Origin of the sequence: Enterobacter cloacae complex sp. P2B, assembly GCF_014895985.1 — a bacterium.
GTDB lineage: Bacteria > Pseudomonadota > Gammaproteobacteria > Enterobacterales > Enterobacteriaceae > Enterobacter > Enterobacter bugandensis.
Genome location: NZ_JADBQQ010000011.1, coordinates 391,370 through 435,043 on the forward strand (window position 1 = coordinate 391,370; position 43,674 = coordinate 435,043).

Here is a 43,674-nt window from a genome sequence, read left to right on the forward strand (position 1 = left end):
ATCCTTCCCCCACCACCATCACTTTCAAATGACACTTAACATTCTGCTCGCACCGTGCATTATGTATTTCCGCAAGGGGAAGGATGAGAAGCTTCGACTAAGGTTCGATTCGAGCGCAGCGAGAAAGCGTTGCCGCAGGCAACGACCCGAAGGGCGAGGCGCAACGCGCCGAGTAATCCTTCCCCCACCACCATCACTTCAAAAAACCCGAACAAAATCGAACCGAGTCCGCCTTCGTAGGCCTGGTAAGGCGCAGCCGCCACCCGGCGACAGACGACTACATTGGCGGCAAACGACGCTTCACCGGCGAACTTTTCACAATCGACGTATTACATTGGGCATGTTCCGCCAGCCCGTCCAGCAGCGCATCCAGTTGTTCTATCGATCGCACCACCAGCCTAATCACAAAGCAGTCTTCCCCGGTCACCTTGTCGCTCTCAATACACTCCGGCATCGCCTGTATGTATTTATCCACCTTATGCAACAGCCCCGGCAAAGGCCGCACCCGTACCAGCGCCTGCAGCGTATACCCCAGCGCCGCGAGATTCACCCGTGCGCCATAGCCCTGAATCACACCGCGCTCTTCCAGCCGCTTCAGACGCTCTGCCGTGCTGGGTGAGGTCAGGCCGATACGGCCGCTGAGCACCTTCAACGACATGCGCGCATCCTCAACCAGGCAGGCTAAAATTTGCCGATCGATATCATCAATAAGGTATTCCACTCGTTTCACCTAATTTAAAAAAGCAGTTAACACCTTCAACCTTATCTCACCCCTGTAAAACCCAACAGCGATTTCCGACAATAGCGTTATTAATCAGGAGGTGAATAATGCGTGATTTACATAAAGGCGTCTGGCAGATGAGTCTGGCGATGTTAATTTCCGGCTCTATCGGCGCGTTTGTTTTGCTCAGCGGTCTGCCGGTGACGGAAGTGGTGTTCTGGCGCTGCCTTATTGGGGCAATAGCGCTTTTCATTTTTATCCGGGTAAGTCAAAAGCCCTTTAGCCCCCTCACCCGCACCACGCTGCTGCTGGCGATTCTCGGCGGTGTGGCATTAGTGGTGAACTGGCTGCTGCTCTTCGCAGCCTATGAGCGGATCTCTATTGGTCTTTCGACCGTGGTCTATAACACTCAGCCGTTTATGCTGGTCCTGATGGGGATGTTTTTAGGCGAGCGCGTCAGCGTGGTGAAATGGGGCTGGCTGTTCCTCGCCTTCGGCGGCGTGGTGATACTGCTCTCCAGCGAGCTGACCGGTACCCACGACACTGAATGGCTGGCGGGTATCGGTCTGGCAATGGCCGCGGCCTTCTTCTACGCGCTGACGGCAATCATTGCGCGCAAACTGAAAACTATCGCACCGCAGCATATTGCCTTTATTCAGGTGCTGACGGGCGTCGTGATGCTTCTGCCGTTTGCCAGCTGGCCGTCATTTTCCGGTGATTTTCCCTGGCCGATCCTGCTGACGCTCGGCATCGTCCATACCGGCATTATGTACCAGCTGCTCTACAGCGCGATTCAGAAGCTACCTACCCCCATTACCGGCTCACTGTCGTTTATCTATCCGGTGGTGGCGATCGTTGTCGATAACCTGGTGTTCGGGCACTCGCTGAACCTGACGCAGCTGGCGGGCGGCGCGCTGATCCTGTTTGCTGCAGCGGGCAACAACCTGGGCTGGGGCGAAAAAAAACCCCGCGATTGCGGGGTTGGTATCAAGACGCTGAATTAGCGACGGGCACGCACAATCTGGTATTTGCGCGTCAGGTACTCCACCGGCGCGCTCCAGATATGCACCAGACGGGAGAACGGGAACAGCACAAACAGCGTCATCCCCAGCACAAGGTGAACGCGGAAGATAAACGCCACGCCGTCCAGGTGCTCGGACGCTCCGCCGTGGAAGGTCACGACGGACTGCGCCCACCCCACCAGCTTCATCATTTCACTGCCGTCCATATGCTGCGCAGAGAATGGAATAGTCAGCAGACCCAGCGCGCACTGCACCATCAGCAGGGAGAGGATCAGGATGTCCGCTGCAGTGGTGGTGGCACGCACGCGCGGGCTGAACAGACGACGTTTCAGCAGCAGCAGGCCACCCACCAGAGTCATCACACCGCAGGCACCACCGGCGATCATCGCCATCTTCTGCTTCACTTCAATCGGCAGCCACGCTTCGTACATCCAGTGCGGCGTCAGCATCCCAAGGAAGTGACCGGCAAAAATCCCCAAAATACCGATGTGGAACAGGTTAGACGCGACGTGCATCCCTTTGCGATCCAACATCTGGCTGGAGGCAGCACGCCAGGTGTACTGGCCGTAGTCATAGCGCAGCCAGCTTCCCACCAGGAATACGGTGCCCGCGATATACGGGTAAATGTCAAAGAAGAACATATTCAGGAAGTGCATTAGTGCCGTCCTCCGTTAGAGATATTCAAATATTGCGGGGCAACCGCGCCGGCAAAACGACGCTGGTGAGCGGAGATTTCAGACTCGCCGCAGTTCTGGTCAGCAAAGAATTTCACCTGCTCTTCTTCCCAGACCGCATCCAGCGCTTGCGGGGTATCATCCCGGGCTTCATCCGCGATTTTCTCCGCCACTTTTTCACTGTCTACAGAGGCGTTCGCCAGCTTCACCAGCAGATCGAACAGTACGGCATAGCGGCTCTCACGCTGCTGTAGACGCGCGCCGAGCAGCGCAAGAATCGGGGCGATATCCTGCAGACCACCCAGCGCCTCTTCTTTCGGCAGCTGCGCCAGATACTCCAGGTACAGCGGCAGGTGGTCCGGCAGCTCGCGGCTGTCGAGCTGCAGGCCGTGCTGCTCGTACTGGGCCATCAGGTCCACCATCGCCTGACCGCGGTCGCGGGATTCACCGTGAACGTGCTCAAACAGCAGCAGAGACGTCGCACGACCACGGTCAAACAGCTGGCTGTAGTCCGCCTGCGCGTCGAGCAGATCGCGCGCCAGCAGATCGCGGAGGAAAACGCCAAGCCGCTGGGCATCCTCTTTATCCAAGTTTTCAGATGACGCGAGTGCATCAAAGAGTTCCTGTTGATGCTGCGCAAGCGCAGCATCAGGGTACTCGAGCAGACGCGAAACAATGACGAGTTCAATCATTGGTGCGGCTCCGTTTTGCTGGTCACATCCATGGCGTCGATGCGGCGGCTGTTGAACAGGTTGAATTTACTGTCTGACCCGTGGCAACCGTCGCCAAAGGTAAAGCCACACCCGCTTTTCTCCGGGAAGGCCTCGCGCGCCAGCTCGCGGTGGCTGCTTGGCACCACGAAACGATCTTCGTAGTTAGCGATTGCCAGATAGCGGTACATCTCCTGGGCCTGCGCTTCGGTCAGGCCGACCTCTTCCAGCGCGCGGGTATCGTTCACGCCGTCAACGGTTTCCGCACGTTTGAAGTGGCGCATCGCCAGCATACGTTTCAGCGCCAGCAGTACCGGCTGGGTATCCCCTGCTGTCAGCAGGTTTGCCAGATACTGAACCGGGATACGCAGGCTTTCCACGTCCGGCAGAATACCGTTGCTGCCCAGCTCGCCCGCGTCCGCCGCAGACTGAATCGGAGACAGCGGCGGCACGTACCAGACCATCGGCAGGGTGCGGTATTCCGGGTGCAGCGGCAGAGCCAGCTTCCAGTCCATCGCCATTTTGTACACCGGCGACTGCTGCGCGGCGTCAATCACGCTCTGTGGAATGCCGTCTTTCAGCGCCTGCTCAATCACCTTCGGATCGTTCGGATCGAGGAAGACGTCCAACTGACGCTGATAGAGATCTTTCTCATTCTCGGTGCTTGCGGCATTCTCAATCGCGTCCGCGTCGTACAGCAGCACGCCGAGGTAACGAATACGACCTACGCAGCTCTCGGAGCAGACGGTCGGCATACCGGCTTCGATACGCGGATAGCAGAAGATGCACTTCTCAGACTTACCGCTCTTCCAGTTGAAGTAGATTTTTTTGTACGGACAGCCGGTGATGCACATGCGCCAGCCGCGGCACTTGTCCTGGTCGATCAGTACGATGCCGTCTTCTTCACGCTTGTAGATGGCACCGCTCGGGCAGGTCGCGACGCACGCCGGGTTCAGGCAATGTTCGCACAGGCGCGGCAGATACATCATAAAGGTGTTTTCGAACTGGCCGTACATCGCCTTCTGCATGTTCTCGAAGTTCTGGTCTTTGGCGCGCTTTTCGAACTCGCCGCCCAGAATTTCTTCCCAGTTTGGACCGCTGGTAATTTTGTCCATGCGCTGACCAGTGATCAGCGAGCGAGGACGGGCGATCGGCTGGTGTTTGCTTTCCGGCGCGTTGTGCAGGTTCTGGTAGTCGTAATCAAACGGCTCGTAATAGTCCTCAATGCCCGGCAGGTGCGGGTTAGCGAAGATTTTACCCAGCAGCATTGCGCGGTTACCCATGCGCGGCTGCAGCTTGCCGTTGATTTTACGGATCCAGCCGCCCTTCCACTTCTCCTGGTTTTCCCAGTCGGTCGGGAAGCCGGTGCCCGGCTTGCTTTCCACGTTATTGAACCAGGCGTACTCCATACCTTCGCGGCTGGTCCAGACGTTTTTACAGGTCACTGAACAGGTGTGGCAGCCGATGCACTTATCCAGATTCAGCACCATGCCGACTTGTGAACGAATTTTCATTTTACGCTCTCCTGTACCTGGTCATTACCTTCGCCGTCTAACCAGTTAATATTCTTCATCTTACGCACCACTACGAACTCATCGCGGTTCGATCCTACGGTGCCGTAGTAGTTAAAGCCGTAGGCCAGCTGCGCATAGCCACCGATCATGTGGGTCGGCTTCGGCGTAATACGGGTCACGGAGTTGTGAATACCGCCGCGCTGCTCGGTGATCTCTGAACCCGGCAGGTTCACGATACGTTCCTGCGCGTGATACATCATGGTCATCCCGGCCGGTACGCGCTGGCTCACCACCGCACGCGCCGTCAGGGCGCCGTTGCTGTTGAACACTTCAATCCAGTCGTTATCTTCGATACCCAGATCTTTGGCGTCCGCTTCGCTCATCCAGACAATCGGACCACCGCGCGACAGGGTAAGCATCAGCAGGTTGTCGCTGTAGGTGGAGTGGATACCCCACTTCTGGTGCGGCGTCAGGAAGTTCAGCGCCTTCTCAGGGTTACCGTTCGATTTCGCGCCCATTACCGCTTTCACGGAGCGGGTGTCGATTGGCGGACGGTACACCAGCAGGCTTTCACCGAAGTCGCGCATCCACTGGTGGTCCTGATACAGTGACTGACGGCCGGAAAGCGTGCGCCATGGGATCAGCTCGTGAACGTTGGTATAACCAGCGTTATAGGACACATGCTCATCTTCCAGACCAGACCAGGTCGGGCTGGAGATAATTTTTCGCGGCTGGGCCTGAATATCGCGGAAGCGGATTTTCTCTTCCTCTTTATTCTTCGCCAGATGCGTGTGGTCGCGACCGGTAAATTCACTCAGGGCCGCCCACGCTTTCACCGCCACGTGGCCGTTGGTTTCCGGTGCCAGGGTCAGGATCATCTCCGCCGCATCAATCGCCGTGTTGAGCATTGGCTGGCCTTTGGCCGGGCCGTCTGCTTTGGTGTAATTGAGCTTGCGCAGCAGGTCCATTTCGCTCTGGGTGTTCCAGGCGATGCCTTTGCCGCCGTTACCGATTTTCTCCATCAGCGGGCCGATGGAGGTAAAGCGCTCGTAGGTTGCCGGGTAATCACGTTCAACCGGAATGATGTGCGGCGCGGTCACGCCCGGGATCAGGTCGCATTCGCCTTTTTTCCAGTCCTTCACGTCAAGCGGCTGCGCCAGTTCGGCAGCGGAGTCGTGCTGGATTGGCAGCGTCACCACGTCGGTCTCTTTGCCCAGGTGACCTACGCAGACTTCGGAGAATTTCTTCGCGATGTCTTTGTAAATATCCCAGTCGCTTTTCGATTCCCACGCCGGGTCAACGGCGGCAGACAGAGGATGAATAAACGGATGCATGTCCGAGGTATTCATGTCGTCTTTTTCGTACCAGGTGGCGGTTGGCAGCACGATATCGGAGTACAGGCAGGTGCTGGACAGACGGAAGTCCAGCGTCACCACCAGATCCAGCTTGCCGTCCAGACCGTTGTCTTTCCATTCCACTTCTTCTGGCTTCACGCCGCCCTGCTTGCCGAGGTCTTTACCCTGAATACCGTTCTCGGTGCCCAGCAGGTATTTCAGCATGTACTCGTGGCCTTTACCGGACGAGCCCAGCAGGTTGGAGCGCCAGATGAACAGGTTGCGCGGATGGTTTTTGCCGTTCTCAGGCTGTTCTGCCGCGAAGCGGATGGAGCCTTCCTTGAGCGATTTCACGGTGTAATCCACCGGCGACATTCCCGCCTGCTTCGCCTCTTGTGCAATGCGCAGCGGGTTAGTGCCCAGCTGCGGCGCAGACGGCAGCCAGCCCATGCGTTCAGCGCGCACGTTGAAATCAATCAGGTGGCCGCTGTAGCGGGTTTTATCCGCCATCGGCGACAGCAGTTCCTGCGCGGTAACCGTCTCGTAGCGCCACTGGCTGGAGTGGTTATAGAAGTAGGAGGTGCTGTTCATGTGACGTGCCGGACGCTGCCAGTCAAGGGCAAACGCCAGCGGCTGCCAGCCGGTCTGCGGACGCAGTTTTTCCTGGCCCACGTAGTGCGCCCAGCCGCCGCCGCTCTGCCCGACGCAGCCGCAGAAGATCAGCATGTTGATCAGGCCGCGATAGTTCATATCGAGGTGATACCAGTGGTTCAGACCGGCACCCACGATGATCATCGAGCGACCGTGGGTCTTGTCGGCGTTTTCCGCAAACTCGCGGGCGATACGAACGATCTGCGCGCGCGGTACGCCGGTGATCTGCTCCGCCCAGGCCGGGGTATAGGCCTTCACGTCGTCATAACTGGTTGCGCAGTTTTCGTCGTTCAGACCGCGCTCCAGGCCGTAGTTCGCCATGGTCAGGTCATAGACGGTGGTGACCAGCGCGGTAGAACCGTCGGCCAGCTGCAGGCGCTTAACCGGCAGCTTGTGCATCAGCACGTTTTTCAGTTCAACCTTGTTGAAGTGCTCGGAACCTTCACCGCCAAAGTACGGGAAGCCAACCTCGGCGATCTCGTCCTGGCTGCCCAGCATGCTGAGGCGCAGCTCCGTCTCTTCACCGGTGGTGCCGTTGCGCTGCTCAAGGTTCCACTTGCCCTTCTCGCCCCAGCGGAAGCCGATAGAGCCGTTTGGCGCCACCAGCTCGCCGTTGCTGTTATAGGCAACGGTTTTCCACTCAGGGTTGTTTTCCTGGCCCAGCGCGTCCACCAGATCGGCGGCGCGCAGCGTGCGGCCCGCGGCATAGTAGCCCTCACGCTCTTCCAGCATCACCAGCATCGGCATGTCGGTGTAGCGACGCACGTAGTCGGTGAAGTACTGGCTCGGTTTGTCGAGGTGGAATTCGCGCAGCATGACGTGGCCCATCGCCATCGCCATCGCGGCATCGGTACCCTGTTTCGGTGCCAGCCACAGGTCGCACAGCTTGGCGATTTCCGCGTAGTCCGGGGTGACCGCAACGGTTTTGGTCCCTTTGTAGCGGACTTCGGTAAAGAAGTGCGCGTCCGGGGTACGGGTCTGCGGCACGTTAGAGCCCCAGGCGATAATGTAGCTGGAGTTGTACCAGTCGGCGGATTCCGGCACGTCGGTCTGCTCACCCCAGGTCTGCGGTGACGCAGGCGGCAGGTCACAGTACCAGTCGTAGAAGCTCAGGCAGGTCCCGCCGATAAGCGACAGGTAGCGCGCGCCGGAAGCGTAAGAGACCATCGACATCGCCGGGATTGGCGAGAAGCCCGCCACGCGGTCAGGACCGTAGGTTTTTACGGTATAGACGTTAGAGGCGGCAATCAGCTCGTTCACCTCTTTCCAGGAAGAACGAACGAAACCACCGCGACCGCGCGCCTGCTTGAAGCTTTTCGCTTTGTCGGCATCTTCAATGATAGAGGCCCACGCATCAACCGGGTCGCTGTGCTGCACTTTCGCTTCACGCCACATTTTCATCAGGCGTTTACGCATCAGCGGATATTTCAGACGGTTGGCGCTGTAGAGATACCAGGAGTAGCTGGCCCCACGCGGGCAGCCGCGCGGTTCATGGTTCGGCATATCCGGACGGGTGCGCGGATAGTCGGTCTGCTGCATTTCCCAGGTCACCAGACCGTTTTTAACGAAAATCTTCCAGCTACATGAGCCAGTGCAGTTTACGCCGTGGGTAGACCGGACGACTTTGTCATGCTGCCAGCGCTGGCGGTAACCGTCTTCCCAGTCCCGGTTGGTATCCAGAACCTGGCCGTGCCCATCGGCAAAAGTTTCACCCTTCTGTTTGAAGTAGCGAAACCGGTCCAAAAATTTGCTCATCGGGTATCTCCTGTATGGAGCCTGTGGCTCTCTAAATCGACATTGCTGATTTGCAGCGAAGGTAACGCCCTGAAAGAGGGGGAGAATTGATAACGATCAAGACGAAGAGGGACTGTAAAAGGAGGGGTTAGACCAAATACCACCAAAGCGGTATATTTTTAAAACTGATAAATAAATGATTTATAAAGATATTTATTATTCATCGTACAATAACCCCGGCAAAATTTAACATCTCAGGTATTAAGGGGTAGACATCCCTGTAAAGCGATGGCGATCACGGTGTTACCCGCAGATGACTGCTGTAAAAGCTTTCAGTATGTTGTAACTATTATTCAGTCGAAAAAAAACGCGGCCCGAAGGCCGCGTTAACGGATAATCACACTTACTTATTTTTCTTGGTATTACGGCCATATACCAGCCACGTAATCACGACGCAGGCGATATAGAAGACGAGGAAGACTTTCATGGCGCCAGCCGGAGAGCCGGTCAGGTCAAGCGAGATGCCGAACGCTTTCGGAATAAAGAAGCCGCCAATTGCGCCAATAGCCGAGATAAAGCCCAGGGCCGCAGCCGTATCCGTCGCCGCTTCACGCATGGCCTGCTCTTCGCTTCCGCCCTGCGCTTTCACGCGATCCATCGTCAGCTTGCGGAAGATCACGGAGATCATCTGGAAGGTAGAAGCACTCCCCAACCCGGCCGTCAGGAACAGCACCATAAACACGCCGAAGAAGGCAAAGAAGTTACCGCCCTGCCCGTCAGAAGGCAGCGTAAGGAACAGCAGCGCGCAGAAGACTGCCATCACAATAAAGTTCACCAGCGTAACGCGAGTCCCGCCCAGACGGTCGGAGATCATGCCGCCCAGCGAACGCGCCAGTGCGCCAATGAACGGACCGAAGAAGGCGAATTGCAGGATCTGCACGTCCGGGAACTGGGTTTTCGACAGCATGGCAAAGCCCGCTGAGAAGCCGATAAACGAACCGAAGGTAGCCAGATACAGCAGCGCCATCACCCAGAGGTGTCCACGCTTCAGCACCGGAAGCTGCTCGCTCAGGGATGCTTTCGACGCGCTCAGATCGTTCATAAAGAACCACGCAGCCAGGGTGAAGACCACCAGGAACGGAACCCAAATCCAGGCCGCGTTCTGCAGGTAGAGGGAAGAACCATCCGCCTGCTCAACGCCGCCGCCACCGAAGGCGGCAAAAATAGAAACAGAGATCGCCAGCGGCGCAATCAGCTGCATCACGCTTACGCCCATGTTGCCCAGACCGCCGTTAATACCCAGCGCGCCGCCCTGCTTCGCTTTCGGGAAGAAGAAGCTGATGTTCGCCATGCTGGAGGCGAAGTTAGCCCCGGCGAAACCGCACAGCAGGGAGATAATCACGAACACGCTGAACGGCGTGGAGGTATCCTGCACCGCGAAGCCTAGCCACACGCAAGGGACGATCATGATGCCCGTACTGAACGCCGTCCAGCGACGGCCACCGAATACCGGGACCATAAACGCGTAAGGGACACGCAGCAGCGCGCCAGATAGCGACGGCAATGCGGTAAGCATAAACAGCTGATCGGTCGTGAACGTAAACCCTACTTTCGGCAGGTTTACCGCGACCGCGCTAAACAACATCCATACGCAAAACGCTAAAAGCAGACACGGAACGGAAATCCACAGATTCCGGCTTGCTACACGATGGCCGCGCTGTTGCCAGAACGCCGGATCCTCTGGACGCCAGTCTGTAATAACGGCACCATTTTCCCTTTCGGGAGCGGATGAGTGACTCATAGACACCTCTGATTCTCGAATGATGCTGCAAACATTAGGGTTTTAGGGCGGCGGTAAGTTGATATAAATCAAAGGAAAAGTGCGGGGATTTGCGGCGCAAAAAAAGGGGTTATCCTTAGTGAGTAGGATAATTCGGTAAAAAAGACGTGGTTTTTCACTGCACTGAAGGTTCCTTGCTACCACCGCTTCTTCACCTATACTCCGTTGGCAATTTAGGGGTAATCCTTTATTGGTATGGGTATACTCCAGGGTATGCACCAGAATAGCGCCATTCCTGCAAGCAGGCCACGTCAGGAGCCCGGCAACTCTATGTTAAAAAGATGTTTATCACCGCTGACTCTCGTCAATCAGCTAGCCCTGATTGTTTTGCTGTCTACCGCCCTTGGCGTGGCCGGCATGGCGATTTCCGGCTGGCTGGTACAAGGGGTACAGGGTAATGCACATGCCATCAACGAGGCAGGTTCTCTACGCATGCAGAGTTATCGTCTGCTGGCGTCGGTCCCCCTGACGCAGGACGATCGGCCCTTAATTGATGAAATGGAGCGCACGGCCTTCAGCCCCGAACTGGAAAACGCCGCCATCCGCGCCGGCCAGCAGTCCCAGCTTAAAGCCCTGCAGGGCTACTGGCACACCCAGCTGGAACCCGGTCTGAAACAGGCGCGCAGCACCGAAACCGTTGCGCAGGACGTAGCGGGTTTCGTCTCCCGCATTGACGCGCTGGTCTCCTCTTTCGACCAAACCACCGAATTACGCATCGACCGGGTGGTAATGGTACACCGTGCCATGGCGCTGTTTATGGGCCTGCTGCTGATCTTCACCATTATCTGGCTCCGGGCGCGGCTGCTGAATCCCTGGAAACAGCTGCTGGCGATGGCGCGCGCCGTAACGAACAGAGATTTTACCCAGCGCACGCACATCAGCGGCCGCAACGAGATGGCCATGCTCGGCCAGGCGCTGAACACCATGTCGGCGGAGCTCTCCGAAAGCTACGCGGTGCTGGAACAACGCGTGCAGGAAAAAACCGCCGGGCTGGAGCAGAAAAATGAGATCCTCTCCTTCCTGTGGCAAGCCAACCGTCGGCTGCACATGCAGGTGCCGCTATGTGAACGCCTTTCGCCGGTGCTGAACGGCCTGCAAAATCTGACCCTGCTGCATGACCTGGAGCTGCGGGTTTACGATGTGGAAGATGAAGATAATCATCAGGAGTTTACCTGTCAGTCCGACATGTCCTGCGATGATAAAGGCTGTCACCTGTGCCCGCGCGGCCTGCCGCTGCAGGCTTCTGGCGGCACTACCCTGAAGTGGCGGCTGACGGACAGCCACACCCAGTACGGTATTCTGCTGGCCACCCTGCCAGCCGGACGTCATCTGAGCCACGACCAGCAGCAGCTGGTGGACACCCTGGTTGAACAGTTAACGGCCACGCTGGCGCTCGACAGGCACCAGGAAAAACAGCAGCAGTTGATCGTCATGGAAGAGCGCGCGACCATCGCCCGCGAGCTCCACGACTCTATCGCCCAGTCGCTCTCCTGTATGAAAATGCAGGTGAGCTGCCTGCAGATGCAGGACGCGGAAATGCCGGAAAGCAACAAACAGCTGCTGAGCCAGATCCGCAACGAGCTGAACACCTCCTGGGTACAGCTGCGCGAGCTGCTGACCACCTTCCGCCTGCAGCTGACCGAGCCGGGGCTGCGCCCGGCGCTGGAATCCAGCTGCCAGGAATTTAGCGCCCGGCTCGGCTTCCCGGTGAAGCTGGATTACCAGCTGCCGCCGCGGTTTGTCCCTTCCCATCAGGCGATTCATCTGCTGCAGATCGCCCGCGAAGCGCTGAGCAACGTGCTCAAACACGCTGAAGCGACGGCGGTTACGGTTACCGTCAGCCAGCACGCTAAACAGGTCAGGCTGACGGTTCATGACAACGGTCGCGGCGTGCCGGAAAATGCCGAACGCACTAACCACTATGGTTTAATCATTATGCGAGACCGCGCCCAAAGCCTGCGCGGTGATTGCCAGGTTCGACGGAGAGAGACGGGTGGTACGGAAGTTGTGGTCACCTTTATTCCCGAAAAACCGCTTACAACTGCTCAAGGAGAAACCCATGACTAATCAGGAACCGGCATCCATCCTGTTGATCGACGACCATCCGATGCTGCGTACTGGCGTAAAACAGCTGGTCAGCATGGCACCCGACATTACCGTGGTTGGCGAAGCCAGCAACGGTGAACAGGGTATTGAGCTGGCCGAATCCCTCGATCCGGATCTGATCCTGCTCGATCTCAACATGCCCGGCATGAACGGTCTGGAAACCCTCGACAAGCTGCGCGAGAAATCCCTTTCCGGTCGCGTGGTGGTCTTTAGCGTCTCCAACCACGAAGAGGATGTGGTCACGGCGCTGAAGCGCGGCGCGGATGGCTATCTGCTGAAGGATATGGAGCCAGAAGACCTGCTGAAGGCGCTGCAGCAGGCCGCCGCAGGCGAGATGGTGCTGAGCGAGGCCCTGACGCCGGTGCTGGCCGCCAGCCTGCGGGCGAACCGCGCCACCTCTGACCGCGACGTCAGCCAGTTAACGCCGCGCGAACGCGATATTCTGAAGCTGATTGCCCAGGGCCTGCCGAACAAAATGATCGCCCGCCGCCTGGATATCACCGAAAGCACGGTTAAAGTGCACGTGAAGCATATGCTCAAGAAAATGAAGCTAAAATCCCGCGTTGAAGCCGCGGTGTGGGTCCATCAGGAACGTATTTTTTAGGCATTACTCATCCGGCAGCAGCTTCCAGCGCGGGTCGTCGTCAGGTAATGCGACCAGCGGCTGCACCACAGCGAGCGTGATCTCATTGGACGAGACGCGCTGGCCCTTCGCATCTTCCACCACCGCCGAGAGATGCCAGCGGTTTGTCGCCCCTTCAGCGTCATTCCAGGCAGGCATGATCACGCTCCAGCCGTCGGTGCTGTCACTTTTCCCCGGGGACGTCAGGCTCAAAGCCTGGGTATCACCCTGCCAGTGGATCTGACGAATACCGTGAGTGCTGCGAACCTGCAGCTTCAGCATGACGGTTTCGCCCCCTTTGAGATCCCACGGCGGGGTTGCCAGCCAGACGGAGAGCGTTTTACGCTGGCGGAACTCCATCACCGGCAGGCTGTTACGCTCCGGCGAGTCATAGCGGCTTCCGCGCAGGGATCGCGTGGCCGCGACCTCTCCGGCGGAGAGCTGCTTAACCAGCGGCACGCCGAAGCGATAGTTGAGCTTCAGCCCGAGGTTATTCTGGCTCTCTCCGCTTTCGCCCTGCTTATGCCCTGCGGTCAGCGTCACCAGCGGCACGGGGGTATAGTTAAGCCCGAGATTGACCGCCACCGGGTTGTGATACCCGGTTCCGCTGTTGAAGAGGTCAACGTTGTCGCCAAAATATTGCTCAAAGCTGACGCTGGTGTTCAGGTGATGAAACCACGGCAGCCAGGCTTTGGCGGTCACGTCATATCCCCGCGCCATGCGCTGCTCCTGGACGTCAGAGCTGTCGCGCCAGCCGGCAAAAGGCTGATAATAGTTAGCCGACAGGCGCAGATTTTCTCCCCATACCTCCGCGCCCAGCCCGGCACGCTGCAGGTTCTCATCCAGCAGGTTATCGTAAAAGGTGTTGTAGCCCAGCAGCCATTTTCCGGCCACCCAGCGCTGGCCGATTCCGGCGTTACTGACCAGGCCATCCGTTTGCTGCGTCAGGCCGAGCTGGCTCCAGCTCAGGTAACGGTTGTTATCGTTCCAGGGGATAAACCAGCTCCCGCTGCTGCCGTTGAATTTCCCGTCGTTATCCACCAGCAAATTGACGCTGGCATTCCCCCAGGGTGACAGCCAGGATTCAATCTGCTGGTTCACCTCGCCGCTCACCGCGTCACGCACCTGACCAAAGGCAAACTGCCGCGCCTGCTCGCCCGTAGTCAGGCCGTTGTCGGTCATACTGGCTTCACCAAAGGCTTTCGCCATTTCGGCGAGATGCTTTTCCCCCTCCCCGGTCGGGGCTGCCATACCGAGATCGGGGAGATTATCCCCGTTATTATCAAAGGGATTTTGTGCCTGCTGGATAAAGGAATTCGGCGCACCGTGAACGGCTCCGGCTGTAACGAGGGAGAGTAAAACCAGCGTTCGGAAAGGGGGAGAAACAGTCATCAATGTCGTAAGAATTACCCGGTGCTTACGTAAGAACACCAGGTACCTTAACGTGATTTCTCTCTCTTTGCAGCTTTACGGGGAATTTTCCGGAATTTCCTGAAACATTGTTTTGAGCTCAGGCACGCACGAACCGCAGTTCGTGCCGCACCGTAGCGTCGCCCCCAGCGCGGTAACGGAACCGCACCCTCCAGCAATCGCCTCCCGTATCGCGTTTTCTCCAACGCTGAAACAGCTGCAGATGATGCGCCCCGGATCTGTAACCTTCCCCACGCCCTGCCCGTTCAGCAGCGCATGGCGCTCAGCGGGTGTCGAGGGTGGCGACTGAAAAGCGGCTTCTATCACCGGGTGCGCCAGATCGGGCAAGGCGGTGCCTTCCCAGAAACCCAGCATCAGATGGCCGTTATGCCAGGCCAGTACGCTGCTGCGTTCCCCGGTTTGCGCAATCTGCAACTGCCAGCCCCGGCCGCTGGCATAGTCCATCACCCACGACAGCAGCGGCTTTTCACCCGCTATCGTCATTCGCGAGGCTTTACGCCACCAGTGAACCGAAGAGGGGATTTCCGGCCATTCCCGGGCATAGAGCTCCCCCTGCCAGGCGGGCTGCCAGGGCATGATTCTGACGGCGGTTTGCTTACTCTCCGGCTGCCCGGAAGCCGGATCGATGCGCACTTCCACCAGCGCGTTAACCTTTCCCTGGCGGGCAAACTCAGCGTTCCAGTGCATAGGAGCAAACGCTTCGCCTTCCCGTATTCCGTCGTTGATTGTTACTCTGGCCACCATCACGCCGCGCGGCGAGCCGATCCGCGCCAGCTGGCCGTCGCACAGTGAAAACCGAATGGCGTCTGCGGCGCAGACCTCAACAAACGGCTCCGCGATATGCTGCATCAGCCGGGGCACGTATCCCGTACGGGTCATGGTGTGCCACTGGTCGCGGATACGGCCAGTGTTGAGGATCGCCGGGTATAGCGCGGTAGCCGTCGCGCCGTGCGGCAGCGGATCGACAGGCACTACGTTTCGGCGCGGTAAATTCCCCGTCGGCCACTGGTACGGCTCAAGCGTCTCCCACGCTTCACGGGTTAACCCCGCCAGTTCCTGAAGGTTCAACGCCCGCGCACCGTCATTTTCAAACGCCGTCAGCGCCGCATGTTCGCAAAAAATCTCCTGCGGATGTTGCCAGGCAAAGGCCTCGCCGTAGCCCAGCCGTTTTGCAATCTGAGCCACGATCCACCAGTCCGGCTTCGCCTCACCCGGCGCGGGCAGAAACGCGCGCTGGCGCGAAATGCGCCGCTCGGAATTGGTCACCGTGCCGTCCTTCTCCCCCCAGCCCAGCGCCGGAAAACGGATATGGGCGAAGCGGCTGGTGTCGGTATCTTTCATCACCTCAGAGACAATCACCAGCGGACAGGCCGCCAGCGCCTGACACACCGCGTGGCTGTCCGGCAGCGATACGGCAGGATTGGTGCCCATGATCCACACCGCCTTCACCTCGCCGCGGGCGATGGCGTCAAACAGTTCCACCGCCATCAGCCCCGGCGTCTGCGCCAGCCGTTCCGTTCCCCAGAAACGCGCCACCCGCGAAAGATCGTCCGGCTCGAAGCTCATATGCGCCGCCAGCTGGTTCGCCAGCCCGCCCACTTCCCGGCCGCCCATGGCGTTTGGCTGTCCGGTCAGCGAAAATGGGCCGCAGCCCGGACGGTTGAACTTCCCGCTGGCAAGATGCACGTTAATGATGGCGCTGCACTTGTCGCTGCCGCTGGAGGACTGGTTGATCCCCATGGTGTAGAGCGTAATGGCGCGAGGCACGGTAACAAACCAGTCGTAAAAGGTACCAATATCCTCTGCCGGAAGGTCGCAAAACGCCGCCACGCGGGCAATCGGCCACTCATCAGTGCCCTGGATCAGATTGAGCAACCCCACAAACAGCCCGGCGTCGCTGCCGGGTTTAAGCGCCAGATGCAGGTCGGCAATATCGCAGGTAGCGGTTTTACGCGGGTCAATCACCACCACCTTCATCTGCGGGTTGTTGTGCTTTGCCTGCACCAGGCGCTGATAGAGCACCGGATGCGTCCAGGCCGCGTTCGAGCCGGCCAGCACCACCAGATCGCTGTTTTCCACATCCTCGTAGCTGCACGGCACCACGTCTTCGCCAAAGGCGCGCCTGTAGCCCACCACCGCCGAGGACATGCAGAGCCGGGAGTTGGTATCGATGTTCGCCGCGCCGATAAACCCTTTCATCAGCTTGTTGGCGGCATAGTAGTCCTCGGTTAACAGCTGGCCGGAGGCGTAAAACGCCACCGCCCGTGGCCCCCATGTGTCGATGATCTCCCGCAGTCGCTCGCCCGCCGCGTTCAGCGCCTGGGACCAGTCCACCTCAAGTCCATCGACAACGGGGTACAGCAATCGCCCCTGCAAGCCCGTTGTCTCCCCCAGGGCCGATCCTTTCACGCACAGGCGGCCAAAGTTTGCAGGGTGGGTGTCGTCCCCCCGAACGCTGACCGCTCCATCCTCCACGCTGGCGATCACGCCGCAGCCGACCCCGCAGTAGGGGCACGTTGTCCTGGTTTCCGTCATGAGGCCTCCGCGCGCATCACCAGCTCTTCGTTGCCGACCCACACCTTGCCATTTTCAATTTTGACCGGCCAGGCGCGCACTGCGGGTTCGCCGTTCTCCACCTGACAGCCGTCGCGCAGGCGAATGCGCTGCTTGTAGAGCGGAGAAATAACCATCGGTTCGCCCGCCGCATCGCCGAGGATGCCGCGTGACAGCACGTTCGCACTGCTGCCCGGCTCCAGGTCGTCCAGGGCATAAACGGACGTGCCAAAGCGGAACAGCGCGATCGGTTTACGGCCAAGACGCGCGCCAATGCCCGCCTGCTCCGGGATATCGTCAATGCCGCAGATTTCCTGCCAGCGCTTGCTTTCGTCCGACGGCGCGACGTTCACCGCGGTGCGGAACAGCGCCAGGCGGTCAGGATCGTTGAGCGTGGTTTGCCATTCGCACTGGTACGTCTCGACTACCCGGGCCATCTCCTGCTCCAGCTCGTGGGCGATGCCGAGACTGTCGTTGAGGATCACCTCACGCAGATAGTCGAGGCCGCCCTCCAGGTTGTCCATCCAGGTGCTGGTGCGCTGCAGGCGATCCGCCGTGCGGATGTAGAACATCAGGAAACGGTCTACGGTGCGGATCAGCGTTTCGTCATCCAGATCGCTGGCGAAGAGATCTGCATGGCGAGGCTTCATCCCGCCGTTGCCGCACAGATAGAGGTTCCAGCCTTTGTCCGTGGCAATCACCCCCACGTCCTTGCTCTGCGCCTCCGCACACTCGCGGGTGCAGCCGGAAACGGCCATTTTGATTTTATGCGGGGCGCGCAGGCCCTTGTAGCGGTGCTCCAGTCTGACCGCGAGACCAGTGGAGTCCTGCACGCCGTAGCGGCACCAGGTCGACCCGACGCAGGATTTCACCGTGCGCAGGGATTTCCCGTAAGCGTGCCCGGTTTCAAACCCGGCCTCCACCAGCGCCTGCCAGATTTCCGGCAGCTGTTCCAGGGTGGCGCCAAACAGGTCGATACGCTGCCCGCCGGTGATTTTGCTGTACAGGCCGTAGCGTTTCGCAATCTGGCCGATGGCGATCAGCCCGTCGGCGGTCACTTCTCCTGCGGGCATGCGCGGCACGATGGAATACGTCCCGTCCTTCTGAATATTGGCGAAGTAGCGGTCGTTGGTGTCCTGCAATGGCAGATGCGCCGGTTTGAGCAGATACTCATTCCAGCAGGAGGCCAGCACTGACCCCACCAGCGGCTTACAGATCTCGCACCCGTGCCCCTGACCGTAGCGGCTGATAAGCTGGTCGAAGGTTCGGATATGGTTGACGCGCACCAGGTGATAAATTTCCTGGCGCGAGTACGGGAAGTGTTCGCAGATGTCCTTTTTCACCTCCACGCCCTGCTCGGCAAGCTGGAACTCCATCACCTGCTTCACCAGCGCGCTGCAGCCCCCGCAGCCGGTCGCCGCTTTGGTGCACTGCTTAACGGCGCCGATATCCGCTGCGCCCGCGCTCACCGCCCGGCAGATATCGCCTTTGCTGACGTTATGACACGAACAGATCTGCGCGCTTTCCGGCAGCGCCGCCACGCCCAGCGCTTTTGGCGCGCTGCCTGACAACGCAGGTAGTATCAGCGTTTCCGGCTCTTTCGGCAGGCTGATGCCGTTAAGCATCATCTGCACCAGCGTGGCGTATTCGCTGGCATCGCCCACCAGCACGCCGCCGAGCAGCGTTTGGCCGTCGTGGCTGACCACGATTTTCTTGTAGATTTGCTGCGGGCCGTGCGTCCACTGGTAGCTTAGCGCCCCCGGCGTGCGCCCGTGAGCATCGCCAAACGACGCCACGTCCACGCCGAGCAGCTTGAGCTTAGTGCTCATATCTGCCCCGGTGAAGGTTTTATCTTCGCCCGCGAGCACGGCGGCGGCCACGCGCGCCATCTGGTAGCCGGGCGCCACCAGGCCAAAGATTTTCCCCTCCCACAGGGCGCATTCACCGATGGCAAACACATTCGAATCGGAGGTCCGGCAGGCGTCATCAATGCAGATCCCGCCGCGCTCGCCAATAGCCAGCCCGCTGCTGCGCGCCAGCGCGTCCTGAGGACGAATACCGGCAGAGAAGACCACCATGTCCGTTTCCAGCTGTTCACCGTCGGCGAAGCGCAGCACCAGCCCGTCGTCCGTCGCAGCAATTTCCGTGGTGGCTTTACTGGTGTGAACGCCAACGCCCAGCGCCTCGATTTTCCTGCGCAGCATCGCCGCGCCGTCATTATCAAGCTGCACCGCCATCAGATTGGGCGCAAACTCCACCACGTGCGTTTCCAGCCCGAGTTGCTTGAGGGCATTCGCCGCCTCCAGCCCGAGCAGGCCGCCGCCAATCACCACGCCACGACGCGAGCCCGCCGCGTGGGCCGCTATGTTGTCCAGGTCGTCAAGGGTGCGGTAGACAAAGCAGCCCGGCAGATCGTTGCCCGGTACCGGCGGTACGAACGGGTATGAGCCGGTCGCCAGCACCAGCTTGTCCCAGTGGGTCTCATGCCCGCTGGGGGTACGCACCACGCGCGCGTCGCGATCGATAGCGACGATCTGCTGCGAGAGGCGCAGCTCAATGCCGTTATCGGAAAAGAACTCCCCCTCCACCAGCGAGAGCGACGCCGCGCTTCGGCCGCCAAAGTATTCCGACAGATGCACGCGGTCATAGGCGGCATAGCGCTCCTCACCAAAGACAACGATCTGATACTGCTGATGCAGATTGCGGTTAACGCAGTCTTCGAGAAAATGATGGCCGACCATACCGTGTCCAACCACCACCAGAGTAGGTTTTGTCATAGCGTTCTGTCCTGCAACCTGCGGTTGCGTAGTGAAACGATCGAACAGCCAGTCCGCGCGTGCGGGCGCAGCCGTTGCCAGTAAATCGGTAAATGTTGCCGCGCTGCGGCAGTCGCCCATCAGCAGCACGCCAGCCAGCGCACCCTGATGGATCAGTAACCGACGATAGTGACGGGTTAGCGGATCCCAGGAGCTCCAGACCACATCGCCCGCCTGCGCCGCCGCGCGCCCGAGGCTGAACAGCTCCACGCCCGTCACCTTGAGGCGCACGCCATTGTCGGTGAGGGCAAACGGCGCGGCTGTGTCGCCCGCCAGCCGCGCGGCGAGAATATCCGCCTGCGTCATACAGGGGGCGACCAGGCCAAAGGTCTGGCCGTCAATTTCGCAGCACTCGCCAATGGCGTAGACGTCCGGTGCGGAGGTCCGCATCTGGCTATCCACCACGATGCCGCGCGCGCAGCGAACACCGCTGGCCTGCGCAAGCGCGACGTTGGGCTGCACGCCGGTCGCCAGCACCACGCGCGCGGCGGCGACGCGGCGTCCGTTGAGCAACGTCACGCTATTCCCGTTAATCGCCGCGATGCCGGAGGCGAGTTCAGAGCGCACGCCCCGCGCCGCCAGCGCCTCTTCAAGCAGTACGCCCGCCTGCTGGTCCAGCTGCTGCTCCATCAGCCACGGGCCGCGATGAACGAGCGTGACGTTGTCACCTGAACGAGCCAGCGCTGCCGCCGTCTCTACGCCGAGCACGCCGCCCCCCAGCACCACCGCCGGACCGGCTATCGCCTGAATGGCGCGGGTATCCTCCAGGGTACGGAACGTGAAGACGTGCGGCGCATCGCCCCCAGGAATCGGCGGCACAAACGGCGTTGACCCGGTGGCAAAGACCAGCGCATCCCAGCCCAGCGTGCGGGCGGTGGTTTGCACTTCCCGTGCGTCCACGTTCACGGCGAGTGCCTTTTCGCCCCGCAGCACCGTCACGCCGCGCTCCTGGTACCATTGGTCATCCTGAAGGCAGATGCCCGCAGCCGTTTTTTCCCCTCCCAGCACCGGCGAAAGCTGGATGCGGTTATAGGCATGCTCCGGCTCGTCACCGATGACGGTGATAGCGAACCGACCGGAAGCTCGCCCGGTGAGCGAAGCAATCAGCCGGGTTGCCGCCATGCCATTCCCGATAATGACCAGTCGCATCAACGCCCCCTCGTTACGCCGCTTTCGGCTGTTTTTCGTAGAGGAAATGGAGGATCTGCTGGCGCATGTGGTGATAGCGGCTGTCTTCCGCCAGCTGCACCCGGTTGCGCGGGCGCGGCAGGTCAACGCGCAGGATCTCCCCGACGGTGGCCGCCGGGCCGTTGGTCATCATCAGCACGCGATCGGAGAGCAGCACCGCCTCGTCCACGTCGTGGGTAATGAGCACGATGGTGGTGTTCAGCGCCTGCTGGATCTGCATCACCGAGTCCTGCAGATGGGCGCGCGTCAGCGCATCCAGCGCGCCGAACGGCTCATCCATCAGCAATACTTTCGGCTTCATCGCCAGCGCGCGGGCAATCCCGACGCGCTGCTTCATGCCGCCGGAGATCTCCCCCGGACGCTTGTGCAACGCGTGGCCCATCTGCACGCGGTCGAGGTTGTGCTCGATCCACTCTTTGCGCTCGGCCTTGCTCATGGTGTGACGGAACACCTGATCCACTGCCAGCGCCACGTTGTCGAAGCAGGTCAGCCACGGCAGCAGCGAATGGTTCTGGAACACCACCGCGCGCTCGGGCCCCGGCCCGGCGATTTCGCGGTTGTCGCAAATCAGCCCGCCTTCCGTCGGCAGTGCGATCCCGGCGATAAGGTTAAGCAGCGTCGACTTGCCGCAGCCGGAGTGGCCGATAAGACTCACGGTTTCGCCCTCGTGGATATCAAAAGAGACGTTCTGCAGCGCCAGAAACTCGCCGCTGGCGGTGGAAAAACGCTGGCTCACGGCCTGGACCTGAATTAATGGTTTCATGTTCGCTCCTTATTTTTCCTGCCAGCTAAAGCGACGGGCGATCAGCATCAGCCCCTGCTCCAGCAGCAACCCGACCACGCCGATGATGACGATGGCGATCAGAATGTTTTCGACGTTGAGGTTGTTCCACTCGTTCCAGATCCAGAAGCCGATACCCAGCCCCCCGGTGAGCATCTCGGCGGCGACAATCACCAGCCAGGCGATGCCGATGGAGAGGCGCACCCCGGTCAGCACAGCGGGTAGCACAGCCGGGAAGAGTATGCGGCGCATGATCGTCCACTCGGAAAGCTGCAATACGCGGGCGACGTTGAGGTAGTCCTGCGGAATGCGGCGCACGCCTTCGGCGGTGTTGATCACCATCGGCCAGATAGAGCAGATGAAAATGGTCCAGCTCGACGCGGGCTCCGCTTTCTGGAACAGCAGCAGGCCGATGGGCAGCCAGGCCAGCGGGCTGACCGGGCGCAGAAGCGCAATCAGCGGGTTGAACATGCGCGAGAAAAAGGTGAAACGGCCAATCAAAAAGCCCAGCGGAATACCCGCCAGCGCTGCCAGGCCAAAACCGATGGCGACGCGCTGCAGTGAAGCAAGCACGTTCCAGCCAATGCCCATATCGTTAGGCCCGTCGCGATAAAACGGGTCGGCAAACAGGGTAATGGCGGAATCAAGCGTGCTGAGCGGCGTCGGGAAGCCTTTGCTGTTTATCGCCGCCAGTTGCCAGAGCACCACCAGCAGCCCGAGGCCGAGCAGCGCCGGAATAACGCGCTGGAAAAAGTCGTTCATCCGGCGCGCTAACGCGGGCGGGCGGCGGCGAACCTGTACCGGAGGCAGGACAATCACTTCCCCGCTCTCTGGCGTCTCTTGTGGTTTCGTGTTTTGCAGATGCGGCATAATCAGGCCCCTTTACGGTGAATGGCGAAACGGCTGGCGTACCCTTCCGGATCGGCGCCGTTCCAGACGGTGCCGTCCATCAGCGTGCTGCTGCGGTACGGTGATGACGGCGTGGACATACCGCCGACGGCGGTGGCGGCATCCTGCCAGACCGAGGTCTGGTTGATGCGCTGCGCGATGCCCGCGTAGTCCGGCGCGGCTTTGAGCAAGCCCCAGCGGCGGAACTGGGTTAAGAACCACATGCCGTCGGAGAGATACGGGTAGCTCACAGCCCCCTCGTTGAAGAAGCGGATCGGGTGCGCGTCCTGCCAGCGCTGGCCCAGGCCGTTGTCGTACTCGCCGAGCATGCGCCCGGTGAGATACTGTTCTTTGCAGTTGAGCCACGCCCGGCGGGAGAGGATCTGCGCGGTTTCGCGTTTGTTTTCCGGGGACGCCTCGATCCAGCGCGCGGCCTCCAGCACCGCGCTCACCAGCGCCCGGGCGGTGTGCGGGTTTTTCTCCACCCAGTCGCGACGCGTGCCGAGGATCTTTTCCGGATGATCGGCCCAGATGGACTGCGACGTGGCGGCGGTAAAGCCGATACGGTCGTTAATCGCGCGCGCGTTCCACGGCTCGCCGACGCAGAAGCCCACCATGTTGCCGATGCGCATGTTCATCACCATCTGCGGCGGCGGCACCACCACCGTGCGCACGTCGTCAAAGGGGTTAATGCCCGCGCTGGCCAGCCAGTAGTAAAGCCACATGGCATGCGTCCCGGTCGGGAAGGTGTGCGCGAAGGTGTAGGTTCCCGGCGCCTGCTGCCCGATCAGCGTTTTCAGCCCGTCGAGATCGCGAACGCCCTTCTCCGCCAGATCGCTTGAAAGCGTGATGGCCTGGCCGTTCTGATTGAGCGTCATCAGATTCGCCATCTGCTGCGGCTTGCCGGCGATGCCCAGCTCCAGCCCGTACAGCAGACCGTAAAGAATGTGTGCGGCGTCCAGTTCTCCCGCCACCAGCTTGTCGCGCACCGCCGCCCAGCTCGCCTCTTTGGTGGGAACGATGGTGATACCGTATTTTTTATCAAAGCCTTTTAACGCTGCGATAACCACCGGCGCGCAGTCGGTCAACGGGATAAACCCGACGCGCACCGTCTCCTGTTCCGGTTTATCTGAGCCAGCCGCCCAGGCAGCCTGCATAACACCCGGTAACAGCGCTGCGCCACTCGCCAGCATGCTGGCCTGCAAAAATCGCCGTCTCGACAAATCCGCCATAACCGCTCCCGAAAAAAAGCCAAAAAAAAGCGCCCGCCGTGCCGAAGCACCGCTGGACGCCTTTATCCCGAAGACTGATGCACCGCCGTTGGCGCACCGTCAAAAATGGTTAATTAAATAATGCAAAGCCAGTGCCAGGTTTAAAGACCCTCTTTCAGGGCCGAAAACCGGTTTTGACCGCGTTCACGCACCTCAATCAGGCATAAAATGCCCGCTGATTGTGCAGCTACTCCTTTGGTGTTACCTGCCAGACGCTCTTCACCGTAAGCAGCGCGCGGGCGATATCGACCATGCGCTGGTTCTTGTCCATCGCCATTTTGCGCAGCGTTGTCCAGGCCTGTTCTTCACTCATGTTCTGGTGGGTCATCAGCACGCTTTTGGCTTTATCAATGGTTTTGCGCTCCTCAAGCGTATCGCGCAGCGACGCGAGCTGGCGGGAAAGCTGCTCTATCTCTCGTGCCTGCTGGCGAACCAGGGTCAGCAGCGGTTTATCCGGGTAGTGCGCCAGCGGATCGTCCTGTTCATCCCCGGGTAGCGGGTATGCCTCGTCGCGCTGAATACGCTCATCCACCGCGACCATCAGATCGGCGATGATCGTCTCCTCCAGCGCGCGCAGATGCTCCAGCCGCGCCGTTTGCAGCGCAAACCAGGCGAGTGCGGTATGGCCATTGTCTGCGGCAGGCTGGCGAGTACAGGCCACGCGCCGGAGCTGCTCCGTCTCACGATCGGGCTGACAATTAAGGGAGAACGAAGTCTGCACGTCGGCCTGGCTGTGGGAGAGAAAGATCTCAAAGCAGGCCTGCTGCCCGTCAATGCGGTCAACCAGCCGCTGGCGGGTCACGTCATCGAAAAAGCCCTGCGTGAAGCCAATCGCCCCCAGGGCCCGCTCTTGTCCCGCCAGCTCTTTCCCCTGCATCAGGCTATATAGCGCGACGAAACGGCCCGCGATTTGCGGGTCGTCAATGCTGTCATTAAGCTGCGGTACGATACTGAGCAGGTGGCGCAGCATGCGGGAGTAGTGCTCCATTGTCTGCGGAGCCGTCAGCGTTTGCCGATTTACACCGTCGCGCAGCGCGGGAAGCGTCTCCAGCGTGAGCAGCGCATTGCCGATACGTTCGCAAACGGCGCTTCCCGGAAAGGCGGACTGTTTTCCAAGACTATCGTTCAGTGCAGCAAGGTTTTCATCCACCAGCGCCCGGCTGGCTTTGCATTCAGGCGCATAGAGCTTACCCTGTGAGCAGAGCCAGACGTTAGATGCGCCGCGCTCGCACTGGAGCATATGCACCAGTTGGCTAATGCCGCGCACCAGCACGTTCAGCTGCGCCAGCCTGCTGAGCTGCTCCCGGCGCATCCGCCTTGCGCGCTGGAGCCATTCGGTTGCACCTGGCGAAATGCCGGCCATTAATGTCATGCTTACTCTCCCGGACAACGAAACTCCGGGGAAATTAAGCAATATTCGTGCCTTTATAAGAACAGGAGTCAACATGCAGAAGATTGTGATCGTCGCCAACGGGGCGGCCTACGGCAGCGAATCCCTTTTCAACAGTCTGCGCCTCGCGATCGCGCTACGCGAAAAAGAGAGCGATCTGGTATTGCGGATATTTTTAATGTCCGATGCCGTGACCGCCGGGCTGAAGGGTCAAAAACCGGCGGAAGGCTACAACATTCAGCAGATGCTGGAGATCCTGACCGCGCAGGACGTGCCGGTAAAACTCTGTAAGACCTGCACCGACGGGCGCGGCATTACCGGGCTGCCGCTGATCGAGGGCGTAGAAATCGGTACGCTGGTTGAACTGGCCGAATGGACGCTGACCGCGGATAAAGTATTAACTTTTTAATAATAAATCCGTAAAAATATTATTTTCTTATGGACGCGGTTTCAGCATCAAGTTTACCTGCGGGGTTGCCGATAGGCATGGAAACAACACAGCAGGTATTTCACTTATGTTCAGATCCATTCGCGCACGCATTATCGCCGCGACGACAGGCTGCCTCGTCGTCGCCCTTCTTCTCAATACCGTCATTAACTTCCAGGTCACGCGCCAGGATAACCAGCAGTCCCAGCGCGATATTCTGACCAGCACCAGCGCCAGCCACAACATGGCGATTGCCGACTGGGTCAAAAGCAAAATGACGGTGATTACCTCCGCGCAGAGCATCGCGCTGGCTGACGATCCGGTTCCGGCGTTTAAGCAGCTTGCCCTGGCGGGCGGTTTCACCAACGTTTACGTGGGCTACGCCAGCAAGACGGCGAAATTCTCAGACCCGACAGGCGTCCCGGCGGATTATGACCCCACCGTTCGTCCCTGGTATCAACAGGTGGTGAGCACGGACGGCCCGGTGGTAACGGCACCCTACGTTGATGCCGGGACCGGGAAGCTGGTGGTCACGTTTGCCGTGCCGGTGAAGGAGAATGGCGCTCTGAAAGCGGTGGTGGCGGGTGATGTCGCCATGGATAGCGTGGTGGCGAACGTGCGCGGGATCCACCCCACGCCGGCCAGCAGCGGGTTGCTTCTGAACAGCGACGGCACGGTGATTGCCGCCAACGAGCCGGCCCTGACGCTGAAGCCGTTTGCCGAGACGATCAAAGGCATCGACCTTGCGGCGCTGAAGAGCGGTAACCCGGTCGACGGAACGCTGAATGACAAGGATAAAACCTTTATCGCTTCAGCCGTGCCGGGCACGAACTGGCTCCTGGTCGTCGCCCTCGACAGCAGCGATGCCACCTCCGGCATGCGTTCCCTGCTGAAAGCGTCGGCGATTTCGCTGGTGATCCTCGCACTCCTGAGCGGCGCCCTTGTTCACGTCCTGATTGCCCGCCTGCTGAAGCGCCTGTCCGACATTCGTGACGCGATGCACAACATTGCCAACGGCACTAACGATCTGTCCCAGCGCCTGCCGGACAGCGGCGATGACGAAGTGGCGCAAATTGCGCAGGCGTTTAACGCCTTCAGCGATAAGCTCTCGGTGGTAATGGTTCAGCTCCGCGACGCCAGCGCCTCGGTGAAAAACGCCGCGCAGGAGATTGCGGCAGGTAACCAGGATCTCTCCGGACGTACCGAGCAGGCGGCGTCCAGCCTTCGCGAAACCGCCAGCGCCGTGGAAGAGATCACCGCCTCCGTCACCCAGTCAAATGAATCGGCAGCAGAAGCCAACGACCAGGCCAGCAAGGCCTCTGCGGCCGCAGCGCGCGGCGGTGAAGTGGTTTCGCAGGCCATCAGCACCATGCAGTCTATCGAAGTGGCGTCCGCTAAGATTGGCGATATCACCAGCGTGATCGACGGCATCGCCTTCCAGACCAACATTCTGGCGCTGAACGCCTCCGTCGAGGCGGCGCGTGCCGGTGAGCAGGGCCGCGGGTTCGCCGTGGTTGCCGGTGAAGTGCGGAACCTCGCCAGCCGCAGCGCCCAGGCGGCGAAAGAGATCAAATCGCTTATCGACTCCACCACCGACAGCGTGGCCACCGGCTCGCGCTACGTGCATCTGGCCGGGGAAAGCATGGATGAGATCCGCTCCAGCATCGGCAGCGTCTCCGGCATCATGCGCGAGATCTCGATTGCCACCAGCGAGCAGATGAAAGGCATTCACGAGATCAACCACGCGGTGACCCATCTCGACAGAATGGTGCAGCAGAATGCTGAGCTGGTGGTGCAGTCCGCCGCGGCCGCCAGCGCATTGCAAAGCCAGGCGGGCGAGCTTGCTGAAACCGCCGGCCATTTCCGCATTTAATTTTCTTCAGGCGCGCGTTAAACAGGTTAAACGCGCGTCCGCTGAAAGGTTTCAGGAATTTTGTCATTTTTGTTTAATCGTTATGCCATTTTTTGATCAAAATCAGCATCCCTCGCTCCCCGCTTTGGTGTTATGCAATGAGTATTTTGTGAACAACATCACGCTCGGGATGGGCAAAATCGACGGGGTAGAAAATGGCACTGGTGAAAACAAGTTTGAAACTGTTTGGCGGGGATACGGTGGTGGTGCGTTGCTCAGAGCGCTGTCGTATTCATCTGATGAGTGCGAAAGCACAGAAGCAATCCCAGGCGGATATTCTGACCGTGCAGGATGACAAGGCCTGGCTTACCGTGCCGTATACCGGCACGTGGGATGTGCTGATCGACAGCCACAGCCAGTCGCTGGAGCATTCGGTCAGCTACGTGGCAGCGTAATTTAAACGCCCGGCTCGCCGGGCGTATTCTCAGGCAAAACCCGGTCGCAGCGTGCTGTTGAGCGGGTTCCCTTCCAGCAGCGCCTTCACTTTCACCACCAGCTCATTCAGACAATCGTCCTGCATGCCGAGGCGGGTCAGCTCCTGATCGAGGGAGAAGAGATATTGCGCGTTGGTGCCCAGCGGCCCGCTGGCGGCGGCGATTAACGGGGCAATCACCTGCGTGCGGGTGTCCGCTTCATACAGCGGGTGGCGCGGATCCATAATAAACACCAGCGCGTTAACGGTGCGCCCGTCGTCGAGCTCCAGCTTGCACCAGCTCGGCATATAGCAGCCGGTGATCATCTCGCGCTTCCAGAGCAGCGTCAGCTCCTCTTCGAGCGTGGCATCCGGAAGGCGATACGCGACGCCCGTGGTGCGTCCGCCCTCTTTTAGTGCAAGCATGCGCCCTGGCTGACAGGCGCTGCCGCGTCCGGCCGTCAGGCGCAGGCAAAATGCGCGATGCCAGCCGGGCAGCGTGCCGGTTGCCGATTCAACAAATTCGAGAGCCGGGTTCCACATCAGTGAACCGTAGCCAAAAATCCATACCGGGCCATCATCCGGGCGGCAGGCAAGCGTGGCAGCGAGCGACGCCGCACGTTGTTCAGCTGACCAGAGAAGCGATTCCTCAATAGCACCAAATGCCGTCTTACAATCTGCCTTCATTAAGAAATCACGCGTTAACACTTTACACCTCCGCCACTGCATGCTTCCTTGCGACATCTGTAATTCGCCTTCCCGGCATTCTGTGCTGGTCATTTTGCCAGCAGTCAAATTACGATAAGCAATTAGCGGACCAGTTGCAATACAACGGCAGTTCAACCGCCTGAAAAGTCAAAATGAAGGCAGCGAATAATTTCACGGCTATTTCTTTTTATGCCATTTATCATCGTCTCCTTTCTCATAGTCATGTTTTACTGCGGCCCACGCGACCTTGTGCGCTGTCTCTTCCCGGCTGGCATCATCCCGCCGATCGTCTTTATCTTTGTACTGATCCCATGCGCTGTTAAACGCTTCTTTGTAGATATCCTGCGCGTGTTCGGGCAGGACGTTTTTCACGTTATCGGGTAATTCGCGTTTCGTTTTATATGGCATCACTAACCTCTCTTTTGCCTAAAGAGTTAAGTGTGGACGACGATACGCCGGTGTGCCAGCCGGTCATAAACAATGAGCGGATGAATTTCATAATTCATTGTTATTAAACATATATTTAAAAGAAATATCTTATTATAGGCATTAAACAAGAAAACCATAACAAAGGGTAAAATTAAGTAAAAAATAAAGGTTATTTAACAGATTTCTGTTAATTTATTGCCCTTAAAATCTATCTATAATTACAAGCACCTGCATTGATGGAGAAGCACATGACAGCAACACACGAGGCGGTAAAGACCCGCCACAAGGAGACGTCTCTCATTTTCCCGGTTCTGGCACTGGCTGTGCTGCTCTTCTGGGGAAGCAGTCAGTCACTGCCAGTGGTGGTTGGTATCAATATTCTTGCCCTGGTGGGCATTTTAACCAGCGCGTTTAGCGTCGTTCGCCATGCGGACGTATTAGCCCACCGCCTGGGCGAGCCTTATGGCTCTTTAATTCTCAGCCTTTCCGTCGTTATTCTCGAAGTCAGCCTGATTTCCGCGTTGATGGCAACCGGCGATGCCGCCCCGACCCTGATGCGCGATACGCTTTACTCCATCATTATGATTGTGACGGGCGGCCTGGTAGGCTTCTCTCTGTTACTGGGCGGACGCAAATTTGCGACCCAGTACATGAATCTTTTCGGCATTAAACAGTATCTGATCGCCCTCTTCCCGCTGGCAATTATCGTGCTGGTCTTCCCGATGGCGCTGCCGGGCGCAAACTTCTCCACCGGCCAGTCGCTGCTGGTCGCGCTGATTTCCGCCGCCATGTACGGCGTGTTCCTGCTCATTCAGACCAAAACGCACCAGAGCCTGTTTGTGTATGAGCATGAAGACGACAGCGACGACGATGATCCGCACCACGGTAAACCGTCGGCCCACAGCAGCGCGTGGCACACGGTTTGGCTGATCGTGCATCTGATCGCGGTTATCGCGGTCACCAAGATGAACGCCAACCCGCTGGAGACGCTGTTAACCGAGCTGAACGCGCCGGTGGCCTTTACCGGTTTCCTGGTGGCGCTGCTGATCCTGTCCCCTGAGGGTTTAGGTGCGCTGAAGGCGGTGCTGAACAATCAGGTGCAGCGTGCGATGAATCTGTTCTTCGGCTCCGTGCTGGCGACCATTTCACTCACCGTACCGGTGGTGACGCTGATCGCCTTTATGACCGGTAACGAGCTGCAGTTTGCGCTGGGCGCGCCGGAGATGATTGTGATGGTGGCCTCGCTGCTGCTGTGCCAGATTTCATTCTCCACTGGCCGCACCAATGTCCTGAACGGCGCGGCGCATATGGCACTGTTTGCAGCGTATTTGATGACGATCTTTGCGTAGTCTTTTTGCCCAGCGGCGCTGCGCTTACCCGGCAATATGTCCCATAAAAAAACCCGCCGAAGCGGGTTTTTTTATTAGTTGCTGGTATCCAGCTCGTCGAAGCTTTTCACCAGATCGTCAATCGCTTTGATCTGCTTCAGGAACGGCTCCAGCTTATCCAGAGGCAGCGCGGATGGGCCATCGCATTTCGCGTTAGCCGGATCCGGGTGCGCTTCAATGAACAGACCTGCCAGGCCGGTCGCCATACCGGCGCGCGCCAGCTCGGTCACCTGAGCACGACGGCCACCAGAGGCTGCACCAAACGGGTCGCGGCACTGCAGCGCGTGGGTCACGTCAAAGATCACCGGCGACTGGTTAGAGACGTTCTTCATCACGCTGAAGCCCAGCATGTCCACAACCAGGTTGTCGTAACCGAAGTTAGCGCCACGGTCGCACAGAATAATCTTGTCGTTACCGCCTTCGATAAACTTATCAACGATGTTACCCATCTGGCCAGGGCTCACGAACTGCGGTTTTTTCACGTTGATCACGGCACCGGTTTTCGCCATCGCGGCAACCAGGTCGGTCTGACGCGCCAGGAACGCCGGAAGCTGGATTACGTCTACCACGTCTGCCACAGGCTGCGCCTGCCAGGACTCATGCACGTCGGTGATCACTTTCACGCCAAACGTCTGCTTCAGCTCCTGGAAAATTTTCATCCCCTCTTCCAGGCCAGGGCCACGGTAAGAGTTGATGGAGGAGCGGTTGGCTTTGTCAAAAGAGGCTTTAAACACGTACGGAATGCCCAGCTTCTGGGTCACGGTCACGTAGTGCTCGCAGATACGCATGGCGAGATCGCGGGATTCCAGCACGTTCATACCGCCAAACAGCACGAACGGCAGGTCGTTTGCTACCTTGATATCACCAATGCTAACCACTTTTTGTTTCATAGGATCGCCTTATTCAGGTGTGAATCGGAATTAAGATTAATGCAGTGTAATTTGTTTGTGCGAGATCGCGTTGATCTGCGCGCGAATCATTTCGCTAATCGGATCTTCCGGGCACTGCTCGACGAAATAGCTCAGATCGTTCAGCGCCACGTGCTCGCAGTCGAGCTGGGCATAGATAAGCCCGCGGTCGCGAATTTCGTACGGATCTTCCGGATTAAACTGCAACAGCACTTCACTGGCACGCAAGGCCAGCTCCATCTGACGCTCTTCCATCAGCGCTGACTTCAACGTATCCAGCAGCTTGCGAATGACTTCGGCGTTGTCGGCTTCGTCGAGATCTTCGTTAAAGAGCTCGGCCACCGGGCTGATGTTGCCTTTCAGCCAGACGTCCAGCGTATGCTCGTCCAGCGTATCGCCGTTAAACGGATTAATGAGCCACATCTCACCGTCCAGCCACTCCGCACGCAGGATCATCTGCGTCGGGAAAATAACCGGCACCAGCGGAATATCCAGGCGGTGCGCAACCCACAACAAAATAGAGCCCAGCGCAACGGCGCTGCCCTGACGATTTTTTAAGACCTGGTCCAGCCATAATGCGTCAGACAGGCGATACACGCCACGCGTGTCGCAGAAACCCCATTCGCCGTAGAAAAGCTCCAGAAGCTTCTCTAATTGCCAGTCCTGCGGGCGCGCCTGATTGATCTCTTCACGCGCCAGGCTGACCAGATTCTCCAGTTCATCGTAGACGTACTGCGACGTAAAATCGTCGCGTATCATCTCCGAAATCAGGATCATGCCATCGCAAAGCGGCACTTTATTAAATTCGAAATCGGCTAAGGACCTCATGACTTACCCCAGTAACGACTGAGCGAACAATGACGCTCAGGCGCGATAAAACTCAAAACGATGTAGATGATAACGCCAAACTGCCTTTCAGTCAGCCTTACGCCTTTATCAGTAAATGGCAGATACCCGGAACTCAAGACCACTGCCCCAGCGTCAGGCGTTCGTTGCCGCCGTAGTCGCGGCAGGTTTCGACAGCGGCGTAGCCTGCCTGGGTAAACAGTGCCCGCACGGATTCTCCCTGCGTCCAGCCATGCTCCACGAGCAGCCAGCCGCCGGGAAGCAAATGCTCTCGTGACGTTGTCACAATCTGATCAAGATCGGCTAATCCCGCGTTGGCGGCCACAAGCGCCGTCAGCGGTTCGAAGCGAACATCCCCCTGCGCAAGGTGCGGATCATGTTCGTCAATGTAAGGAGGATTGCTGACAATCATCGCAAATGAGCGGCTCTCCAGCGCGGTAAACCAGCTGCTTTGCAGCACCGTTACGTTGCTGAGCCCGAGACGTTCCACGTTACGCAGCGCCAGCGCCACCGCGTCGGGCATCACATCCACTGCCGTTACATCGCAGTCAGGCCGCTCGCTGGCCAGCGCCAGCGCGATAGCACCTGTTCCCGTCCCGAGATCGAGAATGCGGCAGGCCGCTGCGGGTAAACGTGCCAGCGCCTGCTCCACCAGACACTCGGTATCCGGACGCGGGATCAGCGTTGCCGCCGAGACGTAAAGCGGAAGCGACCAGAACTCGCGCTCACCGACAAGGTGCGCCACCGGCTCGCCGTTTTTACGGCGGGCAAGCAGCGCGGCGAGCCGTGCTTCCTGCTCTGCGGTCAGCTCAGTTTCGCCGAATGCCAGCAGGTACGTGCGGGCTTTACCCGTCACATGCTCAAGCAAAATTTCGGCGTCGCGCTTCGGGCTTTCGCTTTTGCAAAGCTCACCGGCCGCCTCGCGTAACCAGCGCTGAAAATCCATTATTCCTGCTCGGACAGCGCCGCCAGCTGGTCGGCCTGGTATTCCTGCACGATAGGCTCAATCAGCATATCCAGCTTCCCTTCCATCACCTCGTCCAGACGGTACAGGGTCAGGTTGATGCGGTGGTCGGTTACGCGCCCCTGAGGGAAGTTGTAGGTGCGGTTACGGTCGCTGCGATCGCCGCTGCCCAGCAGGTTACGACGCGTAGAGGCTTCCGCCTGCTGACGCTTCGCCATTTCCGCCGCGTGGATGCGCGCGCCCAGCACGGACAACGCTTTGGCTTTGTTTTTGTGCTGCGAACGTTCGTCCTGACACTCCACCACGATGCCGGTTGGCAGGTGGGTAATACGGATGGCGGAGTCGGTGGTGTTAACGTGCTGACCGCCCGCCCCGGAGGAGCGGAAGGTGTCGATGCGCAGGTCCGCCGGGTTGATGTCCGGCAGTTCCGCTTCCGGCAGCTCCGGCATCACCGCCACCGTACAGGCGGAGGTATGAATGCGGCCCTGAGATTCGGTGGCCGGAACGCGCTGCACGCGGTGACCGCCGGATTCAAACTTCAGACGTCCGTACACGCCGTCGCCGCTGATCTTGGCGATAACCTCTTTGTAGCCGCCATGTTCGCCTTCGTTGGCGCTCATGATCTCCACGCGCCAGCGGCGCGATTCGGCGTAGCGGCTGTACATGCGGAACAGATCCCCGGCAAACAGCGCCGCTTCGTCACCGCCGGTACCGGCGCGCACTTCGACAAACGCGTTACGTTCATCGTCCGGATCTTTCGGCAGGAGCAGCACCTGAAGCTGCTGCTCCATCTCTTCGGAACGCGCTTTTGCATCCTGCAGCTCTTCCTGCGCCATCTCGCGCATCTCAGGATCGTCGAGCATCATCTGCGCGGTTTCAATATCTTCCTGAACCTGTCGCCAGTCGGTAAAGCATTTTGATACATCACTCAACTGCGCATATTCACGCGAAAGCGCGCGAAAACGTTCCTGGTCTGCGATAGTCCCGGCATCGCCGAGCAGCGCCTGTACTTCTTCATGGCGCTCGTGCAGAGCTTCCAGTTTAGCGACGATAGAAGGCTTCATAGGCGTAAGTGCACCTTGTCTTAGAAAATGGGTATAGGGCGCTATTCCAGCCCGAGGCTGTTGCGCAGAATAGTCAGGCGTTCATCATCCCCGTCACGGGCAGCCTGTTGAAGAGATTTGGTTGGCGCATGGATCAGGCGGTTGGTCAGCTTCCACGCCAGATCCTGCATAATCGCCTGCGCGTCGCCGCCCTGTTCCAGGGCCGCTAACGCTTTGGCAGTCAGGTCATCACGCACCTGCTCCGCCTGTCCGCGATACTCGCGGATGGTCTCGCTGACGCTTTGCGCGCGCAGCCAGGCCATAAATTCGCTGGTTTCCTGCTCAACAATGGTTTCCGCCTGCACCGCCGCCGCTTTACGCTGGGCGAGGTTGTGCGAAATAATGCTTTGCAGGTCATCCACGCTGTAAAGATAGGCGTTAGCCAGCTTGCCAACCTCTGGCTCAACATCGCGCGGAACGGCGATATCCACCAGCAGCATTGGCTGATTACGGCGGGATTTCAGCGCACGCTCCACCATACCTTTACCGATGATCGGCAGCGGGCTGGCGGTAGAGCTGATAATAATGTCCGCCTCTTTCAGACGTTCATCAATATCGCTCAGCGCAACCACCTCGGCACCCACTTCGTCCGCCAGCACCTGCGCGCGTTCGCGGGTGCGGTTCGCGATAATCATCTTTTTCACTTTATGCTCGCGCAGATGGCGCGCCACAAGCTCGATGGTTTCGCCCGCGCCTACCAGCATCACGGTGACGGTCGACAGGGATTCAAAGATTTGCCGTGCAAGGGTACAGGCCGCGAAAGCAACAGAAACCGCACTGGCACCAATGTCGGTTTCGGTTCGCACACGCTTCGCCACGGAGAAGGACTTCTGGAACATACGCTCCAGCTCGCTGGCCTTGAGATGCCCTTTCTGGGAATCTGCGAAGGCTTTTTTTACCTGGCCGAGGATCTGCGGCTCGCCAAGCACCAGCGAATCCAGACCACTGGCGACGCGCATCAGATGGCTGACCGCATCGTTATCCTGATGCCAGTAAAGGCTGTTGCGCAGCTCGTCTTCGTTGAGATTGTGGTAGTCACATAGCCAGCGGATCAGCGCGTCGTGCAGGTTATCCTGCTCTTCCACGCTCAAATACAGCTCGGTACGGTTGCACGTCGAAAGCACCACGCCACCCTGCACCATCGGCTGTGCAAGCAGGCTGTCCAGCGCCAGGTCAAGCGTATCCGGCGAAAACGTAACGCGTTCTCGCAGCGAAACCGGGGCCGTTTTGTGGTTAATGCCGAGTGCTAATAGGGTCATGTTGAGCGGGAGTAGTACCAGCGTTAATAAGGTTAGCAGGACGCATCATACAGGATGCGCGAGATCAATAAAAGAGACCGCCTCCTTTCGGAGTAATAGGTTACTCAACGCTTTGAGATAATTTGAACGTAGACGGTAGCACTGCGGGGCGCTAGCATTAACAGTTATAACTGCAACGTATCTCAAGGATTTGTCCTCATTATGACCCGACTGATTCGCCTGCTGCCGCTGGCAGCACTGGTTCTGACCGCCTGTACTGTCACCCAACCAAAAGGCCCGGGCAAAAGCCCTGATTCACCGCAGTGGCGTCAGCACCAGCAGGACGTCCTTAATTTGAAGCAGTACCAGACGCGCGGCGCCTTCGCGTATCTCTCTGACGAACAAAAGGTTTATGCCCGCTTCTTCTGGCAGCAAACGGGGCAGGACAACTATCGCCTGCTGCTGCTGAACCCGCTGGGCAGCACCGAGCTGGAGCTTATCGCCAAACCGGGCGAAGCCCAGATCACCGATAACAAAGGCCAGCACTACACGGCGACCGATGCTGAAGAGATGATTGGCAAGCTGACCGGGATGCCAATTCCGCTGAACAGCCTGCGCCAGTGGATCCTCGGCCTGCCGGGCGAAGCGACCGACTATACGCTTGACGATCAATACCGTCTGAGCCAGGTCAACTACATCCAGAACGGCAAAACCTGGAAAGTGGTGTACAGCGCCTATGACAGCAAGAGTAAACCGTCGCTGCCATCAAACATGGAGCTGACCCAGGGCAGCCAGCGCATCAAGCTGAAAATGGACAACTGGATCGTTAAATGATGACCCACTGGCCTTCTCCGGCAAAACTGAACCTGTTTTTATACATCACCGGCCAGCGTGCTGACGGCTATCACACTCTGCAGACGCTGTTTCAGTTCATTGACTATGGCGACACGATTGCCATCGAGCCGCGTCAGGATGGGCAGATTTGCCTGCTGACGCCGGTCGACGGCGTGGCGCATGAGGACAACCTGATCGTCCGCGCCGCGCGCCTGCTGATGCAAGCCGCCGCGGAATCGGGCCGTCTGCCGGCGGGAAGCGGTGCGGATATCCGCATTGAGAAGCGTCTGCCGATGGGTGGCGGTCTCGGCGGGGGCTCATCCAACGCCGCCACCGTGCTGGTTGCGCTGAACCACCTCTGGGGCTGCGGGCTGTCGACGGATGAACTGGCTGGTTTGGGCTTAACGCTGGGCGCAGATGTCCCTGTGTTTGTTCGCGGCCACGCGGCCTTTGCCGAGGGCGTAGGTGAGATCCTCTCCCCGGTCAACCCGCCGGAGAAATGGTATCTGGTTGCCCACCCCGGCGTGAGTATTCCGACCCCGGTCATCTTTAAAGATCCTGACCTGAAAAGAAATACCCCGGTACGGTCAATAGAAACGTTATTAAATTGTGAATTCAGCAACGATTGCGAGGATATCGCAAGAAAACGTTTTCGCGAGGTTGATGCGGTGCTTTCCTGGCTGTTAGAATACGCGCCGTCGCGCCTGACCGGTACAGGGGCCTGTGTCTTTGCTGAATTTGACACCGAATCCGCCGCCCGTCAGGTGCTTGAGCAAGCGCCGGATTGGCTGCATGGTTTTGTAGCACGCGGGATGAACACCTCCCCCCTACAGCAGGCCATTCTGGCGCAGACTGAGTTTCGGTGACAACGTCACCCTGTTCCAGACGTTGCATCGCGCTCTTTAATACACCGCCTGGATAGCCTTCGCTTAGGCCCCGCAGTTTGCGGCGAACGCTATCCACCACTGGACGCATGCCTGAGGTTCTTCTCGTGCCTGATATGAAGCTTTTTGCTGGTAACGCCACCCCGGAACTAGCACAACGTATTGCCAACCGCCTGTACACTTCCCTCGGCGACGCCGCCGTAGGTCGCTTTAGCGACGGCGAAGTCAGCGTACAAATCAACGAAAATGTACGCGGTGGTGATATTTTCATCATCCAGTCCACCTGTGCTCCAACAAACGACAACCTGATGGAACTGGTTGTTATGGTCGACGCTCTGCGTCGCGCTTCCGCAGGCCGTATCACTGCTGTTATCCCTTACTTTGGTTATGCCCGCCAGGACCGTCGCGTCCGTTCCGCGCGTGTGCCAATCACCGCTAAAGTTGTCGCTGACTTCCTGTCCAGCGTCGGCGTTGACCGCGTACTGACCGTTGACCTGCACGCAGAGCAGATCCAGGGCTTCTTCGACGTCCCGGTTGATAACGTATTCGGCAGCCCAATCCTGCTGGAAGACATGCTGCAGCTGAACCTGGACAACCCAATTGTGGTTTCTCCGGACATCGGCGGCGTGGTACGTGCCCGTGCTATCGCTAAGCTGCTGAACGATACCGACATGGCGATCATCGACAAGCGTCGTCCGCGCGCTAACGTTTCTCAGGTGATGCACATCATCGGTGACGTGGCTGGCCGCGACTGCGTGCTGGTTGACGACATGATCGATACCGGCGGTACGCTGTGTAAAGCCGCTGAAGCGCTGAAAGAGCGCGGTGCCAAGCGCGTGTTCGCTTACGCGACCCACCCGATCTTCTCCGGTAATGCCGTGAACAACCTGCGCAACTCCGTCATTGACGAAGTTGTGGTATGCGATACCATCCCACTGAGCGACGAGATCAAGGCACTGCCAAACGTGCGTACCCTGACCCTGTCCGGGATGCTGGCCGAAGCGATTCGTCGTATCAGCAACGAAGAATCCATCTCTGCAATGTTCGAACACTAATCGAACACGGCCAAAAAACCCGCTGCGGCGGGTTTTTTTGTCTCTGGGTTTTATTTGTATGATTAATGCCTCCTTCACCTGCCATTCATATGACAGATGATGCGCACACGGATGATAGATAATTGTGAAAAACGTAGCCTCCTCACATGTTCTGCCCTTTCGCGCCCTCATCGACGCCTGCTGGAAAGAGAAGTACACCTCGTCACGCTTTATCCGTGACCTGATTGCCGGGATCACCGTCGGAATTATTGCCATCCCGCTGGCGATGGCGCTGGCGATTGGCAGCGGCGTTGCGCCACAGTACGGTCTGTATACCTCGGCCGTTGCCGGGATTGTTATTGCCCTGACGGGCGGCTCGCGCTTCAGCGTCTCCGGCCCGACCGCCGCCTTTGTGGTGATCCTCTACCCGGTTTCACAACAGTTTGGTCTGGCAGGCCTGCTGGTTGCCACCCTGATGTCCGGCGTCTTTTTGATTCTGTTCGGTCTGGCCCGTTTTGGTCGCCTGATTGAATATATTCCCCTTTCCGTGACGCTGGGGTTCACCTCGGGGATTGGGATCACCATCGGAACCATGCAGATCAAAGATTTTCTCGGTCTGCAGATGCCCCACGTCCCGGAGCACTATTTACAAAAAGTGGGGGCGCTGTTTATGGCGCTGCCAACGGCCAACCTGGGCGACGCCGCCATCGGAATAGTCACCCTGGGGACGCTGATCGTCTGGCCTCGTCTCGGTATTCGCCTGCCGGGCCATCTGCCCGCCCTGCTGCTGGGCTGCGCGGTGATGGCTATCGTTAATATGTTCGGCGGTCATGTCGCGACTATCGGCTCGCAGTTCCACTATGTTCTGGCGGACGGTTCGCAGGGTAATGGCATTCCACAGCTGCTGCCGCAGCTGGTGCTGCCGTGGGACATGCCTGGTTCGAGCTTCACCCTGAGCTGGGATTCCCTTCGCGCCCTGCTGCCCGCCGCGTTCTCTATGGCGATGCTGGGAGCGATTGAATCCCTGCTTTGCGCCGTGGTGCTCGACGGCATGACCGGCACCAAGCACAAAGCCAACAGCGAACTGGTCGGTCAGGGCTTAGGCAACCTCATCGCACCGTTCTTTGGCGGGATTACCGCCACGGCAGCCATCGCCCGTTCTGCGGCAAACGTGCGCGCGGGGGCAACGTCACCCGTTTCGGCGGTTATCCACTCCGTGCTGGTGATTCTGGCGCTGCTGATCCTTGCCCCACTGCTCTCCTGGCTGCCGCTTTCCGCCATGGCCGCCCTGCTGCTGATGGTGGCCTGGAACATGAGCGAGGCGCACAAGGTGGTGAACCTGCTGCGTCGCGCGCCGAAAGACGACATCATCGTGATGCTAATCTGCATGTCTCTGACCGTGCTGTTCGATATGGTTATCGCCATCAGCGTCGGGATCGTGCTCGCGTCCCTGCTATTTATGCGCCGCATCGCGCAGATGACGCGCCTCTCTCCGGTTAACGTGGAGGTGCCTGAGGATGTGCTGGTGCTGCGCGTGATTGGCCCGCTCTTCTTTGCCGCGGCGGAAGGATTGTTCAGCGATCTGGAGTCCCGCATCGCGGGGAAACGGGTTGTGGTGCTGAAGTGGGATGCCGTCCCGGTGCTGGATGCCGGCGGTCTGGATGCCTTCCAGCGCTTTGTGAAACGTCTGCCGGAAGGCTGCGAGCTGCGGGTCAGCAACTTGGAATTCCAGCCCCTGCGCACCATGGCGCGTGCGGGCGTGCAGCCGATCCCTGGCCGCCTTGCCTTTTATCCTAACCGTGAAGCCGCGTTAGCGGATCTGTGAGTTACCTGATGCAGAGAAACGTCTCTGCATCATCACCCCGATCGCCTGCTGGAGCCATGCAAGCACGGCAGGCGTCATCCAGGTTCCTTTCATCAGATGCGGCTCCTGCTGCATAGCCGTACGAAACTTTTGCTGGGTCTCCGGGTTGGTGCCTGCGTAGGACTGGAACAATGCCAGCCAGTTTTCAGCCAGCTTTTGCGCCTCCTTCGAGTCAGGAGCGATATTGTCCCGCTGCGCCTGATGCAGTTTCGCCACCAGCGGCGGCCACTCCATCATGCGGTCAAAATAATGCGCCCGGGTAAAGGCCATCTCTTCGGCAGTGAGATACTTCTCCCATATGCTGAGCTTAGATTCCGCAAACGCGCGCGTGATGTAATCTGTCATCTCCGGGGTGATGCCGGTCTGCGCCTGCATCTGTGGCTCTACGCTGTGCATCTCGTTCAGCCGGGTGAGAAACTCCGGCTTGCCCGCCGTGTCCTGTTCAAGACGTTCCATCCAGCGCGTCGCCAGATCCATCGCCCGCGTGTCAGTAACGGGTATATCCTGTTCCAGCAGCGCGTTAGCCTCTGCCACCAGCCCTGACCAGATAGCCGCCAGCGCATCCTTCTGTACCGCAAACGGCAACTGCTGTAACTCTTCTTTGCTAAACCAGCGATCGTACATATTCATTAACTCCAGAGTCTGTAGCCAGGACTCCAGATCCGGCGTCGCATCGTCGGTAAGCCCGGTACGCAGCTCCACCAGCCGGTCGCGCAGCGTGTGTATACTGCGCAGCTGTTTATCTAGCTGCGTGATTTGCGCATCGAGTAGCTCGGTCAACGACAGCGACTCCTTTTCCAGAAAATCCCTGATTTCGGCAAGTTCCAGCCCCGCTTTTGCCAGCGCCTGGATCATGTGCAGACGCTGTACATCCGCCAGGTTGTAAAGCCGGTAACCTGCCGCGCTTCTGGCAGAAGGCAGCAACAGCCCTGTTTGCTCGTAGTGATGCAATGTCCGCACGGTGATACCGGCTCGTTTCGCCAGCTCACCCACCTGAATCAACATAACTGCTCCTTTTTACTTTGCCAGTGCCACCACTCTGGAGCCTTACGTTACGTGAGGGTCAATATGCTATGCAAAAAAAAAAACGACTCCGGATGGAGTCGTTTCGATGTTCTTCATCATGCACTAGCTGTGCTTATGCTGGTCGCGACGACAGCGTTTGTCGTAGTGGCGCACCCACCAGTATTTATCGCAGACTTCCTCATGTCCGCTTACGCGCGCCCCGGCGAGCCACAATACTGCACCGAGGAAGATGCTCAATACCGCGCCATGCGCGAAGTATTGTGGGAGATCAAGCTGCGGCAGCTGGTTTAAAATGGAATAACCTACGCCGACTACCATCACGAAGAGCCCCAACCCCATCAGCACGTTACCGAGTAACGAAGCGTTTTTGCGTTTCATGTGTCACCTCCGGAACTTTGGGTTGTCAGGGGAAAAGCCCCTAATCCTTGTGTGTAAAGTATAGACAACGCCCCTTTTATGAGTTGCGTGAATGATCACAATTACAGATAACTCCCAGACAAAAATTTACAAATAACATGTTGAACAACTTGAAATTCTAATTGTTCAGATAAGTAATTATTTGCTTCTCGCTGTGACGAACGCAGAATTTTGTCAAGCGGCGCGCCAGACAGTAAACTACGCGCCAGATCTGGAACCCATTAGGAATTGAATCGTGACGATTAAACTGATTGTCGGCCTCGCCAACCCGGGCGCGGAGTATGCGGCCACCCGCCACAACGCCGGAGCCTGGTACGTCGATCTGCTGGCCGAACGGTTACGTGCTCCCCTGCGTGAAGAACCAAAATTCTTCGGCTATACCTCACGTATCAACCTTGCTGGCGCGGATGTTCGCCTGCTGGTGCCCACCACCTTTATGAACCTGAGTGGTAAAGCGGTGGCGGCAATGGCAACCTTTTATCGCATCAATCCGGATGAAATTCTGGTGGCTCACGATGAACTGGATCTCCCGCCTGGCGTAGCAAAATTCAAGCTGGGCGGCGGACACGGCGGTCACAACGGTCTTAAAGACATCATCAGCAAGTTGGGCAATAACCCGAATTTCCACCGTTTGCGCGTGGGAATTGGCCATCCGGGCGATAAAAACAAAGTTGTCGGTTTCGTGCTCGGTAAACCCCCGGTTTCCGAACAAAAACTGATTGACGAGGCGGTAGACGAAGCGGCGCGCTGCACTGAAATCTGGCTGCAAGACGGCTTAACCAAAGCGACAAATCGCTTACACGCTTTCAAAGCGCAATAATCCGCCCGATACGGCTTTTTTACCGCGCGTCATGCGGGTTACGTGTATAATAGGCGTAGTTATTTACTTTTCATCAATCGGTTATCGTTAACGGATTGATTATCAAGATATTAAGGTGATTTAGAAATGGGATTCAAATGCGGTATCGTCGGTCTGCCAAACGTGGGCAAATCCACCCTGTTTAACGCGCTTACCAAAGCGGGTATCGAAGCGGCGAACTTCCCGTTCTGTACCATCGAACCGAACACCGGCGTGGTGCCAATGCCGGACCCGCGTCTGGACCAGCTTGCGGAAATCGTGAAGCCGCAGCGCATTCTGCCCACCACCATGGAGTTCGTGGACATCGCGGGCCTGGTGAAGGGTGCCTCCAAAGGCGAAGGTCTGGGTAACCAGTTCCTGACCAACATCCGTGAAACCGAAGCGATCGGCCACGTTGTGCGCTGCTTCGAGAACGACAATATCATCCACGTTAACAACAAAGTGGATCCGGCTGACGATATCGACGTTATCAACACCGAGCTGGCGCTCTCTGACCTCGACACCTGCGAACGTGCAATTCACCGCGTGCAGAAGAAAGCGAAAGGCGGCGATAAGGATGCGAAAGCGGAACTGGCTGCGCTGGAAAAATGCCTGCCACAGCTGGAAAACGCGGGCATGCTGCGCGCGCTGAAAAACCTGACTGACGAAGACAAGGCGGCGATCAAATACCTGAGCTTCTTGACCCTGAAGCCAACCATGTACATCGCCAACGTTAATGAAGACGGTTTCGAGAACAACCCGTACCTGGACAAAGTGCGTGAAATCGCCGCGGCGGAAGGTTCTGTGGTTGTAGCGGTTTGCGCTGCCGTTGAATCCGATATCGCAGAGCTGGACGACGCCGACCGTGAAGAGTTCATGGCCGAGCTGGGTCTGGAAGAGCCGGGCCTGAACCGCGTGATCCGCGCGGGCTATGAGCTGCTGAACCTGCAGACCTACTTCACCGCTGGCGTGAAGGAAGTGCGTGCGTGGACCATCCCTGTAGGTGCAACTGCGCCTCAGGCGGCTGGTAAAATACACACTGACTTCGAGAAAGGCTTTATTCGTGCGCAGACTATCGCGTTTGAAGACTTTATCACTTACAAGGGTGAGCAAGGCGCGAAAGAAGCAGGCAAGATGCGTGCGGAAGGGAAAGATTATATCGTTAAAGATGGCGACGTGATGAACTTCCTGTTTAA

Annotated in this window: 35 protein-coding genes, 1 other RNA gene and 1 pseudogene; 14 read left to right on the forward strand and 23 right to left on the reverse strand. The window is 58.6% G+C overall.

Translation table 11 applies throughout. The annotated features are described in order from the left end of the window. The first annotated feature begins 62 nt into the window (after positions 1 to 62). Positions 63 to 193, forward strand: a non-coding RNA gene (locus IM313_RS11965) — RtT sRNA. A gap of 84 nt (positions 194 to 277) precedes the next feature. On the opposite strand, the gene IM313_RS11970 is transcribed toward IM313_RS11965, so the two are convergent. Then, the gene (locus IM313_RS11970; RefSeq protein ID WP_041909598.1) at positions 278 to 721 is read right to left on the reverse strand and encodes an Lrp/AsnC family transcriptional regulator; all 444 of its coding nucleotides are present in this window, start codon (positions 719 to 721) and stop codon (positions 278 to 280) included. Between the two features lie 107 nt (positions 722 to 828). On the opposite strand from IM313_RS11970, the gene IM313_RS11975 reads away from it, so the two are divergent. Next, positions 829 to 1,725 carry a DMT family transporter gene (locus IM313_RS11975; RefSeq protein ID WP_063154387.1) on the forward strand — a complete coding sequence of 299 codons (897 nt, stop codon included), beginning with the start codon at positions 829 to 831 and terminating at the stop codon, positions 1,723 to 1,725. Here IM313_RS11975 and narI read toward each other — a convergent pair. The 5 genes from narI to IM313_RS12000 all read right to left on the reverse strand — a co-directional run bounded on the left by narI (position 1,722) and on the right by IM313_RS12000 (position 10,161). After that, the gene (gene narI, locus IM313_RS11980) at positions 1,722 to 2,399 is read right to left on the reverse strand and encodes a respiratory nitrate reductase subunit gamma (RefSeq protein WP_021240339.1); all 678 of its coding nucleotides are present in this window, start codon (positions 2,397 to 2,399) and stop codon (positions 1,722 to 1,724) included. The two genes, IM313_RS11975 and narI, sit on opposite strands and share 4 nt — an antisense overlap. After that, a complete protein-coding gene (narJ, locus tag IM313_RS11985; protein WP_028013443.1) occupies positions 2,399 to 3,109 on the reverse strand; it encodes a nitrate reductase molybdenum cofactor assembly chaperone in 711 nt (236 codons plus the stop codon). Before narJ ends, narI begins: the two co-directional genes overlap by 1 nt. After that, on the reverse strand, positions 3,106 to 4,641 hold the full coding sequence (gene narH, locus IM313_RS11990) for a nitrate reductase subunit beta (RefSeq protein WP_028013444.1): 1,536 nt from the start codon (positions 4,639 to 4,641) through the stop codon (positions 3,106 to 3,108). Before narH ends, narJ begins: the two co-directional genes overlap by 4 nt. Continuing rightward, positions 4,638 to 8,381, reverse strand: coding sequence for a nitrate reductase subunit alpha (locus tag IM313_RS11995; protein ID WP_192971175.1), 3,744 nt, complete (start codon positions 8,379 to 8,381; stop codon positions 4,638 to 4,640). Before IM313_RS11995 ends, narH begins: the two co-directional genes overlap by 4 nt. 382 nt (positions 8,382 to 8,763) lie before the next feature. Next, the gene (locus IM313_RS12000) at positions 8,764 to 10,161 is read right to left on the reverse strand and encodes a NarK family nitrate/nitrite MFS transporter (protein ID WP_047364940.1); all 1,398 of its coding nucleotides are present in this window, start codon (positions 10,159 to 10,161) and stop codon (positions 8,764 to 8,766) included. Between the two features lie 309 nt (positions 10,162 to 10,470). Here IM313_RS12000 and narX point away from each other — a divergent pair, with 309 nt between their 5' ends. Together narX and narL are read left to right on the forward strand one after the other, a co-directional pair. Further along, the gene (narX, locus tag IM313_RS12005; protein ID WP_192971176.1) at positions 10,471 to 12,267 is read left to right on the forward strand and encodes a nitrate/nitrite two-component system sensor histidine kinase NarX; all 1,797 of its coding nucleotides are present in this window, start codon (positions 10,471 to 10,473) and stop codon (positions 12,265 to 12,267) included. Next, positions 12,260 to 12,910 carry a two-component system response regulator NarL gene (narL, locus tag IM313_RS12010; protein WP_003856701.1) on the forward strand — a complete coding sequence of 217 codons (651 nt, stop codon included), beginning with the start codon at positions 12,260 to 12,262 and terminating at the stop codon, positions 12,908 to 12,910. The genes narX and narL overlap by 8 nt, the downstream gene beginning before the upstream one ends. Before the next feature lie 3 nt (positions 12,911 to 12,913). Here the strand turns inward: narL and IM313_RS12015 are convergent, their stop codons facing one another. From IM313_RS12015 to nasR, 7 genes are all read right to left on the reverse strand, one after another. Further along, positions 12,914 to 14,320, reverse strand: coding sequence for a YchO/YchP family invasin (locus IM313_RS12015; RefSeq protein WP_059354254.1), 1,407 nt, complete (start codon positions 14,318 to 14,320; stop codon positions 12,914 to 12,916). Between the two features lie 75 nt (positions 14,321 to 14,395). Further along, a complete protein-coding gene (locus IM313_RS12020) occupies positions 14,396 to 16,894 on the reverse strand; it encodes a nitrate reductase (protein WP_192971177.1) in 2,499 nt (832 codons plus the stop codon). Beyond that, positions 16,891 to 20,877: a nitrite reductase large subunit NirB gene (nirB, locus tag IM313_RS12025; RefSeq protein WP_192971178.1), complete on the reverse strand. Its 3,987-nt coding sequence runs from the start codon at positions 20,875 to 20,877 to the stop codon at positions 16,891 to 16,893. The genes IM313_RS12020 and nirB overlap by 4 nt, the downstream gene beginning before the upstream one ends. A gap of 13 nt (positions 20,878 to 20,890) precedes the next feature. Then, entirely contained in the window at positions 20,891 to 21,679 is a 789-nt protein-coding gene (locus IM313_RS12030) for an ABC transporter ATP-binding protein (RefSeq protein ID WP_028013451.1), read from the reverse strand. Between the two features lie 9 nt (positions 21,680 to 21,688). Continuing rightward, the gene (gene ntrB, locus IM313_RS12035) at positions 21,689 to 22,567 is read right to left on the reverse strand and encodes a nitrate ABC transporter permease (RefSeq protein ID WP_028013452.1); all 879 of its coding nucleotides are present in this window, start codon (positions 22,565 to 22,567) and stop codon (positions 21,689 to 21,691) included. A gap of 2 nt (positions 22,568 to 22,569) precedes the next feature. Beyond that, positions 22,570 to 23,817: a CmpA/NrtA family ABC transporter substrate-binding protein gene (locus IM313_RS12040; protein WP_028013453.1), complete on the reverse strand. Its 1,248-nt coding sequence runs from the start codon at positions 23,815 to 23,817 to the stop codon at positions 22,570 to 22,572. A 226-nt stretch (positions 23,818 to 24,043) separates the two neighbouring features. Continuing rightward, on the reverse strand, positions 24,044 to 25,228 hold the full coding sequence (gene nasR, locus IM313_RS12045) for a nitrate regulatory protein NasR (protein WP_192971179.1): 1,185 nt from the start codon (positions 25,226 to 25,228) through the stop codon (positions 24,044 to 24,046). Positions 25,229 to 25,301: 73 nt separating this feature from the next. On the opposite strand from nasR, the gene IM313_RS12050 reads away from it, so the two are divergent. From IM313_RS12050 to IM313_RS12060, 3 genes are all read left to right on the forward strand, one after another. Next, the gene (locus IM313_RS12050; RefSeq protein WP_028013455.1) at positions 25,302 to 25,655 is read left to right on the forward strand and encodes a DsrE/DsrF/TusD sulfur relay family protein; all 354 of its coding nucleotides are present in this window, start codon (positions 25,302 to 25,304) and stop codon (positions 25,653 to 25,655) included. 106 nt (positions 25,656 to 25,761) lie between these two features. Continuing rightward, entirely contained in the window at positions 25,762 to 27,546 is a 1,785-nt protein-coding gene (locus tag IM313_RS12055; protein ID WP_192971180.1) for a methyl-accepting chemotaxis protein, read from the forward strand. A 194-nt stretch (positions 27,547 to 27,740) separates the two neighbouring features. Beyond that, complete coding sequence (locus IM313_RS12060; RefSeq protein ID WP_013096243.1) at positions 27,741 to 27,980, forward strand: DUF1883 domain-containing protein; 240 nt, start codon at positions 27,741 to 27,743, stop codon at positions 27,978 to 27,980. Between the two features lie 29 nt (positions 27,981 to 28,009). On the opposite strand, the gene IM313_RS12065 is transcribed toward IM313_RS12060, so the two are convergent. Continuing rightward, on the reverse strand, positions 28,010 to 28,705 hold the full coding sequence (locus IM313_RS12065) for a gamma-glutamylcyclotransferase (RefSeq protein ID WP_028013457.1): 696 nt from the start codon (positions 28,703 to 28,705) through the stop codon (positions 28,010 to 28,012). A gap of 177 nt (positions 28,706 to 28,882) precedes the next feature. Beyond that, positions 28,883 to 29,113, reverse strand: coding sequence for a putative cation transport regulator ChaB (gene chaB / locus IM313_RS12070; protein WP_014884191.1), 231 nt, complete (start codon positions 29,111 to 29,113; stop codon positions 28,883 to 28,885). A gap of 269 nt (positions 29,114 to 29,382) precedes the next feature. Between chaB and chaA the strand changes: the two genes are divergently transcribed. After that, positions 29,383 to 30,483: a sodium-potassium/proton antiporter ChaA gene (gene chaA / locus IM313_RS12075; protein WP_048998393.1), complete on the forward strand. Its 1,101-nt coding sequence runs from the start codon at positions 29,383 to 29,385 to the stop codon at positions 30,481 to 30,483. A 74-nt stretch (positions 30,484 to 30,557) separates the two neighbouring features. Here the strand turns inward: chaA and kdsA are convergent, their stop codons facing one another. From kdsA to hemA, 6 genes and pseudogenes are all read right to left on the reverse strand, one after another. Then, a complete protein-coding gene (gene kdsA / locus IM313_RS12080; protein WP_028013459.1) occupies positions 30,558 to 31,412 on the reverse strand; it encodes a 3-deoxy-8-phosphooctulonate synthase in 855 nt (284 codons plus the stop codon). A gap of 36 nt (positions 31,413 to 31,448) precedes the next feature. Then, the gene (gene sirB1 / locus IM313_RS12085) at positions 31,449 to 32,258 is read right to left on the reverse strand and encodes an invasion regulator SirB1 (protein WP_028013460.1); all 810 of its coding nucleotides are present in this window, start codon (positions 32,256 to 32,258) and stop codon (positions 31,449 to 31,451) included. A gap of 41 nt (positions 32,259 to 32,299) precedes the next feature. After that, positions 32,300 to 32,383, reverse strand: a pseudogene (locus IM313_RS22580) (siroheme synthase); the annotation flags it as partial. An 8-nt stretch (positions 32,384 to 32,391) separates the two neighbouring features. Continuing rightward, entirely contained in the window at positions 32,392 to 33,222 is an 831-nt protein-coding gene (gene prmC, locus IM313_RS12090; RefSeq protein ID WP_192971181.1) for a peptide chain release factor N(5)-glutamine methyltransferase, read from the reverse strand. Then, positions 33,222 to 34,304 carry a peptide chain release factor 1 gene (gene prfA, locus IM313_RS12095; protein WP_021240360.1) on the reverse strand — a complete coding sequence of 361 codons (1,083 nt, stop codon included), beginning with the start codon at positions 34,302 to 34,304 and terminating at the stop codon, positions 33,222 to 33,224. The genes prmC and prfA overlap by 1 nt, the downstream gene beginning before the upstream one ends. A gap of 41 nt (positions 34,305 to 34,345) precedes the next feature. Then, entirely contained in the window at positions 34,346 to 35,602 is a 1,257-nt protein-coding gene (hemA, locus tag IM313_RS12100; RefSeq protein WP_021240361.1) for a glutamyl-tRNA reductase, read from the reverse strand. A 201-nt stretch (positions 35,603 to 35,803) separates the two neighbouring features. Here hemA and lolB point away from each other — a divergent pair, with 201 nt between their 5' ends. The 4 genes from lolB (at position 35,804) to dauA (ending at position 40,158) form a co-directional block, all read left to right on the forward strand. After that, complete coding sequence (lolB, locus tag IM313_RS12105; protein WP_048998397.1) at positions 35,804 to 36,415, forward strand: lipoprotein insertase outer membrane protein LolB; 612 nt, start codon at positions 35,804 to 35,806, stop codon at positions 36,413 to 36,415. Next, positions 36,412 to 37,281, forward strand: coding sequence for a 4-(cytidine 5'-diphospho)-2-C-methyl-D-erythritol kinase (gene ispE, locus IM313_RS12110; RefSeq protein ID WP_192971182.1), 870 nt, complete (start codon positions 36,412 to 36,414; stop codon positions 37,279 to 37,281). Before lolB ends, ispE begins: the two co-directional genes overlap by 4 nt. Positions 37,282 to 37,406: 125 nt before the next feature. Further along, complete coding sequence (prs, locus tag IM313_RS12115; protein WP_003856663.1) at positions 37,407 to 38,354, forward strand: ribose-phosphate diphosphokinase; 948 nt, start codon at positions 37,407 to 37,409, stop codon at positions 38,352 to 38,354. 124 nt (positions 38,355 to 38,478) lie between these two features. Beyond that, positions 38,479 to 40,158, forward strand: coding sequence for a C4-dicarboxylic acid transporter DauA (gene dauA / locus IM313_RS12120; protein WP_049138204.1), 1,680 nt, complete (start codon positions 38,479 to 38,481; stop codon positions 40,156 to 40,158). Here the strand turns inward: dauA and IM313_RS12125 are convergent. After that, the gene (locus tag IM313_RS12125) at positions 40,144 to 41,202 is read right to left on the reverse strand and encodes a MerR family transcriptional regulator (RefSeq protein WP_192971183.1); all 1,059 of its coding nucleotides are present in this window, start codon (positions 41,200 to 41,202) and stop codon (positions 40,144 to 40,146) included. The two genes, dauA and IM313_RS12125, sit on opposite strands and share 15 nt — an antisense overlap. Before the next feature lie 123 nt (positions 41,203 to 41,325). Continuing rightward, positions 41,326 to 41,601, reverse strand: a complete 276-nt coding sequence (gene ychH / locus IM313_RS12130) for a stress-induced protein YchH (protein WP_008499505.1) — start codon at positions 41,599 to 41,601, stop codon at positions 41,326 to 41,328. A gap of 274 nt (positions 41,602 to 41,875) precedes the next feature. Here ychH and pth point away from each other — a divergent pair, with 274 nt between their 5' ends. Then, positions 41,876 to 42,460 (forward strand): aminoacyl-tRNA hydrolase, encoded by a 585-nt coding sequence (gene pth, locus IM313_RS12135; RefSeq protein WP_008499504.1) that lies wholly within the window; start codon positions 41,876 to 41,878, stop codon positions 42,458 to 42,460. A 126-nt stretch (positions 42,461 to 42,586) separates the two neighbouring features. Next, the coding region (ychF, locus tag IM313_RS12140) for a redox-regulated ATPase YchF (protein ID WP_193056096.1) at positions 42,587 to 43,674 on the forward strand (1,088 nt) is incomplete at its 3' end.

What these genes read in the sequence shown, in the direction of transcription:
- nasR (WP_192971179.1), bottom strand. Translation starts at nt 25,228, where the DNA reads ATGACATTAATGGCCGGCATTTCGCCAGGTGCAACCGAATGGCTCCAG.
- IM313_RS12050 (WP_028013455.1), top strand. Translation starts at nt 25,302, where the DNA reads ATGCAGAAGATTGTGATCGTCGCCAACGGGGCGGCCTACGGCAGCGAA.
- sirB1 (WP_028013460.1), bottom strand. Translation starts at nt 32,258, where the DNA reads ATGAGGTCCTTAGCCGATTTCGAATTTAATAAAGTGCCGCTTTGCGAT.
- lolB (WP_048998397.1), top strand. Translation starts at nt 35,804, where the DNA reads ATGACCCGACTGATTCGCCTGCTGCCGCTGGCAGCACTGGTTCTGACC.
- IM313_RS12040 (WP_028013453.1), bottom strand. Translation starts at nt 23,817, where the DNA reads ATGGCGGATTTGTCGAGACGGCGATTTTTGCAGGCCAGCATGCTGGCG.
- kdsA (WP_028013459.1), bottom strand. Translation starts at nt 31,412, where the DNA reads ATGAAACAAAAAGTGGTTAGCATTGGTGATATCAAGGTAGCAAACGAC.
- ntrB (WP_028013452.1), bottom strand. Translation starts at nt 22,567, where the DNA reads ATGCCGCATCTGCAAAACACGAAACCACAAGAGACGCCAGAGAGCGGG.
- ispE (WP_192971182.1), top strand. Translation starts at nt 36,412, where the DNA reads ATGATGACCCACTGGCCTTCTCCGGCAAAACTGAACCTGTTTTTATAC.
- narL (WP_003856701.1), top strand. Translation starts at nt 12,260, where the DNA reads ATGACTAATCAGGAACCGGCATCCATCCTGTTGATCGACGACCATCCG.
- narH (WP_028013444.1), bottom strand. Translation starts at nt 4,641, where the DNA reads ATGAAAATTCGTTCACAAGTCGGCATGGTGCTGAATCTGGATAAGTGC.
- narX (WP_192971176.1), top strand. Translation starts at nt 10,471, where the DNA reads ATGTTAAAAAGATGTTTATCACCGCTGACTCTCGTCAATCAGCTAGCC.
- prfA (WP_021240360.1), bottom strand. Translation starts at nt 34,304, where the DNA reads ATGAAGCCTTCTATCGTCGCTAAACTGGAAGCTCTGCACGAGCGCCAT.
- IM313_RS12020 (WP_192971177.1), bottom strand. Translation starts at nt 16,894, where the DNA reads ATGACGGAAACCAGGACAACGTGCCCCTACTGCGGGGTCGGCTGCGGC.
- IM313_RS12030 (WP_028013451.1), bottom strand. Translation starts at nt 21,679, where the DNA reads ATGAAACCATTAATTCAGGTCCAGGCCGTGAGCCAGCGTTTTTCCACC.
- IM313_RS11995 (WP_192971175.1), bottom strand. Translation starts at nt 8,381, where the DNA reads ATGAGCAAATTTTTGGACCGGTTTCGCTACTTCAAACAGAAGGGTGAA.
- IM313_RS11975 (WP_063154387.1), top strand. Translation starts at nt 829, where the DNA reads ATGCGTGATTTACATAAAGGCGTCTGGCAGATGAGTCTGGCGATGTTA.
- IM313_RS12000 (WP_047364940.1), bottom strand. Translation starts at nt 10,161, where the DNA reads ATGAGTCACTCATCCGCTCCCGAAAGGGAAAATGGTGCCGTTATTACA.
- narJ (WP_028013443.1), bottom strand. Translation starts at nt 3,109, where the DNA reads ATGATTGAACTCGTCATTGTTTCGCGTCTGCTCGAGTACCCTGATGCT.
- narI (WP_021240339.1), bottom strand. Translation starts at nt 2,399, where the DNA reads ATGCACTTCCTGAATATGTTCTTCTTTGACATTTACCCGTATATCGCG.
- IM313_RS12015 (WP_059354254.1), bottom strand. Translation starts at nt 14,320, where the DNA reads ATGACTGTTTCTCCCCCTTTCCGAACGCTGGTTTTACTCTCCCTCGTT.
- chaA (WP_048998393.1), top strand. Translation starts at nt 29,383, where the DNA reads ATGACAGCAACACACGAGGCGGTAAAGACCCGCCACAAGGAGACGTCT.
- ychH (WP_008499505.1), bottom strand. Translation starts at nt 41,601, where the DNA reads ATGAAACGCAAAAACGCTTCGTTACTCGGTAACGTGCTGATGGGGTTG.
- IM313_RS12125 (WP_192971183.1), bottom strand. Translation starts at nt 41,202, where the DNA reads ATGTTGATTCAGGTGGGTGAGCTGGCGAAACGAGCCGGTATCACCGTG.
- IM313_RS12055 (WP_192971180.1), top strand. Translation starts at nt 25,762, where the DNA reads ATGTTCAGATCCATTCGCGCACGCATTATCGCCGCGACGACAGGCTGC.
- nirB (WP_192971178.1), bottom strand. Translation starts at nt 20,877, where the DNA reads ATGCGACTGGTCATTATCGGGAATGGCATGGCGGCAACCCGGCTGATT.
- hemA (WP_021240361.1), bottom strand. Translation starts at nt 35,602, where the DNA reads ATGACCCTATTAGCACTCGGCATTAACCACAAAACGGCCCCGGTTTCG.
- chaB (WP_014884191.1), bottom strand. Translation starts at nt 29,113, where the DNA reads ATGCCATATAAAACGAAACGCGAATTACCCGATAACGTGAAAAACGTC.
- prmC (WP_192971181.1), bottom strand. Translation starts at nt 33,222, where the DNA reads ATGGATTTTCAGCGCTGGTTACGCGAGGCGGCCGGTGAGCTTTGCAAA.
- IM313_RS12060 (WP_013096243.1), top strand. Translation starts at nt 27,741, where the DNA reads ATGGCACTGGTGAAAACAAGTTTGAAACTGTTTGGCGGGGATACGGTG.